Origin of the sequence: Streptomyces sp. NPDC006655 (genome assembly GCF_040703965.1) — a bacterium.
Classification (GTDB): Bacteria; Actinomycetota; Actinomycetes; order Streptomycetales; family Streptomycetaceae; genus Streptomyces.
In genome coordinates this window covers 1-55,292 of sequence record NZ_JBEYJU010000038.1, presented here as the reverse complement: position 1 = coordinate 55,292, position 55,292 = coordinate 1, and the positions used below count along the sequence as shown (strand labels likewise).

Below are 55,292 nucleotides of genomic sequence, written 5' to 3'. Positions count from 1 at the left end.
CGGCAAGGAGCATCTGGCGGCCATCGCGGGGGTGGCGGCCCTGTGGGCGGTGGCGCGGGCGGGGCGGCGGTTGCGGCTGCGGTACCGGCACGGTCACTGGGGCCCGGGCAGCCGTGCCCGTTCGGGGCGGTCGGGTCTGCCGCCGATCCAGTCCTGAAGGGTACGGCTGAGCCGGGACCAGCGGCGGTCGTGGTGGTAGGCGCGCAGGCCGGCCCTGGCCCGGGCGCGCGGCCGGTTGCCGTAGCAGCGGCGGGCCCAGGGGGAACCGGGCCGGGCCAGGCGGACCGCGCCGACGAGGGCGACCAGCGGGACGATCACACCGAAGACGGCGACACGGGTCTTGCCCTTGCTCAGGGCGACGAGCGAGAAGGCGAAGTTCGCCACGACGTTCGCGATGACGGTCCCCCGGTCCTGGAGTTCGCCGGCCGAGGTGTCGTTGACGCCGAACGGGGAGAACCCGGCGAGCAGCAGCCCGACCAGCGCGGCGGTGATGACCACGACCTCGACGCTCTTGCGGCCCTCCTCGGTCCAGTAGACGTCGTCGAGGTGGAGGATCAGGGCGAACTCGTCGAGGACCAGCCCGGCGCCGATGCCGAAGACGATCGCGGCGGCGGCCGAGCCGAAGCCGTAGCGGCCGCCGGCGACCGCCCCGAAGCCGCCGACGACGGTGAGGACCACCCCGGGGACCACGTGGTGGATGTGCAGCCCGCCCGCCTTCACGTTGCCGAACGGCCCTTTCCCGGCGCGGATCAGCCGGGTGATGACCCGGGTGACGACGAAGGTCAGGACGAAGGCGGTCAGGGCCAGCAGCAGCGGGAGCTTGCCGGGCTCGACGATGTTCCGTTCCAGCCAATGTCCCATGTGCGCACTTTATCCCCGCGAGAGCCCGCCGGAACCGGCCGAGCCACCACCGCAACCGAACCGAAAACACCCCACAGGCACGGCCACGGAACGACCGGAGAAACGGCCGGGAACCCGCTCCTAGGGGGATGGCCGGGGCGCCCGGGGCCCGCCGGGGGGATGGTCGGGGGTGGGCGGGCCTGCTGCCGGGGGGTGGGCGGGGCGGTGGGGGTTCTGACTAGCGGGTAACCTGCGCCGGTGGTCAAGACGCCCTGGCCGGACGGCCTTCGGTTCGCCTTCGGCACGCTCACCGTGTTTCCCGTGCGGGTCGGCCGCTGGGACCGGGAGGCGGCCCGCGGCGGCATGCTGCTCGCTCCGCTGGCGGGTCTCGCCGTGGGGGTCTGCGCGGGCGCGGTCGGCGCGCTGCTGGTGACGGCGGGGGCGGGTGCGCTGCTCGCCGCGGTGGCCGCGGTCGCGGTGCCGGCCGTGCTGACCCGGGGGCTGCACCTGGACGGCCTCGCCGACACGGCGGACGGGCTGGGCAGTGGCAAGCCCGCCGAGGAAGCGCTGCGGATCATGAAGCAGTCGGACATCGGACCGTTCGGGGTGATCACCCTCGTCCTCGTGCTGCTCGGTCAGGTGGCCGCGCTGGCGCAGGCGTTCGGCGACGGATGGGCGCGCGGGGCGGTCGCCGCTGTGGTGTCGGCGACGGTGGCCCGGCTGGCGCTGACCCTGGGCGCGGTGGCGGGGGTGCCGGCGGCCCGGCCGGAGGGGCTGGGGGCGGCGGTCGCGGGGGTGGTGCCGAAGGCGGCGGCGTCGGTGGTCACCGTCGTGGTGATGGCGGCGGCCGCGGGGGCCGGGGCGCTGATCGGCGCGGGCGAGAGCCTGCGGGCCCTGCTCGCGGTGGTGGCGGCGGAGGCGGCCACCGACGGGGCGCTGCGCCACTGCCGACGGCGGTTCGGCGGGATCACGGGGGACGTGTTCGGGGCGCTCGCCGAGGTCGCCGCCACCGTCGCGCTGGTGGTGCTCTCCCTGGGCTGACGGACCGGGAAGTGACCCGGGCGCCACCCACAGGTGAACACCCGCAGGAATGAGCGAACGCATACACACGCGTAGTCTCGTCCCGGGTGTTCGCCGACAGGGTGAAGGCCCCGGTCGCAACGCACCCCGGGTCGGCTCCCGGGGTCGCCTCCCGGGCCCGGTCGACCCACACCCCTCGGCCACTGCAACTCAACATCGGAAGCGAGATTTCACCACCGTGACTGCTCTCACTCTCAGCACCTCAGCGGCGCCCGGCCTCCGGGCCGACGCGATCGTGATCGGTGTCGCCAAGGGCGCCAAGGGACCGGTCGTAGCACCGGGCGCGGAGGCCGTGGACAAGGCCTACGACGGCAGGCTCGCCGCCGTCCTGGAGACCCTCGGTGCCTCGGGTGCCGAGGGCGAACTGACGAAGCTGCCCGCCCCGGCGGGCTTCAAGGCCCCGCTGGTCGTCGCGGTGGGGCTGGGAGCCGCCCCCGCCGCGGACGGGGAGTACGAGGCCGAGGCGCTGCGCAGGGCGGCCGGTGTCGCCGGCCGGGCGCTGACCGGGGCGAAGAAGGCGGCCTTCGCGCTGCCGGTACAGGACGCCGCAGCCGTCGGCGCACTCGGGGAGGGCGTACTGCTCGGCGCGTACTCCTTCGACACGTACAAGGACAACGGCAACGGCAAGGACGCGAAGGCGCGGGGCGGCAAGGCGCCGCTCGCCGAGGCCGTGCTGCTGGGCGGCAAGCCCCGCGACGCGGCCCACAAGGCGGCCGCCGCCCGCGCCGTCGCCGTCTGCGAGGAGCTCAACCGCGCCCGCGACCTGATCAACACCCCGCCGAACGACCTCACGCCGGCCATCTTCGCGGGCATCGCGCAGGACGCGGCCAAGGAGCACGGGCTCAAGATCCAGGTGCTCGACGACAAGGCGCTCACCAAGGGCGGCTACGGCGGCATCCTCGGCGTCGGCAGCGGCTCGGCGGCGACCCCGCGGCTGGTGAAGCTGTCGTACAGCCACCCGGACGCGGACAAGCACCTCGCCTTCGTCGGCAAGGGCATCACCTACGACTCGGGCGGCATCTCGCTGAAGCCGGCCGGCCACAACGAGACGATGAAGTGCGACATGAGCGGGGCCGCGGCGGTCCTGGCCGCGGTCGTCGCCGCGGCGCGGCTCGGGCTCGAGGTCAACGTGACCGGGTGGCTGGCGCTGGCCGAGAACATGCCGTCGGGGTCCGCGGTGCGCCCCGGTGACGTGCTGCGCATGTACAGCGGCAAGACCGTCGAGGTGCTCAACACGGACGCGGAGGGACGGCTGGTGCTGGCCGACGCCCTGTGGGCGGCGTCGGCGGAGAAGCCGGACGCGATCGTGGACGTGGCGACGCTGACCGGCGCGATGATGCTGGCGCTGGGCAGCCGGACGTTCGGGATCATGGGCAACGACGACGCGTTCCGCACCGCGCTGCACGAGGCGGCCGAGGAGGTCGGCGAGCCGGCCTGGCCGATGCCGCTGCCCGAGCACCTGCGCAAGGGCATGGACTCCGCCACCGCCGACATCGCGAACATGGGGGAGCGGATGGGCGGCGGGCTGGTCGCCGGGCTGTTCCTGCGGGAGTTCGTGGGCGAGGGCATCACCTGGGCGCACCTGGACATCGCCGGGCCCGCGTTCAACGAGGGAGGTCCCTTCGGGTACACGCCGAAGGGCGGGACGGGGTCCGCGGTGCGGACGCTGGTGCGGCTCGCGGAGCTGACGGCCGCGGGCGACCTCGGCTGACGTCGGACGATGTGGGCGGGGCCTCGTGCGCGGGTAGGGCGGGGCCCCGTCGCCGAACAGCTCGGCAGGTTCGGTCGTGCGGCGGCTGCGGGTGATTCGTGGCTTGTCGCGCAGTCCCTCCCCCAGCCTTCGGCCGGGGGCACCCCCAGCGCCCCTGACGGGGCGCTGTCCCTCGCGGCGACATCAAGTGAGCGTGTGGTGTCTCACACTCCAGCCCGGCGTCTCGTTCACCTCCGACAAGTGCGAAGATGGGGCTCGGCAGGACAGGGCCCCACCCACAGGGCCGAAGAAGAGCGGCCGGACACCAGCCGCCGCGCGGTCACCGCTGACCGGCGTACGGCGCACATGCATGGAGGACGTGACGTGGCGAACGACGCCAGCACCGTTTTCGACCTAGTGATCCTCGGCGGTGGTAGTGGCGGTTACGCCGCGGCCCTGCGCGGGGCGCAGCTGGGCCTGGACGTCGCCCTGATCGAGAAGGACAAGGTCGGCGGTACCTGCCTGCACCGGGGTTGCATCCCCACCAAGGCCCTGCTGCACGCGGGCGAGATCGCCGACCAGGCCCGCGAGAGCGAGCAGTTCGGTGTCAAGGCCACCTTCGAGGGCATCGACATCGCGGGTGTCCACAAGTACAAGGACGGGGTCGTCTCCGGCCTGTACAAGGGTCTGCAGGGTCTGATCGCGTCCCGCAAGGTGACGTACATCGAGGGCGAGGGCCGGCTGTCCTCCCCCACCTCCGTCGACGTGAACGGCCAGCGCGTCCAGGGCCGCCACGTGCTCCTCGCGACCGGCTCCGTGCCGAAGTCGCTGCCGGGCCTGGAGATCGACGGCAACCGCATCATCTCCTCCGACCACGCCCTCGTCCTGGACCGCGTGCCGAAGTCCGCGATCATCCTGGGCGGCGGTGTCATCGGCGTCGAGTTCGCCTCCGCCTGGAAGTCCTTCGGCGCGGACATCACGATCGTCGAGGGCCTCAAGCACCTGGCCCCCCTCGAGGACGAGAACTCCTCCAAGCTTCTTGAGCGCGCCTTCCGCAAGCGCGGCATCAAGTTCAACCTGGGCACCTTCTTCTCGAAGGCCGAGTACACCGCCGACGGCGTCAAGGTCACCCTCGCCGACGGCAAGGAGTTCGAGGCCGAGGTCCTGCTCGTCGCCGTCGGCCGCGGTCCGGTCTCCGCCGGTCTCGGCTACGAGGAGCAGGGTGTCGCCATGGACCGCGGTTACGTCCTGGTCGACGAGTACATGCGGACCAACGTCCCGACCATCTCCGCCGTCGGTGACCTGGTCCCGACCCTCCAACTCGCGCACGTCGGCTTCGCCGAGGGCATCCTGGTGGCGGAGCGGCTGGCCGGTCTCAAGACCGTCCCGATCGACTACGACGGCGTGCCGCGGGTGACGTACTGCCACCCCGAGGTCGCCTCCGTCGGCATCACCGAGGCCAAGGCCAAGGAGATCTACGGCGCGGACAAGGTCGTCGCCCTGAAGTACAACCTGGCGGGCAACGGAAAGAGCAAGATCCTCAACACCTCGGGCGAGATCAAGCTCGTCCAGGTGAAGGACGGTGCCGTGGTCGGCGTCCACATGGTCGGCGACCGCATGGGCGAGCAGGTCGGCGAGGCCCAGCTGATCTACAACTGGGAGGCGCTGCCCGCCGAGGTGGCCCAGCTCATCCACGCCCACCCGACGCAGAGCGAGGCGCTCGGCGAGGCCCACCTGGCCCTGGCCGGCAAGCCGCTGCACTCGCACGACTGACCCTCGGTCGGCACAAGCGACGACTCAGACTTCCGCAATTCGTAAGGAGCAACCGAAACCATGGCGGTTTCCGTAACCCTTCCGGCGCTCGGCGAGAGCGTCACCGAGGGCACTGTCACCCGCTGGCTGAAGGCCGAGGGCGAGCGCGTCGAGGCCGACGAGCCGCTGCTCGAGGTGTCGACCGACAAGGTCGACACCGAGATCCCGGCCCCCGCCGCGGGCATCCTGGCCTCCATCAAGGTCGCCGAGGACGAGACCGTCGAGGTGGGCGCCGAGCTGGCGATCATCGACGACGGCACCGGCGCCCCGGCCCCCGCCGCCGCCCCGGCCGCCGAGCCCGCCGCCGCCCCGGCCCCGGCCCCGGCCGAGCCCGCCCAGGCCGCCCCCTCCACCGAGCAGGCCGCCCCGGCTCCGGCCCCGACCGCCGAGGCCGCCACCGGTGCCTCCGGCGCGCAGGGCACCGACGTGGTCCTGCCGGCGCTCGGCGAGTCCGTCACCGAGGGCACCGTCACCCGCTGGCTGAAGCAGGTCGGCGAGGAGGTCGCGGAGGACGAGCCGCTGCTCGAGGTCTCCACCGACAAGGTCGACACCGAGATCCCGGCGCCGGTCGCCGGTGTCCTGCTGGAGATCGTGGTCGGCGAGGACGAGACCGCCGAGGTCGGCGCCAAGCTCGCCGTCATCGGTGCCCCGGGTGCCGCCCCGGCCCCGGCCGCCCCGGAGCCGGCGCCCGCCGCCGCTGCCCCGGCCCCCGCGCCCGCCGCTCCGGCCCCCGCTCCGGCGCCGGCTCCGGCTCCGGCCCCCGCGCCTGCCCCGGCTCCCGCGCCCGCCCCGGCCGCAGCCGCTCCGGCTCCGGTCACCCCGGCCCCGGTCACCCCGGCTGCCGCGCCCACCGCGCCGACCGCCACCCAGGCGACCGACGAGGGCGCCTACGTCACCCCGCTGGTGCGCAAGCTCGCCGCCGAGAACGGTGTCGACCTGGCCGCCGTCAAGGGCACCGGCGTCGGCGGCCGGATCCGCAAGCAGGACGTCATCGCCGCCGCCGAGGCCGCGAAGGCCGCCGCCGCGGCTCCGGCCCCGTCCGCCGCCGCCCCGGCCGCCGCCGCCAAGAAGGCGCCGACGCTCGAGGCCTCCCCGCTGCGCGGCCAGACCGTCAAGATGCCCCGCATCCGCAAGGTCATCGGCGACAACATGGTCAAGGCGCTGCACGAGCAGGCGCAGCTGTCCTCGGTCGTCGAGGTCGACGTCACCCGCCTGATGCGCCTGCGCGCCCAGGCCAAGGACTCCTTCGCCGCGCGCGAGGGCGTCAAGCTCTCCCCGATGCCGTTCTTCGTGAAGGCGGCGGCCCAGGCGCTGAAGGCCCACCCGGCCATCAACGCCCGGATCAACGTCGAAGAGGGCACGATCACCTACTTCGACACCGAGAACGTCGGTATCGCGGTGGACTCGGAGAAGGGCCTGATGACCCCGGTCATCAAGCACGCGGGCGACCTCAACATCGCCGGTATCGCCAAGGCCACGGCCGACCTGGCCGGCAAGGTCCGCGCGAACAAGATCACCCCGGACGAGCTGTCCGGCGCGACCTTCACCATCTCCAACACCGGCTCGCGCGGCGCGCTGTTCGACACGATCATCGTGCCGCCGAACCAGGTCGCGATCCTCGGCATCGGCGCGACGGTCAAGCGTCCGGCGGTCATCGAGACGGAGGAGGGCACGGTCATCGGCGTCCGCGACATGACGTACCTGACGCTGTCCTACGACCACCGCCTGGTGGACGGTGCCGACGCGGCCCGCTACCTGACCGCCGTCAAGGCGATCCTGGAGGCCGGCGAGTTCGAGGTCGAGCTCGGTCTGTAAGCCTGCACAGGCCCTCCATCGTGCCCCGTCCGGAGTTCCTCCGGGCGGGGCACCGTCGTGTAAGTCTCGTCTCACCTGCGCGAAAGCGCCCCCGCGCGCCTCTCCCGGAAGGCTGTCCGGCCGTATTGTCTAAACGTCAAACGCCCTAAGGAGCTCCCATGACCGCGCCCGTCGTCCACTCGCTGCGCGAACAGATCCGCGAGCACATCGTGGAGGGAATCGTCAGCGGGCGCTGGAAGCCGGGCGAGCGGATCGTGGAGCGGCGGATCGCGACCGAGCTGGAGGTCAGCCAGACGCCGGTGCGGGAGGCGCTGCGCGAGCTGGAGTCGCTGCGCCTCATCGAGTCCGCGCCGAACAAGGGCGTGCGGGTGCGGAACCTGACGGCGGCCGACCTGGAGGAGAGCTACCCGGTGCGGGCCGGTCTGGAGGCGATCGCGGCGGAGCTGGCGGCGGAGCGGCTGGCCGGGGACTGCTCGGCCCTCGAACCGCATGTCGCGGCGCTCTACGAGGCGGACCGGAACACCGACGGCACGGGACAGGTGCGCCACACGGTCGGCTTCCACCGCGAGCTGGTCCGGGCGGCCGGCAACTCCGTCCTGCTGCACACCTGGGAGGGCCTGGGCATCGAGGTCTTCACCGCCCTGTCGATCCGCTGGCTGGGCACGGTCCAGCAGTCGTACGCCGAGGAGCACGAGGAACTGGTCGCCGCGTTCCAGCGCCGGGACCCGCGGATCGCGGAGATCGTGAAGGCCCACGTCCTGGGGTGCGCGCCGAGGCCGTGAGACCGGCTTCCCACCTCTTCCACCCGTCTCCCACACACGAGCGCACCCCCGCTCAGACAGCTTCCCACCTGCGGAAATCCCCTCTCGGGGGCGTCACCGGGTGCCAGCGGGCGAGGCACCGCGTGCCGACTTTCTCGGAATCGAGAAGTTTTGCCCCTCAACCCTTTGATCGATCATCGATCAGGGAGTTAGAGTCGCCGACGGACCCGCACCCGGGTCCATTGCCCTGTCCTGCCAAAGACCAAGGGCACCCGAACCCTTACCGATGAGGGAACCCCCTTCGACTGAGGAAGGCGGCGACATGACCGACCCCCAGGCCATCCAGCCGAGCGCGCTCGACCAGCTCCCCGACCGGGATCCGGAGGAGACCGCCGAATGGCAGGCCTCACTGGACGCCGTGGCCAGGGAGGCCGGGCCGCACCGTGCCGCGTACCTGATGCGCCGCACGCTGGAGCGCGCCGAGGCGGACGGCATCGCGCTGCCGAAGCTGCTGGAGACGGACTACGTCAACACCATCCCCACCGCCGCCGAGACGGCCGTCCCCGGTGACGAGGAGATGGAGCGGAAGATCACCGCGTGGAACCGCTGGAACGCGGCCGCGATGGTCACCCGGGGCAGCAAGCACGGCGTCGGCGGCCACATCGCCACCTTCGCCTCCGCGGCCTGGCTCTACGAGACCGGCTTCAACCACTTCTTCAAGGGCAAGGAGGGGGACGGCAGCGGTGACCAGCTCTACATCCAGGGCCACGCCTCCCCCGGCATCTACGCCCGCGCCTTCCTCGACGGCCGCCTGACCGAGGCGCACCTCGACAACTTCCGCCAGGAGGCCGGCGGAAACGGCCTCCCGTCGTACCCGCACCCCCGCCGCCTGCCCTGGCTCTGGGAGTTCCCGACCGTGAGCATGGGCCTCGGCCCGCTCTCGGCGATCTACCAGGCCCGCTTCAACCGCTACCTGACCGCCCGCGGCATCAAGGACGTCTCGGCGTCGCACGTCTGGGCGTTCCTCGGCGACGGCGAGATGGACGAGCCGGAGTCGACGGCGGCACTCGCACTCGCCTCCCGCGAGGGCCTGGACAACCTCACCTTCGTCATCAACTGCAACCTGCAGCGCCTCGACGGCCCGGTGCGCGCCAACTTCAAGATCGTGCAGGAGCTGGAGGCCCAGTTCCGCGGCGCAGGCTGGAACGTCGTCAAGACGCTCTGGGGCACCGCCTGGGACGAGCTGTTCCAGCTCGACACCACCGGTGCGCTGGTACGACGGCTGCGCGAGGTACCGGACGCGCAGGTGCAGACGTACCAGACCCGCGACGCCGCCTACATCCGCGCCGACTTCTTCGGCAAGGACCCGGCGCTCGCGGAGATGGCGAAGCTGCTGAGCGACGACAAGATCCTGGAGTGCTTCCACCTCTCCCGCGGTGGTCACGAGGCACGCAAGGTGTACGCCGCGTACAAGGCCGCCGTCGAGTTCAAGGGCGCGCCGACCGTGATCCTGGCCCAGACCGTCAAGGGCCACACCCTCGGCGAGGGCTTCGCGTCGAAGAACGCCAACCACCAGATGAAGAAGCTGACGGTGGACGAGTTCAAGACGATGCGGGAGCTGCTGGAGCTGCCGATCCCGGACAGCGCGTTCGTCGACGGGGTCGTGCCCTACGGCCACCCGGGCGCCGACTCCCCCGAGGTCCGCTACCTCCAGGAGCGCCGCGCCGCCCTCGGCGGTCCCGCCCCGGCCCGCCGGACCCACGCCCTGGCGCCGCTGCCGGCCCCCGCGGACAAGGCCTTCGCCTCCTTCGACAAGGGCTCCGGTTCGCAGAACGTGGCGACCACGATGGCCTTCGTCCGGCTCGTCAAGGACCTGGTGCGGGACAAGGAGACCGGGAAGCGCTGGGTGCCGATCGTCCCCGACGAGGCCCGCACCTTCGGCATGGAGAGCCTCTTCCCGTCCCTCGGGATCTACTCCCCCAAGGGCCAGACGTACGAGCCGGTCGACCGTGACCAGCTGATGTACTACAAGGAGGCCAAGAACGGCCAGATCCTCAACGAGGGGATCACCGAGGCCGGTTCGATGGCCGACTTCATCGCCGCGTCCACCGCGTACGCGACGCACGGCGAGGCGATGATCCCGTTCTACATCTTCTACTCGATGTTCGGCTGGCAGCGCACGGCCGACCAGATGTGGCAGCTCGGCGACCAGCTCGGCCGCGGCTTCCTCGTCGGCGCGACCGCCGGCCGTACCACCCTGACGGGCGAGGGCCTCCAGCACGCCGACGGCCACTCGCCGGTGATCGCCGCGACCAACCCGGCCGCGCTGTCGTACGACCCGGCCTTCGCCTACGAGATCGCGACGATCGTCAAGGACGGTCTGCGCCGGATGTACGGCGAGGCGCTGCCCGGCGAGGACCCGAACGTCTTCTACTACCTGACCGTCTACAACGAGCCGCTCCCGCAGCCCGCCAAGCCGGCCGGGCTCGGCATCGACGAGGGCATCGTCAAGGGCCTGTACCGCTTCAACACGGCGGAGTCCGCCGGGCTGTCGCTGCCGGCGAACGCCCCGCGCCTGCAACTGCTCGGTTCCGGTACGGCGATCCACTGGGCGCTGAAGGCGCAGCGGCTGCTGGCCGAGGAGTGGGGTGTGGCGGCCGACGTGTGGTCCGCGACGTCCTGGACGGAGCTGCGGCGCGACGCGCTGGAGGCGGACGCGGCCCTGCTGCGCGGGGAGGAGCGCGTCCCGTACGTCCGCCAGGCCCTCCAGGGCGCCGACGGCCCGGTCCTCGCGGTCTCCGACTACATGCGTCAGGTCCCGGACCAGATCGCGCAGTGGGTCGAGCAGGACTGGTCCTCGCTCGGTGCCGACGGCTTCGGCCTCTCCGACACCCGCGACGCCGCCCGCCGCCACTTCGGCGTCGACGCGGAGTCGGTGGTCGTCGCGGCCCTGGCCCAGCTGGCGAAGCGCGGCGAGGTCAAGGCGACGGCGGTGAAGGAAGCCCGCGAGAAGTACGGGCTGTAGCCGACCCGAGCACCCAAAGGCCGAGCGCCGTCGCGGCGGACCTTTCCTGCCGCGACGGCGCTCGCCCATGCCGTGGCACTCCCACGCAGCCAGCCCGCCGAACCCCGGTCGACTGCCCCCGCCGCGACGGCGCTCAGCCGGGACGAGCCGATCCGGCGGTGCCGAACCCACCGCCACGGCCGGTCCGGCACCGCCGGAAGCCGCCGTTGTGGCCGAGCGCCGTCGCGGCGGAGCAAGACCGGCGGACGTCGGTCGGGTTTCTCGTGGCGGCGCTCGGGCGGGGTGGCGGTTTTCGGTGGTGACGGTGGGGCCCGGCATCATGTGACGCATGCGTGCCGCTCGGCTCATCAGGATGGTGCTTCTGCTGCAGGCTCGGGCCGGTATGACGGCCGGCGAGCTGGCCGCCGAGCTGGAGGTGTCCGAGCGGACCGTGATGCGGGACGCGCAGGCGCTGTCGGAGGCGGGGGTGCCGGTGTACGCGGACCGGGGACGGGCGGGCGGGTACCGGCTGGTCGGCGGGTACCGGACCCGGCTGACGGGGCTGGGCCGCAGCGAGGCCGAGGCGTTGTTCCTGAGCGGCGTGCCCGGCGCGCTGCGGGAGATGGGGCTGGAGGACGCCGCGAGCGCCGCCCGCCTGAAGGTGTCCGCCGCGCTGCTGCCCTCCCTGCGGGACACGTCCCGTACCGTCGCACAGCGGTTCCACCTGGACGCGCCGAACTGGTTCGCCGAGCCGAAGACCCCGGAGCTGCTGCCCGTCGTCGCCGACGCGGTGTGGGACGACCGGCGGGTGGTGGCGCACTACCGGCGCGGGGAGTCGGAGGTGCGGCGGGAGCTGGAGCCGTACGGGCTGGTGCTGAAGGCGGGGGTCTGGTACCTGTGCGCGCGGGTCGCGGGCACCGACTCCTACCGGGTCTACCGGATCGACCGGTTCGCCTCGGTCGAGGCCGGTGAGGAGCGGTTCGAGCGGGACGAGGAGTTCGACCTGCCGGGGTTCTGGGAGGAGCGGGCCGAGCAGTTCGCACGGTCGATCCTGCGCGCCGAGGTGGTGGTGCGGCTGTCGGCCGTCGGCGTGCGGAGACTGCCGTACGCCGTCGATCCGGCCACCGCCCGGCAGGCGGTCGCGGGCGCCGGCACCCCCGACGCGCGGGGGTGGGTGACGGTGACGCTGCCGGTGGAGAGCGAGGAGGTCGCGCACGGCCAGCTGACCGCGCTCGGGCCGGAGGCGGAGGTGCTCGCTCCACAGCGGCTGCGGGCGCGGTTCGCGGCGGACGCGGCGCGGCTGGCGGGACTCTACGCGCGGCCGGGCGACGCCGGATAACAATCCGCACCACTCCGCGTGCGCCCCCGGCGCCCAGGCACGATGCTGGACGCGTGATGGACGAGACGGAGTTCTGGGAGCTGATCGACGCGACCCGCGAGGCCGCCGAGGGCGACCCGGAGGACCAGGCGGACCTGCTCGTGGAACGGCTGCTCCAGCTGGAACCCGACCTGGTGCTGGACTTCGCCCGTCACTTCGAGGCGCGCTACAACCGCGCCTACCGCTGGGACCTGTGGGGGGCGGCCTGGGTGCTGCTCGACGGCGCCAGCGACGACGCGTTCGACTTCTTCCGGTGCTGGCTGATCGCCCAGGGCCGGGAGGTCTTCGAGGGCGCCCTGCACGACCCGGACGCGCTGGCGGAGTTGCTGGACGACTTCGACGAGGAGGTCGACGGCGACGGCGAGGAGCTGGGGTACGCGGCGGACGAGGCGTACGAGCAGCTCACCGGGACGGTGGCGCCGGACCTGGGCATCGCCCCCGCGCCCTCCGAACCGGAGGGCACCCCGGTCGACCTGGAGAACGAACGGGCGCTCGCCGAGCGGTTCCCGCGGCTGTGGGACCGCTTCAAGGAGTGAGCGTCAGGCCGCGGCGCGGCGCCGGGTCGCGTCGGCCGGGAGGTACGCCTGGGTCTGCTCGGCCCTGACCGCGTGGTGCAGGGGTGCCGCGTTGGCCTGGTCGAGGGCGGACGCGGTGACGGCGGCCGGGCCGAGGACGACCGTGGCGACGGCGCAGACCACGGCCCAGGGCCCCCTGGACGACCTGACCCACCCGGCCTTCTCCGGCTGCTCCGCGAGCTCGGTACGGGCTTCGGTACGACTGCTGTTCATGATCCCCGCCTCCGGTCGGCTGCTGATGTCCACGACGGTAGGACGCGCGGATCTGAGCAGCCTGCGTGCCGGCTATGACGTCCCTGTGGACGCCCCCGCGGGGGTCGGCGGAGACGGGCGCGACCGCGTCACCGAGGGCGTCGGCGTCCCGCCGGGCGTCCCCGTCGGCGTCGGCGTCGCGCCGGGCGCCCGCGTCGGCGTCCGCGCGGGCGTGGGCGTGGGTGTGGGTGTGGGGGTGGGGAGTCTGCCCTGGAGCCGGGCCGCGGTCGTCCTGATCTCGGGGAGGCGGGCGGCGAGGGCGGCGCCGGGGCAGGTGGTGCGGTAGCCGTCCTGGTGGCCGGCCACGGCGGGCAGCGTGACGGCCGTGCCCTTCTCGTAGCGGCTGAGTCCGTTGCTGGAGACCAGGCGGGTCACGGCGCGCGGGTCGACGTCGGCCAGGCCCAGTTTCCAGGCGGCGAGCGCGGCGATCGCGTCGGTCATGGCGCGCGGCACGGGCACCCCGGCGGTGAAGGTGCCGAGCGCCGCGATGCCGGCGGTGCGGTGGTTGAAGCCCTGGGTGTGGGCGCCGGTGACGGCCCGGTCGACGCCGCCGGCGCGGCCCTCGTAGATGGTGCCGCAGCGGTCGACGAGGAAGTTGTAGCCGATGTCGTCCCAGTCGCGGTCGCCGGTCTGGCCGGTGTAGAGGCGCCTGATGATCTCGGGTGCCTGGGCGCAGGAGTAGCCGTTGGGCGAGTCGGTGTGGTGCACGAAGACGGCGACGACCCGGTCGTCGTAGCGCGGCGGCGGCTGGGTGCGGCGGACGGTGGCGTCCAGCCAGACCGCGCGCGGCACGATGCGGGGCCTGGGGGCGCGGTGGTGGGTGGCGGGGCCGGCGGGCTCGGGCGCGGCCAGGCGCATCGGGACGGGGTGGTCGGCGCCCTGGGTGCACAGCACCAGCGCGAGGGCGGCGGCGAGGCCCGGCAGGCAGCCGAGCAGCGTCAGGGCGGTGGCTCTGGTGCGCCGCCCTGCTCTGGGGAAGACACGCATGGCCCCCACTCTCGGCGCGGCCGGAGCCGCCCGCGATGTGTGCTGTGCCACCTGGTGGAACCATCGTCCCGGTCCGGGGCGTTTCAGGAGGTACACGCATGCGTGGCCGGTTGTCGGGGTTCCCGCGTGCGTGAACTGATCACTGGACCTGTCCCGAGCGTATTCAAGGGCACCGAGAGAAAGGCGGCTCCGTGGACCTGCTCGACCTGGTGCTCGTACTGGTGGTCCTCGCGTACGCGGCGGCCGGCTACCGGCGCGGGCTGGTGGCCGGCTGTGTGTCGCTGGCCGGGTTCGTGGGCGGCGCGGTGGTCGGCGTGTGGGTGCTGCCGTGGGTGATGGAACTGGTCACCCGCGGGACGGCGACGGCGACGGTGGTCGCGGTGCTCACGGTGCTGGTGCCCGCGGTGGTGGGGCACGAGCTGGCGGGACGGCTGGCGCTGCGGCTGCGCCGGGAGCTGGACCAGGGTCCGCTGCGGGTGGCGGACGGGCTGGGCGGGGCGGTCGCCAACTCGGTGGCGGTGCTGATCGTGGCGTGGGTGGCGGCGAGCGTCCTGGGCGCGTCCTCGTCGCCCGCGGTGACGACGGCGATCCGGGACTCCCGGCTGCTCGGCGCGGTGCAGCACACCATGCCGGACACCACGCCGGCCTGGTTCTCGCGGGCCACCTCGGCGCTCACCGAGGCGGGTTTCCCGCAGGTCTTCAACCCGTTCGAGAACGAGTCGACGGCTCAGGTCGCCAAGCCCTCCGGGGACAACGTGACGGCGGCGGCCACGGACGCGGCGAAGCGCAGCACGGTCAAGATCGAGGGTTCCTCCGGCACCCAGGGCCGCGAGGGCAGCGGCTTCGTGTTCGCGCCGGAACACGTGATGACCAACGCGCACGTGGTGGCCGGCATCGACAACCCGAGCGTGCGGATCGGCGGGGTCGGGGCGTCGTACGACGCGCAGGTCGTGCTCTTCGACCCGGACCGGGACGTGGCGGTGCTGTACGTGCCGCAGCTGCGGGCGCCGGTCCTGAGGTTCGACACCTCGGCGTCGCGCGGGAGGTCGGCGGTGGTCGCAGGCTATCCGCAGGACGGCGACCTGAACCTCCAGGCGGCCACGGTGGCGAACAGGGTGCAGGCCACCGGGCAGAACATCTACAACGACGCCACGGTGACCCGGGAGATCTACTCGATCCGCTCCACGGTCCGCCCCGGCAACTCCGGCGGCCCGCTGCTGACCACCGGCGGGAAGGTGTACGGCGTGGTGTTCGCCCGTTCCACGTCGGACAGCGAGACGGGGTACGTGCTGACGGCCGACGAGGTGGCCGCGGACGCCGCGCGCGGGGCGCGGGCCACCTCGGCGGTGGACACCGGCGAGCTGATCACGCCCTGACCGTCACAGCGACCGGCCCATGATCACGTCGTCGACGTACTCGCCGTCCAGGAGGAACTCCCCCGGCAGCACGCCCTCGACGGCGAAACCCTCGGAGGCGTAGAGCCGGCGCGCGGGGGTGTTGTGTCCGAGGACGCCGAGCCTGATCCGGCGGGCACCGCGGCGGCGGGCCTCGTCCATGGCGGCCCGCAGCAGCGCCCGGGCGACGCCCCGGCCGCGGGCGTCCTCGGCGACCGCGAGGCCCTGGATCTGCCGGACGTGCGCGTTGGCGGCGAGCCGGTACGCGAGGCCGAGGCGGATGTAGCCGACGATCCGCCGGTCGACTTCGGCGACCAGGGTGTCCTCCGGTGCGTGCCGCGGACCGAAGAAGGGCTCGTACGGCGGCTCCGGCCGGGGCAGTACGGCGTGCCGGTACGACCAGGTGGCGCGGTCGAGGGCGGAGAGCTCCTCGTCGTCGTCGGGCAGGGCGGTGCGTATGAACGGCTCTGGCATGCGGTCACCCTAAGTCGGCCGGTACCGGTGCCCCACGCGTTTTCCGGTCCCCGTACAGGCATGCTGGGTGCCATGGAACGCTCTCGAATCGCGGTGGCCGGTGCGTCCGGTCTCATCGGCAGCGCCCTGGTGCGGTCCCTGCGGGCGGACGGGCACGAGGTGGTCCGGCTCGTGCGGCGGGCCGCGCACGGCCCCGACGAGGTCTGCTGGGACCCCGGCGGGCAGTACGTGGACACGGCCGGGCTGGCCGGCTGCGCCGCGGTGGTGAACCTCGCCGGGGCCGGGATCGGCGACCGGCGCTGGACGGCCGCCTACAAGCGGGAGATCCGGGACAGCCGGGTGCTCGGCACGGCGGCGCTCGCGCGGGCGGTGGCCGAGCTGGCGGAGCCGCCGCGGGTGTTCGTCAGCGGCAGCGCGGTGGGCATCTACGGCGACACCGGCGACCGGGCCGTGACCGAGGACGCTCCGCCCGGGGACGGTTTCCTGCCGTCGCTGTGCGTGGAGTGGGAGGCGGCGGCGGACCCGGCGCGGCAGGCGGGGGTGCGGACCGTGTTCACCCGTACCGGCCTGGTGGTGGCCCGGGGCGGCGGGGCGTGGGGGCGGTTGTTCCCGCTGTTCAGGGCGGGCCTGGGTGGCCGGCTGGGCGACGGGCGCCAATACTGGTCGTACATCGCGTTGCACGACGAGGTGGCCGCGATCCGCTTCCTGATGGAGACCGAGGGGCTTTCCGGGCCGTTCAACCTCACCGCGCCCCACCCCCTGACGAACCGTGAGATCACCGCGGCGATGGCCCGGGTGCTGAACCGCCCGGCCCTCTTCCCGGTGCCCGCGGCGGCCCTGCGGGCCGCCCTCGGTGAGCTGGCCGGGGACGTGCTCGGAAGCCAACGGGTGGTGCCGAAGCGGCTGCTGGAGTCGGGGTTCACGTTCGCGTTCCCGGGCATCGAGGACGCGATCCGCGCGGCGTGACGGCCCCTGTGACCGTATGCGACCGCCGTGCGACCGTGCCCTGTTCATGCGCGACTGTCCTTGACCGGTCAGCGCCCTAACCTCGACCCGAACTCGGGTATCCCCGGAGCGGGTTGGGGGCATCACGTCTCCACCGGACGCGCAATCGAGGAGGGGCCTCGTGCATGAGCCCGCGTACCAGGCGGACGTCGTCGTCGTGGGGGCCGGTGTCGCCGGACTCTCCGCGGCTCATCGGCTGAACAGCGCAGGAGTGACGACCGCGGTCCTGGAGGCCGCCCCTTACGTCGGCGGGCGGATGTCGACCGAGAAGGTCGACGGCTTCCGGCTCGACCGGATCGGCCAGCTCCTGTCCACGTCCTACCCGGAACTACGGCTCACCCCGGGACTGGACGCGCTGGTTCTGCGCCGGTTCGCGCCCGGCGTGCTGCTGCATCGTGACGGGCGCAGGCACCGGGCGGGCGCTCCGGCGGGCGGGGGCAGCGCGAGGGGCGCACTGCACGCGGTGCGCGCCCTGGCAAGCGCCCCCAGGGGCGGCTCGGCCGTGTCGCCGGTGCGGGCCCACGCCCCCATGGGCGGTCCGGTCGACCAGGCACGGCTCGGCGCGGCCCTGGGCCGGCTCGCCGGGACACCGGTGGAGCGGATCCTCGCCCGGCCCGAGCTCACCGCCGCGCGCGCCCTCACGGAGCGCGGGGTGTCCGCCCGCACGATCGACGGCTTCCTGCGTCCGCTGCTGGCGGCCCTGCTGTGCGATCCCGAGCTGACGACGTCCAGCCGCTGCGCGGACCTCGCACTGCGCTCCTTCGCGAGCGGGCGGCTGTGCATGCCGGAGGGCGGCGCGGACGTCCTCCCGGACCTGCTCGCCCGGGCCCTTCCGCCGGGCACCGTGCACACCGGGGTCCGGGTCACCTCGGTCTCGACGACCTCCGTGCGGACGGCGGAGCACGGGGAGGTGCGCTGCCGGGCGGTGCTGCTGGCGACCGACGCGCGCGCGGCCGCCGAGCTGCTGCCGGGCCTGCGGGTGCCGGACTTCCACGAGGTGACGGTGGTCCACCACACGACCGACGAACCGGCGAGCCTGACCACCGGGGCGTCGCTCCTCCTCGACGCCGACCGGAGCGGCCCGGTCTCGCACACCTCCGTCGTCAGCAACGTCGATCCGAGCCGGGCACCCCAGGGCCGCGCCCTGATCTCCTCCACGGTCCTCGGCACCCCGCCCGCCGACGTCGACACGGCGGTCCGCATGCACCTGGCGCGGCTGTACGGCACGTCGACGCGCCGCTGGGAGACCCTCGCGGTCCATCACACCCCCGAGGCGCTCCCCGCCATGCGTCCGCCGCACGACCTGCGCCGCCCGGTCCGCCTCATGGCCGGTCTCTACGCCTGCGGCGACCACCGCGACACCAGCACGGTCCAGGGAGCCCTCCACTCGGCCCACCGGGCGACGGCGGCGATCCTGGCGGACCTGGGCGCATCGGGCTCCATGCACAGCGCGGAAACCATGCAACGCCGGGCCGCATAGCGCCCCTTCAGGGGCGCTGGGGGTACCCCCGGCCGAAGGCTGGGGGAGGAACTGCGCGACCAGCCACGACGCGGCGGCACCGAGCCGACAACCACCCCACACAACGGCGAGTGGCGAGGCTCGGCCCGGCACCGCCGAACAACGCCGTCGTGGCTGATCACCGCTGCGGCGGGGAAAGTGAGCGCCGGAGAGACGAGCAGCACGTCAGTCCAACGCCGCCACGTCAACCCAGCACGGCCACGTCAACCACGGCCACGTCACCCCAGCACGGCCGCGTCACCCCAGCACGGCCACGTCAACCCAGCACGGCCACGTCAGTTCAATGCCGCCACCTTCTCCCGGTACCCCTTCACCGGCGCCGCGTCCTTGTAGGGCTCCAGCCGGCGTTCGAAGTCCCTGACGTACTCCGTCGCCCGCACCGACCGCATCTCCGCCGCCGCCCCCGCCGCCTCCGCCCCGAGCGCGCAGGCCTGGTCGAGTTCACCGAGCCCCAGGCGGGCGGTGGCGAGGACGACCCGGCAGAACAGGCGGCTGCGCGCGTAGGAGGGCGCGCGGAGCTGCAGCGAGCGCTCCGCGTGCTGCGCGGCCGCGCGGAACTGCTGGAGGTCCCGGTGGCAGTGCCCGAACTCGTCGGCGAGCTGGGCCTCGTCGAAGAAGCGCGCCCAGTGGGGCACGTCGTCGCCGGGCCGGGCCGCCTCCAGGGCGCGTTCCGCGCGAACCAGTGCGCCGGTGCACGCCCGTACTTCGCCGAGCACCCCGTGCGCCCGGGCCTCCGCCGCGTGCAGCAGGGCCTGGACCACGGGCGGGGCGTTCGTGCCGACCCCCTGCTGGGCGACGCGGGCCAGCTGCACCGCCTCCCTGCCGTGTCCCAGGTAGACCGCCTGGCGGCTCATGGTGACGAGGACGTAGGAGCCGTACGCCCGGTCCCCCGCCGCCTGGGCGAGCCGCAGCGACTGGACGAAGTAGCGCTGGGCGAGACCGTGCGCCGCGATGTCGTACGACGTCCACCCGGCGAGCCGGGTCAGGTCGGCCGCCGCGCCGAACAGCCTGCGGCCGGTCTGTTCGCCGTACGTGCCGCGCAGCATCGGCTCGCACTCGTGCTCCAGATAGCGCACCAGCGCCTGCCGGGCGTGGCCGCCGCCGTACGCGTCGTCGAGCGTGCGGAACAGTTCGCCGACCGAGCGGAGCGCGGCGATGTCGCCGGAGGTGACCTTCTGGCCGGGTCCGCGCTCGGTCCCCCCGCGTGGCCGTACCGGCAGGACCGGCAGCTGCTTGGGCGCCACGGGGCGGGTCTGCGCGGGCACCCGGGCCGCCGCCGGGGCCGGCTCACCGCGGGCCACCCGGTCGTCGGCCCGGCCGATCAGCCAGTCCCGGCTGGGGACCACGAGCCCGGCCGGGGTGAACGCGATCTTGCGGAGTTCGGCGTGGCTGCCGGAGTCCTTGCGCCACAGCCCGCTGACGATGTCGACGGCCTCCTCGGGGGTGGCCGCGAACTCCAGTCCGGCGTACACCGGGGCGCAGGCGTCGAGGCCCAGGTCCTGGGCGGTGAGCCGGCGGCCGAGGCGCCGGGTGAAGACCTCGGCGATCAGGGCCGGGGTGGTGCCGCGGGGCTGCTGGCCGCGCAGCCAGCGGGTGACCGATGTCTTGTCGTATCTGAGATCCAGCCCGTGTTCGAGGCCGAGCTGGTCGACGCGACGGGCCAGACCGGCATTGGAGAACCCCGCTTCTGCGATGAGCGCGGCGAGCTGGCGGTTGGGGGTGCGCTGCGCGGGTCGGTCCGTCATCTGGAGTGCGGTCTCCTGCCTTCTGGCTCAGCTCGGTGGCTTGTGCCCGGATTGCCGGTGAGCAGCCCTTTTGGCGCTCTTGGACGGCGCGAATGTAGCGGAGAGTGAGCACCTGATCGCACACTTCGACATTCATTCATCCGATCGTGTGAGGATTGACCCCAGGGCTGACGCGCGACCGGCGGACGTACAGTGGCTTGGGCGCGTTATGTGCCTGACACACCCGTCGCCAAGGGAGGCGCTTGCCGTGAGTGAGTTGCGGTTCGTCCGAATGGGGTTCGGCGCGGACGCCGTCGAGTACCAGGAGGCGTGGGACGAGCAGCGCCGGGTGCACGCGGCACGGTTCGCCGACGAGACTCCCGACACGGTGCTGCTGCTCGAACACCCCCCGGTGTACACGGCCGGCCGCCGCACCGCGGAGAACGAGCGACCCCTCGACGGCACCCCGGTCGTCGACGTGGACCGCGGCGGCAAGATCACCTGGCACGGCCCCGGCCAGCTGGTGGGCTACCCGATCCAGAAGCTGCCGCGCCCGGTGGACGTGGTCGCCCACGTCCGGCGGCTGGAGGAGGCGCTGATCCGGGTCTGCGCCGAGTTCGGCCTGGAGACCACCCGGGTGGAGGGGCGCAGCGGGGTGTGGGTGCTCGGGGACCCGGTGGAGCGGCGGCCGGCGTTCGGGGGGCTCTCCCTGGACTTCGACCCGCGGCTGCACGACGAGGAGTTCGACCCGCGCCTGAACGGTCCGGAGTACGCGCCTTCGAACGCGGGCCAGCGCCGCGAGGACCGGAAGATCGCGGCGATCGGCATCCGGGTCGCCAAGGGCGTCACGATGCACGGCTTCGCACTGAACGTGAACCCGGACAACAAGTGGTTCGACCGGATCATCCCGTGCGGCATCCGGGACGCCGGCGTCGCCTCCCTTGCGGGCGAACTGGGCCGGGACGTGACGATCGAGGAGGTGCTGCCCGTGGTGGAGCGGCACCTCAAGGACGTCCTGGAGAACGCGGAACTCGCGCCGAGGGTGATCGAGAAGACACCGGCGGCCTGACTCCGGCCGCCAGGCATTCGAATCCACGGGCGTACGCTGGAGCACGCCGAAGAATCAACGCTAGGGAGCCGGTCGTGTCCGCAGTCGCACCCGACGGACGCAAGATGCTGCGCCTGGAGGTCCGCAACAGCCAGACCCCCATCGAGCGCAAGCCCGAGTGGATCAAGACCCGGGCGAAAATGGGCCCCGAGTACACGAAGATGCAGAACCTCGTGAAGAGCGAGGGCCTGCACACGGTCTGCCAGGAAGCCGGCTGCCCGAACATCTACGAGTGCTGGGAGGACCGCGAGGCGACCTTCCTCATCGGCGGCGACCAGTGCACCCGGCGTTGCGACTTCTGCCAGATCGACACCGGCAAGCCCGAGGCGCTGGACCGGGACGAGCCGCGTCGCGTGGGCGAGTCCGTGGTCACCATGGACCTGAACTACGCCACCATCACCGGCGTCGCCCGCGACGACCTGGCGGACGGCGGGGCCTGGCTGTACGCGGAGACGGTCCGGCAGATCCACGCGCAGACGGCGCAGCGCGAGGGCGGCCGTACCAAGGTCGAGCTGCTGGCCCCCGATTTCAACGCGGTGCCGGAGCAGCTGGCCGAGGTCTTCTCCTCCCGCCCCGAGGTCTTCGCGCACAACGTCGAGACGGTGCCCCGGATCTTCAAGCGAATCCGCCCCGGCTTCCGCTACGAGCGGTCGCTGAAGGTCATCACCGAGGCCCGCGACGTCGGCCTGGTCACCAAGTCCAACCTCATCCTCGGCATGGGCGAGACCCGCGAGGAGGTCAGCGACGCGCTGCGCCAGCTGCACGAGGCGGGCTGCGAACTGGTCACCATCACCCAGTACCTGCGCCCGAGCGTCCGGCACCACCCCGTGGAGCGCTGGGTGAAGCCGCAGGAGTTCGTGGAGCTGAAGGAGGAGGCCGAGCAGATCGGCTTCTCCGGCGTGATGTCCGGGCCGCTGGTCCGCTCCTCCTACCGGGCCGGGCGCCTCTACCAGATGGCGATCGAGAAGCGCGGCGCGTTCGTCGCCGCGCAGGCGGTCTGACCCTGTCCGCCATCCGGGTCGTGTGAATTCACGCACAAGGAGCTACTGGTCAGTAATGACCGAATGGACGCGGTCCTGGCCGTCCTCGCTGATGAGGGCGTACGCCGGGGCCGCGTCGGCGTTCCGGGGGCGCGCATCAAGGCTTCATGGGTGTTTGACCGGTCGGTCACGCCCTGGTAACACCGAACAGTGACGCTGGTATCACAGCACGTTCACCCACTTCGAGGGGGACCTCCACCATGCAGGCCGCGCCCGTCCGCGCCAACGCCATCCCGTCCTTCACCGACGCGCTGCGCGCCGTCGAGTCGCTGCTGCTGAGCAGCGGCCAGCGCACCGCCCGCCGCAACGCGTGGACCTCCGTGCTCGAGGACCGCCGTCGCGCCAAGGACCGGGTCGAGGCGCAGCTCTTCCTGGAGCAGGCCGCCGGCCGCTCCTGACCCCCGTCCCGCGGGCCTTCCCGGGACACTGCCGTCGTAGCCGCTCCCAGAGCCACGTAGACTTCGGGACATGGCGAGGAAGGAACCCGCAGCGGATGCTGCGAATGCCGGGCGACTGAAGCAGATCGCCCTTACGTACAAGATGACCCGCAAGGCCGACAAGACGATCGGTCTTGTGCTCGCGGGTGTCGGTCTCGGCACGCTCGCGGTCTTCCTCGTGATCGGCTTCTTGATCGGCCACCCTGTCTACCTGGGCATCCTGGGCCTGTTGCTCGGCTTCCTCGCGACGGCGATCGTGTTCGGCCGCCGGGCCGAGCGGGCGGCCTTCGGCCAGATGGAGGGCCAGCCGGGCGCCGCGGCCGCCGTTCTGGACAACATCGGGCGGGGCTGGACCACCACGCCGGCCGTCGCGATGAACCGCAGCCAGGACGTCGTGCACCGGGCCGTCGGAAAGGCCGGCATCGTCCTGGTCGCCGAGGGCAACCCGAACCGGGTGAAGACCCTGCTGGCCGCCGAGAAGAAGAAGATGGCACGCATCGTCGCCGACGTGCCGGTGCACGACGTGATCGTCGGCACGGGTGAGGGCCAGGTCCCGCTGAAGAAGCTGCGGACGACGATGCTGAAGTTCCCGCGGGTGCTGACCGGCCCCCAGGTGACGACCACCAACGACCGGCTGCGGGCGATGGGCGACCTGATGTCCAACATGCCGCTCCCGAAGGGACCCATGCCCAAGGGCATGCGGATGCCGAAGGGCGGCGGCGGCAGAACCCGCTGACCCGCGACGTACGCACACGGAAGGGGCCGCCCGGATCACTCCGGGCGGCCCCTTCCGCCGTACGGCCTCAGCCCGCCGAGGCGGATCGGACGGGCGCGAACTCGGGCTGGTCGAGCAGCCGCAGCCAACTGCCGTCGCTCTGGCGCCTGACGACCTGCGCCCGAGCGCCGGTCCCGTCCTTCGGCGGGGTCGACGTGAGCGCGATGTCGCCGCTGACCAACGTCGGCAGCGGCTGCTCCGGCTCGAAGCGGGGGCCGCCGGCCAGCACCTTCGCCCACAGGTCCCGGATCGCCTGCCGCCCCACCGTCAGCTCACCGGGCGGGTAGGCCAGCACGGCGTCCTCCTCGTAGAGCGCGGCGACCCCGTCCGCGTCCCCGGCGTTGGACCGCTCGACGAACAGACGCGTGATGTCCTCGGGCCGCATGGCCTTCTCGTACTCCGGCATGCCCTGCCTCCTGATGTCGAATTCCGGCGGTTCCCAGCCTGGCCGCGGGCCCATCAGAAGTCCAACAGATGGTTCTCATACGAACTAGAATCGTGGGTCATGGATCTGAGGCAGCTCGAATACCTCGTCGCCGTGGCCGAGGAGCGCAACTTCACCCGGGCCGCCGAGCGTGTGCACATCAGCCAGTCCGGCGTCAGCGCGCAGATCCGCCGGCTGGAACGCGAACTCGGCGCGGAGCTGTTCGACCGGTCCGCCCGCACCGTCACCCTCACCGTCGCCGGGAAGGCAGCGCTCGAACACGCCCGTGCCACGCTCGCCGCGGCCGGAGCGGTCGGCCGGGCCGTGGACGAGGTGACCGGCCTGGTCCGGGGCGGCGTCACCGTCGGGATGGTCGCCGGCTGCACGCTCACCCCGCTGTTCGACACCCTCGCCGCGTTCCACGAAGCGCATCCCGGCGTCGAGATCCTGCTGCGGGAGGACGGCTCGGACCGGCTCGCCGACGGCGTGCGCAGCGGCGCCCTCGACCTGGCACTCGTCGGGGCCGCGGCCGTCACGCCCGCCGGGCTGGACGCGCTGACCGTCGTCAGCGAACGGCTCGTGGCGGCGGTTCCGGCCGGCCACCCGCTGGCGCGGCGGCGACGGGTCGTGCTGCGCGACCTGATGGACCATCCGCTCGTGTGCATGCCGGCCGGCACCGGCCTGCGCACGGTGTTCGACGAGGCCTGCGCCGCACAGGGCCTGCGGCCCTCGATCACGTTGCAGGCCGGCGCCGCGAACGCCATCGCCGACCTCGCCGCCCGCGGCCTCGGCGTGGCCGTCCTCAGCGACTCGATGGCCGCGGGCCACCGGGACCGGCTCGCCGCCCGCACGATCGACGACGTGGAGACACCGGCGCTGCTGGCCCTGATCTGGAAGAACGCGCACAACCCGGCGGTCCGCGAACTGGTCACGCACGCCCGGCGCGCGTTCGGCATGCGCTAGGCGTTCCCGATGACACGCCGCCGAACGGAGCATCGCGGCGTTTATCGGGTCATCCGCTCTTACCCTTCCGAATGTGACAAAACGCCATATCACATACCTCGCGTGCGGCACCGTCCTCTGCGGTGCCCTCCTCGGCGCCGCTCCGGCGTCCGCCGCCCACCACGTGCACTGGGTGCGTCCCGGTGAGTCGATCCAGAAGGCGGTCGACGCCGCCCAGCCCGGTGACACGGTTCTCGTCATGGCCGGCACCTACCGCGAGAGCGTCAAGGTGACCACGCCCGGTCTGACCCTGCGGGGCATGGGCCCGGCGACCGTGCTGGAGCCCGCCAAGAAGGCCAAGGCGCCCAAGCCCGCCAAGGCCGCCAAGCCCGCCAAGCACGGCAAGCACGGCAAGAAGAAGGCCGCCGCCCAGAAGTCCTGTGCGGAGATGGGCAACGGCATCTGCGTGGTCGGCACCAAGAGCAAGCCCGTCGAGGACGTGACCATCGCCAGGATGACCGTCACCGGGTTCTCCCGGACCGGTGTCATGGCCGTCGGCACGGCCAACCTGAACGTGCACGGCGTGGCCGCCGTGAAGAACGGTCAGTGGGGCATCGCCGAGGAGCGCGCGGTGCACAGCACCTACCGCGACAACGTCGCCCGGAACAACGGCGACGCGGGCCTGTTCCTCGCCAACTCCGTCACGGCGGAGAAGGGCGCCACCGACACCGCGGGCACCGTCGTCGAGCACAACCTGCTGGAGGGCAACCGGATCGGCGTCACCGTGCGCCGGCTGCGCAACCTCACCGTCACGGACAACTCGGTCACCGGGAACTGCGCGGGCGTGTTCGTCGTCGGTGACGAGAACAAGCCGAAGGCCGGCAAGATCACGGTCACCGGGAACCAGGTCGTCAAGAACAACAAGTACTGCCCGAAGACCACGCGGCTGTCCTTCCTCCAGGGCTCCGGCATCGTGCTGACCGGCACCGAGAACACCCTGGTCACCAGGAACCTCGTGACCGGCAACTCCGGCAAGTCCCCGCTGTCGGGCGGCGTCGTGATCTTCAAGAGCTTCGTGGGCGCCACCAGCGACAAGAACAGCGTCACCGACAACAGCCTGTCGGGCAACGCCCCGGCCGACCTGGTCAACCAGGAGGCCGCCAAGCACGGCAACGCCTTCAAGGGCAACTCGTGCAAGAAGTCCAAGCCCGCGGGTCTGTGCTGACCGGTCGGACGTACGACACCCCCACAAGGAAGGAAGGCGGCACATGACCGCACCAGCACGCGACCTCTCGGCGCCCGCGAAGGAGTCCGGGGCGCCGTCGCAGGAGGGCGCTCCGCCGCCGTCGATGCGGCTGCGCGAGCTCGTGTTCGGGGCGGCGTGTGCCGCCGCCGTCCGCGCGGCCGCCCGACTGCGGGTCGCCGACGCGCTCGGGGACGCCCCCATGACCGTGGAGAGCCTGGCGTCCGCGGTGCGCACCGACCCCAAGCCGCTGCGGCGGCTGCTGCGCGCGCTGTCCTGCTACGGCGTCTTCGCCGAGCGTCCGGACGGCACGTTCGCGCACACCGAGACCTCCCGGCTGCTGCGCGAGGACGACCCGCACAGCCTGCGGTACATCGCCCTGTGGTGCACCGAGCCGTGGACCTGGGACGCCTGGCCGAGGCTGGACGAGGCCGTGAAGAGCGGCCGCAACGTCGTCGAGGACCTCTACGGCAAGGAGTTCTTCGTCTACCTGAACGAGGACGCGCCGGAATCGGCGGACGTCTTCAACCGGGCGATGACCACCTCCAGCGAGCAGTCGGCCCGTGAGGTCGCCGCCCTGCTCGACCTGTCCGGCAGCCGGTCGGTCGCCGACCTCGGCGGCGGGCAGGGGCACGTGGTGGCCTGTCTGCTGGACAAGTACCCGGCGATGAGGGGCTACCTGCTGGATCTGCCGAAGGTGGTCGACAAGGCGCTGCCCAGGCTGCGCGAGGGCGGTGACCTCGCGGACCGGGCGAGCATCGTGCCGGGCGACATCCGCGAGGCCGTGCCGGTCGACGCGGACGTCTACGTCATCAAGAACATCCTGGAGTGGGACGACGAGTCCACCGCCCGGCTGCTCGCCAACGTCACCGCGGCCGGCGGTCCGGGGGCGCGGGTCGTGGTCATCGAGAACCTGGTCGACGACACCCCGTCGATGCGGTTCAGCACCGCGATGGACCTGTTGCTGCTCCTGAACGTCGGCGGGGCCAAGCACACCACCGACAGCATGGTGCGGCGGCTGACCGACGCGGGGCTGGCCGTCCAGGACATCAGTCCCGTCAACCCCTACCTGCACGCCTTCGACTGCGTGGTGCCCGCCTCCTGAGCGGCTCCGGACACGCCGGTGCCGGGCCCGCGTCCGACGTGGGCCCGGCACCGTTGGCTGGACGGCGGTTCAGCGGGCGCCGTCGCGCTCCCAGAGGTAGAAGCGCTGCGCCATCGCGTCCTTCGGGGAGCGCCAGGTCTCCGGGTCGTACGCGCTGACGTACGCCGTGAGACGGTCGCTGATGTCCCTGAACTCGGGGTGCGAGGTGACCTTGGCGATGGCCGGTCCCGGCTCGCGCTCGGATTCGACGAGGTGCATGTACACATCGCCGAACTGGAAGAGGCTGCGCCGGACCACCCCGACGAGGTGCGGCAGCTCTCCCCGGTCGGACTCCGCGAACACCTTCGCGATGTCGGGTGCGGAGCCCGGGGCCATGCGGGCGACGATCAGGGCCTGGTGCACGTGTCTCTCCGTTCCTGTCGTCCGGCCGGCTCAGTCGGCGAGAGCCGGGTCGGGGCGCCGGCCACTGGCCGCCTTCTCGATCTTGTCCCGGATCAGGGCCATCTGGACCTTTGAGTTCTTGTTGATGTTGTCGGTCATCCACTCGTCGTCGACGGGGGCCTCCGGCTTCATCGCGAAGTCCTGCGTCCACACCATCCGGGTGCCGGCCGGTACCTCCTCGTACCGCCAGTGGATGTCCATGTGGGCGAAGGGGCCGGTCTCGACGCGGCGGGCCCGGACGGTGAGGTTCGGGCGGTCGGTCTCGCGCTCGGAGACCCAGCTCCAGACCTTGCCGTTGTCGTCGGGGTGCATGGTCAGCCGGAAGGTGACCTTGTTCCCCTCCTCCGCCAGGATCTCGGCGCTGGCGTACTCGCTGAACAGCTGCGGCCAGTTGGCCACGTCGTTGGTCATGTCCCAGACCAGGTCGACGGGGGCGGCGATGGTGATCTCGTTCTGGGTGTGTCCGGTCATGTCAGGCTCCCGCGGGCATGGCGCTGTTGACGAGGTCGAGGAACTGGCGGGGCGTCTTGCACCGCTCGGCGTCCACCGGCATGGGCACGCCGTGCCGGTTCTCCAGTTCGCCGACGATGCCGAGCAGGCCGAGCGAGTCGACTCCGAAGGCGTCGAAGCCGGTGTCGGCGCGGTCCCGCAGGTCGGCCGGGGAGACGGTGACGCCGGCGGCCTTCTTCATGAGTTCGGACAGTTCGTCCACGGTGATGCTCATAGGGAACTCCTCCTTCTGCGCTGCCGGTCAGCAGCTGTTGTGCACGTCACCCGGATGCGCCGTGGCGCAGCACGAGTGCCGAGTTCGACCCCATGAGTCCCCGGCTGAGGACCAGCGCCGTGCGGGGGGCCGCGGCGCGGGCGCTGCCGGTCACGAGGTCGAGGTCGTGGCAGACGTCGACGACGCCCGGGGTCGGCGGGATCAGCCCGTGTTCCATGGCGAGCACCGCGGCGGCGGTGTCGAGGACGGGGGCCGCGCAGTAGCCGCGGCCGATCCCGGTCTTCGGCGCGGTGACCGGCACGCGGGTGCCGTGCGCGCCGAGGGCGTCGGTGATGGCCAGCGCCTCCGCCCGGTCGGCCGCCGGTACGCCGAGGGCGTCGGCGAAGACCACGTCGACCTCCTCGGGTGCGCAGCCGGCCTCGGCGAGGGCGCCGCGGATCGCCTGGGCGAGCCCCTCCCTGGACTCGGCCCAGCGGGAGGCGCCGGTGAAGGTCGACGCGTGTCCGTCGAGGGTGGCCCGCACCGGCAGTCCGCGCCGGCGGGCCGAGCCGGTGTCCTCGATGACGAGCATGGCGCCGCCCTCGGCCGGCACGAACCCGCAGGCCTGTTCGGTGAACGGGCGGTAGGCGCGGGCCGGGTCGGTCTCCCGGCTGAGCTCCTCGTAGCCGAGCTGGCAGACCACCGAGTACGGAGCTATCGGCGCCTCGGTGGAACCGGCCACGATGACGTCCGTACCGCGCCGCACCGCGCGCGCGGCGTGCGCCAGGGCGTCGAGGCCGCCGGCCTCGTCGGCGGCGACCACCGAGCAGGGTCCCTTGAAGCCGCGCCGGATGGAGATCTGGCCGGTGCTGGCGGCGTAGAACCAGGCGATGGACTGGTAGGGGCCGACGAACCGGCTGCCCTTGCCCCACAGCTGCTGGAGCTCGCGCTGGCCGAACTCGCCGCCGCCGGAGCCGGCCGCGGTGACCACGCCGACGTCGAAGGGCGTGCCCTCGGTGTCGGCGCGGCCCAGGCGGGCGTCCTCCAGGGCGAGGTCGGCCGCGGCCATCGCGAAGTGGGTGAAGCGGTCGGTCTGGACGATGAGGCGTTCCTCGACGGCGGCCGCCGGGTCGAAGTCGCGGACCTCTCCGGCGACCTTCATGGGCAGGTGCTCGCAGCCGTCGCGGGTCACCTTGTCGAGGACGGTGCGTCCCTCCTGGACGGATTTCCAGAAGGCGTCGGTGCTGGTTCCGTTGGGCGCGACGACACCGATGCCGGTGACCGCCGCCCGCCGAGGACGTGATCCGCTCATGGTGTCCTTCCTCTCGGCCGGGTCAGGATCACCGCGGACTGGAAGCCGCCGAACCCGCTGCCCACGGACAGGACGCCGCCCAGGCGGCGTTCGCGGGCGACCCGCGGCACGTAGTCGAGGTCGCACTCGGGATCGGGGGTCTCGTAGTTCGCGGTGGGCGGGACGACCTGGTGGGCCAGGGCGAGCACACAGGCGACGACCTCGATCGCGCCGATGGCGCCGAGCGAGTGGCCCACCATGGATTTGATGGAGCTCATGGGCGTGCTGTACGCGTGCTGTCCGAGCGCCTTCTTCACGGCGGCGGTCTCGTGGCGGTCGTTCTGCCGGGTGCCGGAGCCGTGCGCGTTGACGTAGTCGATGGCGGTGGGGTCGAGGCGGGCGTGGTCGAGGGCGGTCTCGATGGCGCGGGCCATCTCCAGGCCCTCGCTGGTGAGACCGGTCATGTGGTAGGCGTTGCCGAAGGTGGCGTAGCCGTCGAGCCGGCAGTAGATGTGCGCGCCGCGGGCCTTGGCGTGCTCCTCCTCCTCCAGGACGAGCACCGCGCCGCCCTCCCCCATGACGAACCCGTCGCGGCGGTTGTCGAAGGGCCGGGAGGCGTGCTCGGGGTCGTCGTTGTTCGGGGAGGTGGCCTTGATCGCGTCGAAGCAGGCCATGGTGATCGGGGAGATCGGGGAGTCCGAGGCACCGGCGATGCAGATGTCGGCGCGGCCTTCCTGGACGGTGTGGAAGGCGTAGCCGACGGCGTCCAGGCCCGAGGTGCAGCCGGTGGAGACGGTCTGCACCGGACCCTGGGCGCCGAAACGTTCCGCCACGGCGGAGGCCAGGGTGCTCGGGGAGAACGCCCGGTGCAGCTGGGGCTGGGCCTGCCGGTGGTCCACGTCCCAGTGCCGGCCCGCCTCGCTCACCAGGACGTAGTCGTGCTCCAGACGGGTGGTGCCGCCGACGGCCGTACCCAGGGAGACCCCGATCCGCCAGGGGTCCTCCCGGCCCAGGTCGAGACCGGAGTCCCGGACCGCCTCGTCACCGGCTACCAGGGCGAACTGTATGTACCGGTCCGCCCGCTCGACGTCCTCGGCGTCCAGGCCGTGCGCCGCTGGGTCGAAGTCGCACTCGGCGGCGATCCGCGATCTGAGGCCGGAGGGGTCGAAGAAGGTGATGCCGCGCGTCGCGGTCCGGCCGGCGGCGAGCAAGTCCCAGAACGCCGGTACGCCCACACCCCCCGGAGCCACGATGCCTATGCCCGTAACCGCCACGCGCCGGGTCACGACCGGACCTGCCCCACGGCGACGGCTTCCGTCTCCTCGGTGTCGACGTGGCCCAGGGCCGGGCGCGGGGCCAGCGGACCGAGGTGGAAGACGATCCTCGCCTCGACGTTGCCGACGTTGCGGAAGCGGTGCTTCATGTTGATCGGGATCATCAGACCCTGCTCGGGACGCAGCGGGTGCGGCTCGCCGTCCAGGTCGACCTCCAGGTCGCCGCAGACGACGTACACGAACTCCTCGGAGTACGGGTGGTAGTGCTCGGCGATGCGCTCGCCCGGCTGCACGATGGCCACACCCATGAAACCGCTGGTGGAACCGCAGGTGGCGGGGGTGAGCATGGCGCGCAGGTCGCCACCGCGCTTGGTGTTGGGCTCGACCTCGCTGAGGTCCACGATCTTCGGAATGGGCTTCATCACGTACTCCTCCGTGACTGTGATGCCGTGGATGTGTCGCCGCGGTCTGATGCGACGGTGATGGGGGTCAGGCGGCCGACGAGCGGCGGTCGGTGATCAGCCGCATCCGTACCGCGTCGCCGTCCAGCAGGGCGGCCAGCGCGGGGGCGGGCGTGGTGTCGGGGGCCGCGCCGGAACGGTGCTCGACCAGTCGTACGACGACGTCGTCGCGCTGGAAGATCGTGCTGTGCAGCACCGGGCTCGCCGGGTCCTCGGACGTGGCCTCGTCCTGCTGCGCGAGCAGCTCCGCGAGACGCATCCCGCAGCCCGGCCGGGCCGGGTAGTACAGCGCGTGCCGCTCGCCCTCGGCCGGCTGGTCGGCGGTGACGTGGTGGACGGCCGGCAGCGCCGCCCGGGTGAAGAAGACCCGTGCGGACTCCTGGTCGTTGAGGTCGCGCTCCTGCTCCAGGTAGGGGTTGATGGCCTCCTCGACGGCCCGCACCTCGGGCTGCCGGGCGACGTGGCGCAGGGCGGCCATCAGGTCGCCGCGCACCTCGATGGCCCGCACCACCCGGTTGCCGTGCATGAACAGGGAGGTGCGGCACAGCCGGGTGGAGTCGTCGACCTTGGCCTCGGGCGAGGCGTAGTCCGCGAGGATCCTCGCGACCTCGGCCTCGCTGCCCGGCCGGACCGTGAAGGTGAGCGCGTGGCGGATCACGCCGTCGCCCATCCGCGGGTCGGCCTGCAGCACCCGCACGGCGTCCGCGGCCGGCCCGCCGGTCTCGCGGACCACGTGGAAGCGCAGCGAACGGGTGTCGCGGACGCAGTTGTGCAGCGGCTTCACCATCTCCACGTGCTCCTCGCTGTTCACCCAGGCGAGGAACGGCGGGGCGCTCTCCCACTCGCTGGTGATCAGCCACTGCGAGGGGTTCTCGATGGACTGGCAGAGCTGGTCGCTGACGTGTCCGGGAACCTGTGCGACCTGGTTGCACAGCTGCTCGTAGGCCTTCAGGAACTGCTGCTGTGCGCCGTCGTTGACGTCCACCAGCAGGACGACCCGGAGCCGGGAGCCGTCGAAGACGGACTGGGAGACCCGTCTCGACGCCGGGCGGGTCAGCTGTTCCGAAACCTGTTCCGAGATCGTCGTCATGCTTCGCACATCTCCTTCGCTGGGGCAGCGGCCTGCGCCTTCGCCGATGACGCGGCGTCAGCGCTTCTCGATCCTGTGCCGGTCCTGAGACGCGCGCGACTCGCGTGAACCAGGTGGGTGATTGAGCGCGCCGAACCCCTCCCGAAGGGGCCCGGACGGGGCATGGAAGTTCCATCGCACCTGACGCGCAACATCCGCCCCTGGAGTGCCCGATGCACCAGAAAACCGATCACCAGGTCCCCGTCCTCGTGGTGGGCGGCTCCCTCGTGGGCCTGTCCATGTCGCTGTTCCTGGGCCGTCTAGGCGTACGCCACCTGCTCGTCGAACGGCACTCCGGCACCTCGATCCATCCACGCGGCCGGGGCAACAACGTGCGGACGATGGAGCTGTTCCGGAAGGCCGGCATCGAGCCCGACATCAGGGCGGCGGCCTCGCTCCTCGCGGACAACCACGGCATCCTCCAGGCCCCGACGCTGGTCGGCGACGCCGGCGACTGGCTGTTCAAGGAGATCGACCCGGGCGGCGGACTCGCCAGGTTCAGCCCGACCGGCTGGTGCCTGTGCAGCCAGAACGACCTGGAGCCGGTACTGCGCCGGGCGGCGGAATCACTCACCGGCGAACTGCGCTACTTCCATGAGTTGGAGTCCTTCGAACAGGACCCCGAAGGAGTGACGGCCTACGTCCACGACCGTGACTCCGACCGGATGTACACCGTCCGCGCCGACTACCTGGTCGCCGCCGACGGCCCGCGCAGCCCGGTCCGCGGCCGCCTCGGCATCGGCCAGACGGGACCCGGCGACCTGTTCGCGAACGTCAGCATCACCTTCCGCTCCAAGCTGCTCGCCGACACCGTCGGGGACCGCCGCTTCATCTGCTGCTACCTCACCGACCCGGAGGCCGACGGCGCCCTGCTGCCCGTCGACAACAAGGAACGCTGGGTCTTCCACGCCCCGTGGCACCCCGAACGCGGCGAGACCCTCGACGAGTTCACCGAGGATCGCCTCACCCGGCACATCCGCCGCGCGGTCGGTGTCCCCGACCTCGACGTCGAGATCACCGGCCGGGCGTCCTGGCGGGCGGCCGAACGGGTCGCGGAACGCTACGCGGACCGGCGGGTCCTGCTCGCCGGCGACTCCGCGCACGAGATGTCCCCGACCGGCGCGTTCGGCTCCAACACCGGCATCCAGGACGCCCACAACCTGGCCTGGAAGCTGACGGCCGTCCTGGACGGCTGGGCCGGCCCCGGGCTCCTGGACTCGTACGACGCCGAGCGCCGCCCGGTGGCCCTGGCCACCAGCGCCCGCGCCTCCGCCCGCTCGGTGGAGCACAGCCACCCCGGTTTCGCACCGGCCCCGGGGATCGGCGCCAACGGGCGCGGTGGCATCCTCAACGTCGTCCTCGGCTACCGGTACCCGAAGGGGGCGGTCGTCGGGGCCGACCCGGAGCAGCCGCTCGTACCCGATGGGATGAACCTGACCGGGCAGCCGGGCAGCCGCGCCCCGCACCTGTGGCTGCGCCAGGCGGGCGAACGCATCTCCACGCTCGACCTGTACGAGCGCTCCATGGTGCTGCTCAGCGGCCCGGACACGCCCTGGCACCGGGCGGCCCGCCGCATCGCGGAGACGGAGCGGGTACGACTGGACGCGTACGGCATCGGCACCGGCGGCGATCTCGTCCCGGACGCGCCGGGCACCGACTGGGCGAGGGCCCACGGCACCACGGCGGACGGGGCGGTGCTGGTCCGGCCGGACGGGTTCGTGGCGTGGCGGTCGGAGGGCCCCGCGCGGGGCGACGCGGAAGCGGAGCTGCGGGAGGTCCTGAGGAGGGTGCTGCGCACCCGGTGACCTGCGGGGGTGCCCGGTGTCGGGATCGGGCGGGGGGTTCACTCACCGGCGCTCGCCGGGTGCCGCCCGCGCCCACCCGTGCCACCCTGCGGCGCGCCTGCCCGCGGCTGCGACGGACGAGCGGCTGTGCGGCGCCCCTTCAGTGGCGCTGGGGGTGCCCCCGGCCGAAGGCTGGGGAAGGAACTGCGCGACCAGCCCCCACGGCGCCGCACCCACGCACCCACATGCGGACCTCGGCCGCACCTACATGCGGACCTCCACGGTCTTCGCCAGCCGGTCGTGCAACCCCCTGCCGTCCCTGTCCCACACCAGCGCCGGGATCGCGAGGCACAGCAGGACCGTGCGGGCCAGGGCGCGCAGCGGCTGCACCCGCCCCGTCTCGACCCCGACCACCCGCAGTCCGAACAGCCGCTTGCCCGGCGTGAAGCCCACCGTGCCGACGGTGAGGACGCCCAGGACGAGGAAGACGAGCAGCGCCCAGTTGCTGGTGGCCGGACTGTAGCCCTTGGTGATCAGGCCGTATGCGATCAGGACGCACAGCCCCCAGTCCACGAGCAGCGCGCCGAGCCGCCTACCGGGGCGGGCGACGGAGCCCGGCCCGTGCTCCGGCAGACCCAGCTGCTCACCCCGGTACCCGAACTCCGCGCCCGCCTCTTCCAGGGCCGCGCGGGGTCCGGAGAGCCACGATCCGACTGCTTGCCTGTTGTCCACCCGTCAACGGTACTGCCCGGACGTCCGCCGGGGTCCCGGCGGGGTGCCCAGGGGCTACGGTGGAACGAGCCCGGTTAACTTCAGCGAAACAAACGGGTCACGCCCGAGAAACCACCCGTCCCTAGGGTCGAGGTCAGCGTGTGCCACCGCACTGGCCGCACGAACGAACTACCACCCCGGCACGGGAACGGCCGGGAGTAGGAGGAGCTGGATGTTCCAGAACGCCGACGAGGCCAAGAAGTTCATCGCGGACGAGGACGTCAAGTTCATCGACGTCCGTTTCTGCGACCTGCCGGGCGTCATGCAGCACTTCACGCTGCCCGTCGAGGCGTTCGACCCGGACGAGGAGCTCGCCTTCGACGGATCGTCGATCCGTGGTTTCCAGGCGATCCACGAGTCCGACATGGCGCTGCGCGCGGACCTGTCGACCGCCCGGGTGGACTCCTTCCGCCGCGACAAGACGCTCAACATCAACTTCTTCATCCACGACCCGATCACCGGCGAGCAGTACTCCCGTGACCCGCGCAACGTGGCGAAGAAGGCCGAGGCCTACCTCGCGTCGACCGGGATCGCGGACACCGCGTACTTCGGCCCCGAGGCCGAGTTCTACGTCTTCGACAGCGTCCGTTTCGCCACGTCGGCGAACGAGAGCTTCTACCACATCGACTCCGAGGCCGGCGCCTGGAACACCGGCGCCCTCGAGGACAACCGTGGGTACAAGGTCCGCTACAAGGGCGGCTACTTCCCGGTCCCGCCGGTCGACCACTTCGCCGACCTGCGCGCCGAGATCTCCCTGGAGCTGGCCAAGTCCGGCCTCCAGGTCGAGCGCCAGCACCACGAGGTGGGCACCGCCGGCCAGGCGGAGATCAACTACAAGTTCAACACGCTGCTCGCCGCCGCGGACGACCTCCAGCTCTTCAAGTACATCGTGAAGAACGTGGCCTGGCGCAACGGCAAGACCGCGACCTTCATGCCGAAGCCGATCTTCGGCGACAACGGCTCGGGCATGCACGTGCACCAGTCGCTGTGGTCGGGCGGCGCCCCGCTCTTCTACGACGAGGCCGGTTACGCGGGCCTGTCGGACACCGCCCGCTACTACATCGGCGGCATCCTCAAGCACGCCCCCTCCCTCCTCGCGTTCACCAACCCGACGGTGAACTCGTACCACCGTCTGGTGCCGGGCTTCGAGGCCCCGATCAACCTGGTGTACTCGCAGCGCAACCGCTCCGCCGCGATGCGCATCCCGATCACCGGCTCGAACCCGAAGGCCAAGCGCGTCGAGTTCCGCGCCCCCGACTCCTCCGGCAACCCGTACCTCGCCTTCTCGGCCCTGCTGCTCGCGGGCCTGGACGGCATCAAGAACAAGATCGAGCCGGCCGAGCCGATCGACAAGGACCTCTACGAGCTGGCTCCCGAGGAGCACGCGAACGTCGCCCAGGTCCCGACCTCCCTCCCGGCCGTCCTCGACTCCCTGGAGCGCGACCACGAGTTCCTGCTCGCCGGTGACGTCTTCACGCCCGACCTGATCGAGACGTGGATCGACTTCAAGCGCACCAACGAGATCGCCCCGCTTCAGCTGCGTCCGCACCCGCACGAGTTCGAGCTGTACTTCGACGTGTGATATCGCCCCAGGTCAGAGCGGGTAACCGCTCCCCTGGGCCGTGTGTGGGCCGTCGGCCGTGCTCTTCCTCCTCTGGAGGGGCACGGCCGACGGCCTGTTTCGGGGCCCGGCACCACGGGCCGTGGCGAGAGCTTCCGACCGCGCCGGCCACTCAGGTCAGTGCAGCGGCTTCGCCGGCGCCGTGTCCGCACCCTGTACGCCGAATGCAGCGTCGATGGCCTTCCGCGCTCGGTCCTGGCTGTTCGGCATGAGGTGCGTGTACGTCCGGAGCGTGAATCCCGGGTCGGAGTGACCGAGGTACTCGGCCAAGGCCTTGATGTTCTCCCCCGAGTCCAGCAAGACCGACGCGTAGTAGTGCCGCAACGCGTGCATACCGTGTTCACGCGACTGCTTGAACCGCTCCCCCGGAGCCCGTTCCGGAATGACACCGGCAGCGATCAGAGCAGGTTTCCACAGGTACATGTTGAAGTAGTTCCTGTTCAGCGCCTTGCGTTCCCGCGAGTAGAACAGCAATTTCGCTGTGACGGGCGGCCCGTCCGGAGTCTTCCATGGCAGGGTGACGTCGATAGGGGGTCGGCTGGTGATGTGGGAGGCAAGCGCATCCGACACCACGTCGGGTAGCGGCACGTCTCGTAGCTTGCCGCCCTTGGGCGGGGCGAACACCATATGCGGGCCGATCAACTTGACCTGTCGCACGACGTGGACCACTCCCCCGACGAAGTCGACTTCATCGACGGCAAGTCCGAAGATCTCGCCCTGCCGTAGGCCGCACCCGGCAGCGACGTCGACGGCCGTCGCGTACTGCCTCGGGAGTCCATCCCGGACGGCGACCACCCGGTCACGCGTCCACGGTTTGATCTTCCGCCGATCCAGCTTGGGAGCTCGCACGGAGCCGGCACGGCAGGGGTTGCGAGCCAGAATGCCGTCATCCACGGCGGCCCCGAACACGGCGGAGACGTTCGCGAAGATCGTCCGCTGATACGACGCTGCCATCCCGGAGTCTGCGAGGGCCCGTGCCCAGGTGCGGATATGGGCCGGTTGGAACGCGCTCAGGGAGCGAGAACCGATGTAGGGGAAGGCATGCAGCCGGAACCTCAGCTCCATGTTCACGATGGTGGAAGGGTCCGTGGTCTGGGATGCCAGCCACTGAGTGGCGAACTCCCTGAACGTCTCCTTACCGGCGGACGGGTCGACGTACTGGCCTCGGGTCATGTCAGCCGCGATCTGCGTCAGCCACGCTTCCGCGAGTCGCTTCTGTTTGTCCGGGAAGGACTTGCTGCGTTCGCTCCCGTCCGGGGCGACGTAGCGGGCCCGGTAGCGCAAGCCTGTCCCGTATCGGTCGGTCTTTGTCCTGAGCGTCTTGCCGTTGGATGCCGTCTCGGTCTTGTACCAACGGTCTTGGATGTGGCCAGCCATACGGCAGCGGTCCTCTCTCGACATGCAGCAGGGAGAGCCGTGCGTGGCTCTCCCTGCTGTCTCTGGCGGGGCTGTTCGGTTAGGCGCTGCTGCGGTCAGCGTCTTTGCGGCTGGTGACGTATGTGCGCACGTCGGCGGGGTCGTACCGGATGTATTTGCCTATGCGGAAGCCGGGCGGGCCGATGCGCTTCCTGCGCCACTGGTAGACGGTCTCTTTGGGCACCTCGAAGATCTCGGCGATGTCGTCGGCGGTGAGGTACCGGTCCGGGAGACCACCCCGGAGGATGGCGCGGGGGTCGTTTCGGCCGGGGGCGGGCGCGCTCACTCAGTCCTCCTTGAGCTGGAACGTCTCTGAATGGAGTTGGTCTCGGTCCTTGTCGAGGGCCCGTGTCTGTCCGAGGCACGGATTTCTGCGTCATCGCGTCACGCACGTCATTTGGGGCTCTGACCTGTGCTTATGAGGTGACGCGAGCAGTGCGGGGCGTGTCACAGGTCGGCGCGAGGCTCTGTCACGCGTGACACGGATGACGTGGGGTGACGCAGGTTTTGGCCGTCTGCGTCATCGCTGTTGATGCTGGTCAGGGATGGGATTCGCGTGGCTGGTGACGTGGGTGACGCAGCGTCTCCTCTCTTAGGAAAGAACCGGGGTGGTGTATGTGGTGGTGCGCGGCTCAGAACGTGAAGAAGGAGCCGCTGCGCGGCACGACCTGTGCAACGGCGGCACGCCGCCGGAACAGCAAGAGGAGCACCCGGTGCTTGGGTGCTCCTCTTGCTTGTTCAGTGCGGCGCGGTGGCGCGGGTCAGAATGCCGCTTGCTGCTGGCTTGGGGGCGTGAGCGGGGGGCGGCTCATTTCGATGTAGCGGGCGGTGCGGGTGCGTCCCCAGTCGATGAGGACGCCGCGGGCGGCGAGGGTGGGTTGTAGCCGCTTGAGGCGGTCGGAGAGGACCTTGCCGGTGGTGGGCCAGCCCTTGGGCAGGGGACGGCATTCCTCGCCGCTGTAGAGGGTGGTGAGGCAGTGCAGCCATTCCGAGGACGTCATTCGGACTTCCGCGTCCGGGTCGAGGCCGGCGGCGTGCTGCAGAACCGTCTGAGCCAGCAAGTCTCCTTCAATGACGTCGTCGTTGAGGTCGTCAAGGCTGGCCCGGTAGGCGGCCAGCGCGCCGAAGCCGGTAGCGGCGTCGAGCTGCGCACACAGGTGAGCGAAGTCGGCCATCCGCAGGTCGGTGGGGGTCTCCGCCGCGGCGGCCCGCACCTTCACGGTCAGGTCGAGAAGGGAGCCGAGGACGACGGGGAGGATCTCCGCGTACTCGGCCCACAGTTCCGCCTCAGTGCGCCGTACTCGGGGCCGTACGAGACGCAGCGGGAGGAGCCGTTCGGCGAGGTCCGGGCGGATGACGCCGACGTCGATTCCGGTCAGGAGCATGGGGCGCCGGTAGCGGGAGCGGACGACGTCGCCGTCGGTGAAGAGCGCGCGTTTGATGCTCTCGGCTCCCGTGACGATGCAGCACATGAGGTCGGACAGGTCCGGGGGCAGGTGGGAGAGGTTGTCCAGGGCGGTGACCCATCCGGCGGCCACAGCCGTAATCATGTTCTCTTCGTCTTTGGGTGCCCGGCGCAAGTCGCCGCTCATCCCTTCGATGATCCGCACCAGCATCCGGCCACCGGTGGACTTGCCCGCGCCCTGGGGGCCGGTGAGGAACGGGGCCGGGACGGGGACGGACGGTTCAAGGCAGCCGATGAGCCAGGCGAGGGCGAGGCACTCGGTTTCGGCACTGGCGAAGTTGCAGAGCCGGAGCAGCAGATCGATGCCCTTGCCGTCGGTGTCCCGGGCGGGCAGCGGGAGTTCCCCGGTGAGCTGGGTGCGGCGCCAGCAGACCTCCTGCGGGTCGGGGGTGCGAATGTCCCAGCCGGTAGAGTGGATGCGCACGGACTTCCCGTCGACGCGGCCGAGGTCGAGCCAGGTCGCCCCGTCGAACCCCGGGGCGACGCGGATGTGGGTGGGCTGTACGTCCTCGGTCAGGGCGAGTGCTTCGATCAAGTCGAGTGCCTCCTTGAGTGCCGTGCCGTTGAACACGCCGACCCCGTCCTTGAAGAGTCCGACCATGAGTTCCTGGCGGTGGCTGCCGGTGGTGCCCTGGGAGCGGATCGGGCGGGCAACGGGGTGGCCGTTCTTCTGCGCGTAAACGGTGCCGTCGATGGTGCGGAAGTACCGAAAGTGCGCTTGTGCGTAGTCGGTGATGATCTGGCGGGCCGGGGTCTTGTCGTCCTCGGACATGGCTACATCCCCAGTGCGGTGCGGGCGTTGGTCCACGCGTCGGTGCAGTGCCGGGCCGTTTCACCCTTGGCCTGCGCGGCGGTGAACAGCCGCGTGACATGGGCGTCGGTGAGGCAGCCGCACCGGCCGTGCGTCGACAGCACCGCGAGGAACGTCCGGTACACGGTCGCGTGAACCGCGCTTCGCGCCTCGGTGATCCGCTGCACGCCCATGGTGATCCCACGATCGAGATAGGCGGGCGTGCGGTGCGGGCACTCGCCCCCGTTGCCCCTCAGAGACACTGCGGCGCCGTGTGGCGCCCTGCGGGCCGCGGGCGGTTCCTTTGCTACCAGAGCGCGCACAGCGTCCGGGAGAGGCACCGTGGCGCCCGCGCCGTTTCCCAGCCAACGGGCGTACTGCATAAGCGACTTGATGTCCACGCCGGGCCGTACGGCATTCGATGACGGCATGGTGCCCTGGTAGATCCAATGTTCGCCGCGGGTGGTGGTCACGGTCCGGGTGGCGGGCAGGGTGGTGCGGGCCCACTGGACGGCGGCGGGGTCGTCCAGGTCGACCACGGTCACGCCGGCGCCGCCGGGGTGGTAGGCGACCGTCGCCGCATGCCGCCACGCCGACGCCCACGCGGGGGAGGTGATGACGTGCGGATCGGTGGTGGCCGCGGCCCACCCGTGGCACGGCTGCGGGCAGGTGCAGGGGCCGGGGGTCTTCATGTTCGGCCGGCCGCCGCATGCGTTGTGGGCGCAGGTCGGGCAGTTCCCGAACGGCAGCTTCCCCCGGCGCAGGGGCAGTACGGGGACACCGTCCGCGGCGAGGTGCAGCGCGGTGTGAAGCGGGGTGAGGGCGGTGGTCACGCGGCCACCTCCAGACCGCTGGTCGTCAAGCGGCTGAGGGCGGCGCCGACGAGGAGGCCGTAGGCGTGGTGGGCCTGCTGCCAGACCACGCCGTTGCCCAGGATCTTGAGCTGTTCGGTACGGGGGATGCCGGGGACGGCGGTGACCCAGCCGGCGGGCAGGCCCATCATCCACTCGACGAACAGTGGAGCCAGGCGACGGTTGCCGCGGGTGCCGGGTTCGGTGGGCAGGGGCGCCGGACGTCCCAGGACCCGTTCCCATCGACGGATCGCCGCCTCGTACTTGCCCCACTCCTGATCGAGCCGTTCGGGCTGCCAGGACCGGGGCGCCTCGCTCCAGGTGCGCAGCTCCCGGGGGAGGATGCCGCCGGAGATCTCGATCGCCTGCTCCAGCGAAGGCGCCGAACGGGAGTGCCAGCCGACGGCGGCGCGCCGGCTGGTCCGGTCGGCGGCGGCGCGCGGGGTCGGCAGCAGGTTCACGACGAACTCGTTGAGCGGGCGCGCGTTCCTGTCGAGCAGGTTCGATGCCCCCGACTTCCAGTCCCGCGCTGCCGGGGTCGGCAGGAGGCTCAGTCGGTGGGTGGGGGCAGTTTCGTGACGGCGGTGCGCAGGTTCATCCCGCCCTTGCGGTTCGGCGATGTTCCGGGGCCGCCAGTGCCGTCCGAGGTGGTCGGGGTCGGCATCAGCGGGATGGGCAACTGCGAACCAGCGATCCCGCGGGTGCGGGGCGCCGACTTCGGGGTCACCAGCTCGTAGACATGTCCACCGCGCGTCATACCCGAGCGCGGCCAGGTCTGCGGCGACGACGTCCAGGCCCCGCCCCCGTGAGCGGATCGCCGCCACATTTTCCAGGAAGACGTAGCGCGGTCGAAGGACGCCCACAGCCTGAGCGACGTTTTTCCAGACCCGGGACCACTGCCCATTGATTCCGTCCTTTCGTCCAGCGTTGGAGATGTTGCGGCAGGGAAAACCGGCGGCGACCACGTTCGGCCGGTACAGCTCCCGGACCGTGTGCCAGTCCACGGCGGTGATGTCCCCGAGGTTGGGCGCCTGGGGGTGGTGCGCGGCGAACACGGCCGCGGCGTAGGGGTCGTTCTCCGCGTACGCGGCGACCTGGCCGCCGATGCCCGCGCGGATCGCGGTTTCGAGTCCGCCGTAGCCGGCGCACAGGGCGACGATCGTCGGCGGCCCGCCAAGGGCTCGCCGAATGTCGGTCGGATCGGTCATGCTGAGTGTCTCCAGTCCTGTTGAGGGTGCTGGTGGACAAGGAGCGGCTCCGGATTCATTGGCGTGAGGTCGGGGCCGCTCTTGGCGTCGTTAGAGGTGGGCGTTCGGCGCGCACCGGGGGTGTTCCGGCAGCCATCAGGAGGTTTTCGTGATCCCGCGCATCGACGTGAAGGTCGACCCGTCGTTCCCGGAGGGCGTGCCTATGTGCATGCCTGAGGAGGACGAGATCAGCGAGGAGGGATACGGCTTCTTCCGGGGCGTGTGGGACATCAGCGGTGTCACCCACGAAGAGGCCCGCGCGATCGTGGAAGAGGAGCGAGGCTTGGCTCACCTGGTGGACCAAGTGAGCGCGGACCCCGAGGAGTTCGAAGACGTCGCCCGCGCGGTGGAGAGAGGCGATCCCGACTGCCTGCCGGACGGCTTCGAGGACCGCCACCCCGGCAGCGAGATCCTGGAAATCGTCGGAGACGGCGACCGCGAGGAAGGCGTCCTGGACGGCCTGGAAATCGGGGTGGCGGGGCTATCCTTCGCCCTCTCCTCCATCGGGTGCTTTCCAGCGGCAAGCTGCCGAAGCCATGCCTCGGGGCGTTCGTGGTCCGATAGGCCGGTCGTCTACTTCGCGGCCGAACGCCTCACCGTCCACTGGCTGACACCCATGGTCCGCGACAGCGGCTGCGGCTTCGGCAACGGCAGCGACCGCGGCGCCCTGCTGTTCGTGGAAGCGCCGTCCATCACCAATCTCATGGATCTGGCCAACCAGATCCTCAACACGGTCGAAAGGCAGTCGTACAACCGCTGATCGAGGTTCGAACTCGGCAACCGAACGTTGTGAAGCCCCCCTTGGCACAGCTAGAACGGGGCCTCGTCGCTGTATCCGGCGGGGCCCCACGAGCGGGCGATGCCGTGGGGCAGCCAGCGGGGGCGGTGCGGCAGGGGCAGCAGCAGCCAACGGCGCTGCTCGTTCCAGCAGGGGCAGGGCTCCCAGTCGGTTCCGGCGTACTCACCGGTCTCGTGGTCGCCGTAGTCGTGTCCGATCCAGCCGTCTCCCTCGCAGTTGGAGCAGTCGGGGTCGGGGGTGTCGGTCAGGACCAGCGCGTAGCGGGGCCAGCGCGTGAACTTGATACGCAGGCGGGGCGGCTTCATGCGGATTCCATCCGGTCGGCCGGGGGTGTGGTCTGCGTCGGGCCGTCGGGGTGGTGGTCGGCGGTGAGGTAGAGGCGGGTGCGCATGCCGTCGCGGGTCGGGTACGTCCGGGGCGTGCCGGTCCGGAAGGCGGAGGTGAGCATCTGACTGATGCGGTCGGCGTCGCCGGGGTCGCAGATGACGCGGATCTCGAACACGGCCTTCCTGCCTACGGGTTGGGGATGGACTGGACGATGGCGGTGGTCATGTTGGTGATGGGCCCGGCGGCGCCGGTGGAGGCGAGGAAGAACCCGAACATGACGGCGATGAACGCGGCGCCGGGGGTGAGGCTGTTGCTGCGGAGCAGGAAAAACAGGACCAGTCCGAGCAGGAGGACGAGGGAGACGGTCACGGCCATTCGGAGAACTCCCGGTCGTTGAGGCGGCGAGGGTGGGTGCGGCGGGTGCCGTCGCGGTGGACGGTGCGGCCGGTGTTGAGCAGCCGCCGGCCGAGGCGCAGCCGGTAGCGGTGGCCGTGGCAGCGGCGGCACAGCTTGACCTTGCGGCGGGCCTGGCGGATGCCGGTCCCGGAGCACTTCCGGCACGGCGCGAACGGCCGGACCGCGCACAACACTGCGTAACCGGCCAGGGCGAGCAGGAGGGCGCAGCTAGCGAGAGCCACCAGGGCTCACATCCCTTCCAAGGGCGGTTTCAGGGTGTTTTCGCAGGTGGGCCGCTAGACGCTAGTTCGCTGATCAGCGGCCCTATGGGGTGCTAGTACGGGTGCTAGACCTAGCGGCCGGGGCTGCTAGGTCTAGCACCCGTGCTGGGGTCAGGCCGCGGCCCGATCGGCGTTACGGCGCGTAATCGCGACGGTGATGTCGGCGCGTTTGATGCCGCGCCGGTTGGCGCCTTCGCCGTCGTCGGTGGTGCCCCAGACCTGCCCCGGCTTGATGCCCCAGGGCTTGAGCGCGGCGGTGACGTTCTCGCCCTGCCATCCCGCGTAGGTCTCGGGGCGGGCGGCGGCGAGGCGGGCGGCGATCCGCTCGCACCACACGGCCTTCTCGTCATCGGCGATGACGTCGAGGGTGTCGGCGAGGATGTCGGAGCCGGTGCCGGTGGTCTCGGGGCCCTTGCCGATGGCGTGCCCGGTGACGTTGCCGTACTGCTCGCGCACGGTGCGGGCGCGGGCGACGATGTGTTCGGCGGCGACCGCGTCCACGAACGCGGATGCGACGATGCGGGGGTCGTCGCCCTCGCCGGCCATCCAGCAGATGCCCCGGTCGGAGCGGGAGAACATCGTGGCCCGGTAGCCGGACTTGTACATCGACGTCCCCAGCACCATGTCGTTGGCGGGCTGGCCCATGACCTTCAGACAGAACCGCAGCACGGCGTTCGCGCTGATCCCGGTCGGCAGCGACTTCGCGTCCGGTCGCTGCGTGCCGAACATGGCCACGATCCCGAGTGCGGGGCCGCGCTTGACCAGGTCGGTGCAGATGGCCTCGATCTCCTTGCCGTACTGCTCGTGCTCGAACGGCACCTGGCACTCGTCGAACCCGACCACGATCGGGTGCAGACCCAGCCGCTTGTCACCGGCCAGTTCGGGGGTGACCTTGGACTCGGGGCAGCGCGAGCGGGGCAGGGACTTGATGACCTTGGCCCGGCGGCGCAGTTCCTCTTTCAGCTCCCGGAGCGCCTGGACGACGTAGAGGATGTCGTCGTCCTCCTCGCCGGCGCGGTAGCGGTGGCAGACCGGTTCCAGCGCGCCGAAGTCACCGGTGCCCTTGAAGTCGAACGCGTGTAGTTCGGCCCGCGGGTCAAGGGCAGCGATGAGCAGCAGCAGCCGCATCAGGAACGTCTTGCCCATACGCGGGATCGAGCCGACCACGACCGAGGCGAACATGAGCGTCACGGACACGTCGCGCATGCGCTGGTCATTGCCGAACACGACCGGGCGGAACAGGTCGACCGTGCCCGACTTGGCCAGCGGCCACGCGGGCTTGGTCGTCTCGTTCATCGGCTTGTCGCCCACCCACAGCACCAACCGCCCTTCGTGCTGGTCGGGGTCCGGGGAGGGCCAGACGCAGCCGGTCTTGCGGCGCAGACCCGAGGCAAGGGGCTTGCGGGCCTCCATGATGTCCTCGGGCGTGACGCCGTAGGGAAGGTCCAGGTCGGCGCGGTAGCCGGGCCCGTCCCGCACGATCTCCGAGACGAACCGCAGCCCGTTCATGTCGCCGCCCTTCTTGATGGCGGCGGTCACCTTCGCGTTCCCGATCGAGTCGAGACCGCGCAGCACGATCGAGCCGGTGAGCTTCTGCACCTCGGTCTTAAGCACGGCCGGGCCGACGACGGGGGCGTCGGGCTGCTGTCCACCGATGCCGAGCAGCAGCACCCCGCCGGCCGCGAACGCGTACAGGAACGCGGGGGCCAGGACGTACAAGTAGAGGGCGAACCCGACACCGAACACGGCTGCGACCAGGGTGACCAGGCCGCGCAGCCGGATACGGCCCGCGCGCAGCCGGGCCAGGCGCATGTACTCCTCGACGTCCTCCGTGCGGACGGCGAACTCACGGAGCGGGGCGGCTTCGCGGTCCCACACCCACCGGTTGGTGGACGCGACGAACCGGCACGCTCCGCGGGGCGACATCAGGGCGAGTCGTCCGGCATACACCGGGATACGAACGCCGTGGTAGAGCGCGGCGTAGCCGACGTTCGCGCCGGTGTGACGGGCGGTGGCAAGGAAGTCACGCCGGTTGGTGAGCCATCCGGCAAGAACCGGCTTGCGCTTCTCGATGCGCACCTTCGGGTCCGGCAACGCCGGGTTGTCCACCGGCACGAGTGCGGGCGGCGCGTCGTCGTCGGGAACGGTGGCGGGCACGGGGCGCAGGTTGGGGCCCGTCGTGCTGTCCGTCATTCTGGGTACTCCCTGCTGCTCACAAGGTGGGTGGTGGGTGGCCCGGGGGCGGTCTGATTCCTTGGCCGGGACGACCGCCCCCGGGGCGTTGCTACTTGCGGTTCTTGCTGGTGTGGGCCTGTTCGGCGCGCTTGCGGGCCTGGTTCTCGATGCGCTCGACCTTGCGCTGAAGGTCGCGCTGGTCGACCCGGCCGCCGAACTGGCGGTCGTCGGCGAGTCCGCGCTTGGCCATCCGGGCGACCAGCAGGGCCAGGCGGGCCTTCTCGCCGGCGGTGAAGCGGAGCGTCTCGTTGCTGCTCACGACGGTGTCTCCCGTTCCGGGCCGGACTGTCCGGCTCCCCACGACCCCCGGCGGGGTGAGCCCCCGGGGATCGCAGGCAGCCGTCAGCTCAGCGCCGACCGCGGGTGCGGCGGACGGTGTCGGCGGCGCGCTTGCCGTCCGCTCCGCCCACCGATCGCACGACGGTGACCACACCCCACGCGCACACCGCGGCGAGCAGGGCGAGCAGGGCGAGGTTCGCGGCGATGGCGGTGAGCACCCCGACCAGCAGCGGGCCGAAGTAGACCCCGGCCGCGACCGCTCCGGCACCGACCCCGGAGCCGAGCGCGATGCGCTGCACCGTGCGGTCCGGCGGGGCCTGGTGCACGTGCTGGTGGATGACCTGCGGACCGCTGTAGGGCTGCTGCTGCGGGGCGGGCAGGTGGTCGGCGTAGGTGTAGGTGCCGTCCGGGAGTTGGACGACCCGGGGGATGTCAGGCAGCGATTCCATCGCGGGACCCTTCGGGGTAGGCGCACAGCACGCACATCCCGAGCGACGTCGGGAGACAGTAGCTGTAGGTGAGCTGGCACTTCGGGCAGGTGCGGCGGGCGAGCATCGCGAGCGCGAGGGCGCCCCACTTGCGGGAGGTCATCGGCCGCACCGGCAGCGCCCGATCAAGGCGGTAGAGGTAGGCGACCCGGGGCGTCCCGGCCCGGCGGTTCATGCGCATGACCTGCGCGGCTACCGGCTGACCGCCGGGACGCAGTCCGCGGGCCCGTAACTGCCGGCGGGTGGCGTACCCGTCCGGGGCCAGCTTCCACGGGTAGGTGGGCACGCCGTGCAGGGCGCCGGTCGGGTCGTAGCACTTGCCCCACGCGGCGGACATCAGGCCACCACGCGCTTCCACGCGGCCCGCAGCCGTACCTCACTGGCGGAGTGGCCGGCCGCGCGAAAGCGGGTGGCCATCTCCCGGTACGACAGTGCGGGATCTTCGCTCAGCCGGATCTCATCGACCAGCGCGTCGAGGGCGGCATCGGTGAGCGCGGGCGCCTGCTCCAGCGCCGCAACCGGCTCCGAGGGGCCCCACACCGGGAGTTCCCACGAGGGTGTGACGTCGGGTGTGACGCGGCTCGTCACGCTGGTCAGGGCCCGCCCGGTGCTCTCGCCCTTGCGGGCCGCTTCCAGCGTCGACCACGCCCCGGCAAGCGTCTCAGCGGTCTTGGCCTGGACGCGTGCGACGCGTGCACCGGCCTCGGTCACGGCCGTGAGCCGCGTCTCCTCGGTGGACGCTTCGGCCCGCAGTCGGGCGCGGGCCACGGCCGCGTCGTCGCGGGCTTCCTGCTGAATGCCCCGGATCTGATCCAGCGCGGCCGGGGTGAGCGCGGTCCGCTCCCACAGTCCGTGGACCAGCCACAGGGCTTTCGCGGCGATCGGCAGCCAGGCCACGGCCAGCCACGCCCCCGTTGCCCGGTCGGCGGTGAGCGCGTGGGTGACCAGGACCCCGGAGGCGAGCAGACCGAACGACCAGCCGACGGCGGTCACCGTGCGATTGTGGTCGCCCTGCGCGGCCAGGCGCCGCTCATAGGCGAGGGTGGCCAGCCAACCGCCGTCGATGCCCAGACCGACGACCAGGGCAACGGGCCACGGCACGGCCGTGCCCAGCCACATCACGACCACGGCCAGCGTGAGCACCATCGAGACGGCCGTCATCGCGACCGCCGGCAGCACGGTCCTGGTGGACTTGGCACTCATGCCGCGCCCCCTACCGCGGTCGTGTCGGCGGCCGGGGCGTCCGCGTAGGCGGTCAGCGCGACCTCTACGCCGCCGAAGGTGCCCTCAGCGCGCAGCACCCGCGTGCGGCCGTTGCCCTGGACACGGAAGATGACCGAGTCGGGGGCGATACCGAGCGCTTCGCGCCACACCTCGAACACCGCGAACGTGTCAGACGTCAGGTCCACGTCGTGCAGCGACAGCTCCAGCCGCGCCGCGTCGACCGGCGACAGGTGCACGAACGGGGCGGGCAGGTGGGAGTACTCGGCGGCGAGCAGCCGCAACGCCCGCAGCGCGGGCGTCATCTCCCCCAGGGTGCGGGCGTCCGTCATGCCACACCGCCCGCCGCGTCGGCCGTGCGGTTGACCAGGGCCACCCGGGCGGCCAGCGCGCGGCGGCGGGCCCGGCGGATCCGGCGCACGTCCACCTCGGTCGGGGTGCGGTCCAAGGTGATGATGTGGTCCGCCAGGATCAGCGGCATCTCGCGTTCGATCGCGTCCAGTTCCAGATCCGTCGGCTCGATCCAGTCGGCGAACGCAGTAACAGCGTCCTGAACAGTCACAATGGGGTCCATGGGTCGTGCGTCCTCCTAGTCAGGGGAACGGCCCTTCAGCGGCTCCCGGGAGGCACCCCGGGAGCCGCACGCCGTTGGGTGGAAGGCCGCACGCGAGCGGTGCGGCGGGCCGCGCGGTGGCGGCGGCGCCCCGGGCGGGATTCGATCCCGCGCCATCACGGCGGTGCCGGGGCTGGTGACCGGTACAGGACCGGCGGATGAGCTGACTGGTCAGCGGCGGCGGGCGTGTTCGGCGTCGAAGTCGGCCTTCGTGCAGCCCTGCGCCTGTGCATCGCGCGTCGCGCTGTCGGCGGCCCGAAGCGCACCGATGGCCTGCGTGCTGTTGAGCCCGTAGTCGTTGACGGCCTGAGCGGCGACCGTACCGGCGTCGACGGCACGGGCGGCGGCATGCTGCTTCTTCATGGCTTCCCCATCAGGTTGGCGGTGTGTGCGGTGCGTGCCCCGGGCCGGATTCGATCCGGCGCCCCTCACGGCTGGTCGCCGGGGCTGTAGAGGTGGTGGGTTACCGGGGCTGCTCGGTCAGATGGGCCGCGTCCTCGTAGGCCGTGCGGATCTCCTGCTGCTGCCAGGCCCGCTCAGCCGCGACCGGCGCAGGGTCCTGCCGACCGAGGTCGGCGGCCCACGCATCCGCGCTCGCCTCCAGGTGCCAGGCGGCCGGGTCCGTCGCCATCAGCACACCCCCTCGTACGCGGTGCCCGCGGCGGTGTGACCGGTCGGGTACGGGTGCGGGCGAGGGGGACGAACGGGAAGCGGCGGCTTGGTCTTCTCGTGCTCAGTACCGGCCATCAACGGCCGCCCCGCACAAGGGCGTTGTCTTCGCTGCGCTTGTTCGCTTCCGCGGCCTTGCGGGACAGTTCCGCCCGCTCCGCGTCTGTCAGACTGGTGATCACAGGTGCCTCCAACCAGGTGCCTGTCACGGCCTCCCGGGTCGCACCCCCGGGGGGCCGCTCTTGTGTGGTGGGGCCGTGAGATTCCGGCTCCCCCCGCCCCGCCCGGACGGACCTGCGCACCAGGTGCGCGCCGCACGGGCGGGAAGAGGCAACCGGCGCGGCGCTAGCCGCCGCGCAACGGTGGAAGGTGACCGGTCGTCCGCAGCACTTCGAGGTGCTCACGGACCGGGGATGGAACGGCGCCGCCGTACCGGTCGATCACGGCCGCGCCCATCGCTTTCGTCGACTCACTGCCACTCCTTCGGACCGCTGAACAGGGGAAACACACTGCAAGGGGGACCTTGTCCCCACACGCCGGCCGTTGCTCGCGGTCACCGGGCCACCTCGCCAGTCGGGCCGAAGCCCTGTCCCCTGGCCTTTAGCGGGATTGCAGCGTCCCCGCCCTGTGCATTCGTGCAGGTCAAGCAGTTGCTAAGCCAGCCCGATGAGGCCCTTCCGGGTCTCTCGTTCCGGCGCGAATCCAGATTGACCTAGGTCAATCTGGCTGTCAAGCGGGTCCGGCGAAGGATCAGGGATTGACCTAGGTCCGGCTACTCTCGATGCCATGGACCAGAGCCCCAAAGCGCCCAAGCAGACGCCCACGGCCAAGGAGATTGCGGCGCAGTTCCGCGAGAAGATCACGGGCCCCGACCGCGATTACGAGCCCGGCGATCGGCTGCCGGCCGCTCGCCAGCTCGCCAAGGCGCTTGGCGTGCAGCTCATGACTGTTCAGAGCGCGTTCGGTCAGCTCCGTGACGAGGGGTTGGTTCTCACGCAGCAGGGCCGCGGGACGTTCGTCCGCGATCCTGCTGTGCCCCTCGGCAGCGAGCCGGGCAGTAGCCCCGCATTCACTGCCTTGGCCACGGAACTCAGCACGATTCATGACGCCCTGCGCCAACTCGGCGAGCGACTTGATCGCCTTGAGCGGCTTGTGGGTAGCGAGACTCCACCATCGCCGTGAGTTCGTCCGCACGCCTCAGCAGTCGTTCGGCCTTGGCGCGGGCCTCGCTCAAACTCGTTCTGATTAAAGCGAGTTCGGCGGGAGTCATGCCTTCCAGCTCGCCGCTTTGCTCATTGATCCCTGACATGCCAATGAGGATGTGGCCCGGAACGACGGAGGACCCGGACAGACTGTCCGGGTCCCCTTTCCTTGCAGGTCAGGCGTATTGACGAATCGTCATCGAGTGGCCGCATCCACCGTGTCGAGCACTGTCGACCAGGGGAGTGGGCGCCCAGCCGGCGCCTCCCGAGGCTCGTACAGCGGCCACACGTCCGGGCCGTAGACGACATGCACGCCACCCGTCCGAAGGGTGTCGATGTGGTGCTGCCATGCCGGATGTCGAGCGTGCGCCGAATTCACCCGGGGGAAGACGACGACCGGCAGGCCTAGAGTGCCGATGGCCTCGCCCACCTGGGTAAGGGCCTGGTTGTCCATCAGGCCGGTCGCGAGCTTGGCGACCATGTTGGCCGACGCGGGAGCGACGACGTAGCAGTCAACCGGCGGGTGTGGTCGGTCCTCGCCGGGCAACCGCGGCTCATCGCGGACAGGCAGGCCGGTCAGCTTCTCCAGCCGCTCAGCCTCGCCATTGAGGCGCAACCACTGAGCCGCGGTCGGTGTGAGCGTGACGGCTACCTGCCAGCCGCGGTCAATGGCGGGCTCTACCAGACCTGTGCGCAGCACTTCTACGCCGCCGGCTGCCGATCCGACGACCCCGAGCACTCCGCGCTTGACTGAACTCACTGCACCGCCCTGCACCGCTGAGCCATGACGAACACTTCGGATGAACGCGATCCGCCGGTGACCGGAGACTGTTTGATCAGGTCCCGCAGCGTTTCGCGCACCCTGGGATTGTTGCGTACGAGCTGCGGAGACGTGCGCTCGGCCGTCCGAAGTTCCGTGAACGCCTCGTCACCCTGGCCGGCTAGGGACAGAGCGCGCGCGTAGTCGATTCGGTGCGAGACGCTGCGTTCCTGCGGCATGTGGTCGACGTTGATCTGTCCGTGCTCCACCACGTACGAAACGTTGTCGAGGTCAAGCTCAACGGAGAGGCGGTGAAGCAGCACGTTCGTAGGCCCAAAGCCGGTCTGCCAGTAGTTCTCATCCGACCCGAGATCGTCCGCGAGTTCTTTGGCCCTGTCGAGCAGGCTTGTCGCGGTGGGCCGGTCCTGGTGACGAGCAGCAGCCACGGCGGCGCGTAGGTGGATCATTCCGAGCAGGCTCAGCGCCGCCGGGTCGTTCTCCGTGACCCGAGACGACAGCCACGCGGCGGCCGTGTTGCCCAGCTCCAGCGCGTCGTCATACCGGCCGTTGGCCAGTAGGGCGTGTGTGCCGGAACGTGCCGCGGATGCCAGTACAAGGGGGTCGTCTGACTCATCAGCGGCCCGCATCGCACGCTCGGCAGCAAGCCACGAGATGTCGGACTCACCGATCTTCGCAAGCGTCGTCGCGGCAAGGTGGTGTGTGCGAGCCGACACAGCCCAGCAGTCACTTTGGTCGTCGCCGCGCCGGGCCGCTCGCTCCTCAAGTTCCTGAGCGGTTTGCAGCAGCGCCGGGAGAGCCGCGATGACGCTACCGAGGCGTCCACCCTGGTAGTCGTTCCACGCCTGCTCGACTCGTACGGCCGCGGGGGCTGGTGTCGGGAGCTGCGTCTCGGCCTCGGGACCGAACAGCAAGCGCGACAGCCGCCGCGGGCTCATGAGGGCGTCGCGTACGGCCGGAACGTCGTCCTGCTGTCTCTCGTCCTCCATGAGCACGGTCTGACCCAGCAGGTCCCCGAGAGGGACGCGCAGGATGCGCGACAACTCGGCAAGCATGTCGATACGCGGCGGCTTCCGGCGCCCCGTTTCGATCTTCGCCAGCCAATCGGTGCTCCGGCCGACCAGGCCGGCCAAGACCTCTTGCGTGTAGCCGCGACGCTTGCGGTAGAACGCGATCCGCTCGCCGATGCTGAGGTGATCTCCAAGACCACGCATTGCCTGCTGCCTCCTGCTGCTAGTGAGGGGCCGGTTTCACGGTACAGATCCCGTGTTGGGGCGGGTAGCGGGCCTTGACCTTGTTCATAACCCGCTTCAGGAGCATGACGTGCCCGAAACGGTAAAGCCCGGACAGTCTGTCCGGGCTTCCGGCCTCTTCCTTGGAGCGGCCAACACGCCGACGGCCTCTCCGTCGCGATGACAGGTACGAGGTGATGCCTTACGTTATTTCGAAGGCATCGCCTTTCCCAATACCTCCAGAATCCGCGACGATGAATCACTGTTAGGAGCAACTAGCGCGAGAACTGCCGCCACAATGAAGGTAATTCGAATACTGTCAGCAATCTTACCTTGATCGGAAACGGGCGGAACTATTGGAAGTATTATCGCGGCCGCAATAAAGAGTAAAACAGGCAGGAAGTGGCGCATGATCACCTTAACGCGCTCCTTTCTAACTGCATCCGGAGCGTTCTCTAGTAGCTTGCTCCTGTCGTTGGCCAGCAGCGCCTGAAGTCCATCGCGTAGCGATACTGCCACTCTCTCGAAATCTCCCGGGCCTGACGCGCACACGATGATGATTTTGTGTTGCCGCACCAGGTGCGCAACACGCAACGCCTCAAGTGCCGTCTGGGAGAAGACTTCCGGATGCGCCACCCCAAAGCGTTTGCGAAGAGTGAGATTATCTTGGCATATTCTGGCGAGGTCTTCCAGCGATGCCGTAACCCTGCGCGACACCGCACCCAAATACCACCCTCCCCTACTCCGGTACGCCAGTGCTGCACTCTGCAACATTGCATATGAAGCTGCCGCATAGATGGTATCTGTGCGGACTGCACGCCTCCTGACGGAGATACCAATCTGCACCACCACCAAGAGCCCCGTGGCAAACATAGACATAGGCACGACGGCAGCTCCGGCGACATATGGCGCCCATGAGGCCTTGGTGGCGGAATATGAAATCCCACTGAGCGGGTAGATCATATATGAAGAATAGTAGTAAGCCTTCTGAAGGAAAGCGCTTTGGTAGCGCGTTTCAAGCCGCCTCAGGCGTACACTCATAAGGAAGAGCGATAGGAATCCGAGCGCAACCCCAAACCCAATTCCACTGGGGTTCACTTCGCGACTTTCTCTCCGCATCCAAGCATAGGTTGCAATACCGAAGCCCGATGTGAAAGCTAGCACGATGGTCCAGTAAACCGGCGACCACAGGGTGGTGCGATAAATCCTTGCCGCCCGCGTCCGGGAGACGGTGCGTAGGACCTGCGTGCGCAAAAATTGCCGCTGCGCTGGGTCCATGTCTGGCAAATCTGCGACGTCATCCAGGGCATCTTCAACGATGATGCGCGATCGCTCAATTGCGCGCAGTCTACTCCCTGACCATCGGTTGGCCACCCTACGATCCATCCTAGTAGGCGATATTCACCGCCATGAAGTATCTACTAAACCTCGTCTCGAAACCGTGCGTTCGTGTAAATCTATGCGCAGCCGCCGTCGGGCCATGGGCCTTGCAGGGTGTGCTCGATGTCGGGACTCAGTCACGCCAGGAGGACACAACGGCTCCGCACCGGTTAAGCCGCAGTCAGCTTGTCGGAGTGGGGCCGTCCGTGGGCCGTACCGGGGAGACCAACAACGACCAGCGACGCCAGGCAACGACGCCGTCCGCACTGGTCAGAGCGACCGAGCCGTCAATCTGCGGAGGTGGCCGAGCCGGTTCATTACTTCTTCGACGTGTGATCGACGCCTCCCCGGCGGCCGGCGCCCCCGTCCCTGTTCCTCAGGGCGGGGGCGCCGTCGTATCGTGCGGGGGTACTGGCGTTCGAGACGGGGGACGGGATGGCGCAACAGGACGACGGGGAGCGCGAATTCGATCTTCGGTGGGCCGAGCAGGCGGAGCACAAGGAGCCGTCGGCGCGGGCCCGGATGCTGGCCGCCCGCTGGAAGGAGAACCCGCCGGACCCGGCGCCGTTCCGGGCCGATCCGGGGCCGGTGGCGCCACGGCGGTCGTCGTGGGTGTCGACGGCGATCGTCCTCGGCTGCGTGGCGGCGGTGATCGTCCTGCTCGGGTACATACAGACGCGTTCGCCGTACTAGAAGGTCGATGAAGATCTTGGTGAGGGGTTGTCCGGCCGTCAGGCCGGACAACCCCTGCGGTCATGCACCGG

Annotated in this window: 58 protein-coding genes and 1 pseudogene (1 of these 59 running past the window's edge); 24 read left to right on the top strand and 35 right to left on the bottom strand. The window is 71.0% G+C overall.

Features of this window, described 5'->3' with window-relative positions:
* Positions 1-157 carry the final stretch of a hypothetical protein gene (locus AB0958_RS22785; RefSeq protein WP_366892287.1) on the top strand. It extends 575 nt beyond the left edge of the window, so the window shows 157 of its 732 coding nt (coding positions 576-732); its start codon lies beyond the left edge, outside the window; its stop codon occupies positions 155-157.
* Here AB0958_RS22785 and AB0958_RS22780 read toward each other — a convergent pair.
* On the bottom strand, positions 94-861 hold the full coding sequence (locus AB0958_RS22780) for a hypothetical protein (RefSeq protein WP_366892286.1): 768 nt from the start codon (positions 859-861) through the stop codon (positions 94-96). The genes AB0958_RS22785 and AB0958_RS22780 overlap by 64 nt on opposite strands.
* 237 nt (positions 862-1,098) lie before the next feature.
* Between AB0958_RS22780 and AB0958_RS22775 the strand changes: the two genes are divergently transcribed.
* The 8 genes from AB0958_RS22775 to AB0958_RS22740 all read left to right on the top strand — a co-directional run bounded on the left by AB0958_RS22775 (position 1,099) and on the right by AB0958_RS22740 (position 12,916).
* Positions 1,099-1,881, top strand: a complete 783-nt coding sequence (locus AB0958_RS22775) for an adenosylcobinamide-GDP ribazoletransferase (RefSeq protein WP_366892285.1) — start codon at positions 1,099-1,101, stop codon at positions 1,879-1,881.
* Between the two features lie 217 nt (positions 1,882-2,098).
* Entirely contained in the window at positions 2,099-3,631 is a 1,533-nt protein-coding gene (locus tag AB0958_RS22770; protein WP_366892284.1) for a leucyl aminopeptidase, read from the top strand.
* A 363-nt stretch (positions 3,632-3,994) separates the two neighbouring features.
* The gene (gene lpdA / locus AB0958_RS22765; RefSeq protein WP_366892283.1) at positions 3,995-5,383 is read left to right on the top strand and encodes a dihydrolipoyl dehydrogenase; all 1,389 of its coding nucleotides are present in this window, start codon (positions 3,995-3,997) and stop codon (positions 5,381-5,383) included.
* A 60-nt stretch (positions 5,384-5,443) separates the two neighbouring features.
* The gene (gene sucB, locus AB0958_RS22760) at positions 5,444-7,237 is read left to right on the top strand and encodes a 2-oxoglutarate dehydrogenase, E2 component, dihydrolipoamide succinyltransferase (protein ID WP_366892282.1); all 1,794 of its coding nucleotides are present in this window, start codon (positions 5,444-5,446) and stop codon (positions 7,235-7,237) included.
* 158 nt (positions 7,238-7,395) lie between these two features.
* On the top strand, positions 7,396-8,019 hold the full coding sequence (locus AB0958_RS22755) for a GntR family transcriptional regulator (protein ID WP_132886355.1): 624 nt from the start codon (positions 7,396-7,398) through the stop codon (positions 8,017-8,019).
* Positions 8,020-8,320: 301 nt separating this feature from the next.
* Entirely contained in the window at positions 8,321-11,023 is a 2,703-nt protein-coding gene (aceE, locus tag AB0958_RS22750) for a pyruvate dehydrogenase (acetyl-transferring), homodimeric type (RefSeq protein WP_366892281.1), read from the top strand.
* A 328-nt stretch (positions 11,024-11,351) separates the two neighbouring features.
* The gene (locus AB0958_RS22745; protein WP_366892280.1) at positions 11,352-12,341 is read left to right on the top strand and encodes a WYL domain-containing protein; all 990 of its coding nucleotides are present in this window, start codon (positions 11,352-11,354) and stop codon (positions 12,339-12,341) included.
* A gap of 56 nt (positions 12,342-12,397) precedes the next feature.
* Positions 12,398-12,916 carry a DUF4240 domain-containing protein gene (locus tag AB0958_RS22740; RefSeq protein ID WP_165939246.1) on the top strand — a complete coding sequence of 173 codons (519 nt, stop codon included), beginning with the start codon at positions 12,398-12,400 and terminating at the stop codon, positions 12,914-12,916.
* A 3-nt stretch (positions 12,917-12,919) separates the two neighbouring features.
* On the opposite strand, the gene AB0958_RS22735 is transcribed toward AB0958_RS22740, so the two are convergent.
* Entirely contained in the window at positions 12,920-13,168 is a 249-nt protein-coding gene (locus tag AB0958_RS22735) for a hypothetical protein (protein WP_366892279.1), read from the bottom strand.
* A gap of 243 nt (positions 13,169-13,411) precedes the next feature.
* A pseudogene (locus tag AB0958_RS22730) lies at positions 13,412-14,194 on the bottom strand (peptidoglycan recognition protein); the annotation flags it as partial.
* A gap of 191 nt (positions 14,195-14,385) precedes the next feature.
* Between AB0958_RS22730 and AB0958_RS22725 the strand changes: the two are divergent.
* The gene (locus tag AB0958_RS22725; RefSeq protein WP_366892278.1) at positions 14,386-15,570 is read left to right on the top strand and encodes a MarP family serine protease; all 1,185 of its coding nucleotides are present in this window, start codon (positions 14,386-14,388) and stop codon (positions 15,568-15,570) included.
* Positions 15,571-15,573: 3 nt separating this feature from the next.
* On the opposite strand, the gene AB0958_RS22720 is transcribed toward AB0958_RS22725, so the two are convergent.
* Positions 15,574-16,062, bottom strand: coding sequence for a GNAT family N-acetyltransferase (locus AB0958_RS22720; protein WP_366892277.1), 489 nt, complete (start codon positions 16,060-16,062; stop codon positions 15,574-15,576).
* A gap of 72 nt (positions 16,063-16,134) precedes the next feature.
* On the opposite strand from AB0958_RS22720, the gene AB0958_RS22715 reads away from it, so the two are divergent.
* Positions 16,135-17,028: a TIGR01777 family oxidoreductase gene (locus AB0958_RS22715; protein WP_366892276.1), complete on the top strand. Its 894-nt coding sequence runs from the start codon at positions 16,135-16,137 to the stop codon at positions 17,026-17,028.
* Between the two features lie 160 nt (positions 17,029-17,188).
* Positions 17,189-18,547 carry an NAD(P)/FAD-dependent oxidoreductase gene (locus AB0958_RS22710; RefSeq protein WP_366892275.1) on the top strand — a complete coding sequence of 453 codons (1,359 nt, stop codon included), beginning with the start codon at positions 17,189-17,191 and terminating at the stop codon, positions 18,545-18,547.
* A gap of 314 nt (positions 18,548-18,861) precedes the next feature.
* On the opposite strand, the gene AB0958_RS22705 is transcribed toward AB0958_RS22710, so the two are convergent.
* The gene (locus tag AB0958_RS22705) at positions 18,862-20,331 is read right to left on the bottom strand and encodes a regulator (RefSeq protein ID WP_366892274.1); all 1,470 of its coding nucleotides are present in this window, start codon (positions 20,329-20,331) and stop codon (positions 18,862-18,864) included.
* Positions 20,332-20,578: 247 nt separating this feature from the next.
* Here AB0958_RS22705 and lipB point away from each other — a divergent pair, with 247 nt between their 5' ends.
* The 4 genes from lipB (at position 20,579) to AB0958_RS22685 (ending at position 23,631) form a co-directional block, all read left to right on the top strand.
* Complete coding sequence (lipB, locus tag AB0958_RS22700; protein WP_366892273.1) at positions 20,579-21,379, top strand: lipoyl(octanoyl) transferase LipB; 801 nt, start codon at positions 20,579-20,581, stop codon at positions 21,377-21,379.
* Between the two features lie 74 nt (positions 21,380-21,453).
* A complete protein-coding gene (gene lipA, locus AB0958_RS22695; protein ID WP_366892272.1) occupies positions 21,454-22,419 on the top strand; it encodes a lipoyl synthase in 966 nt (321 codons plus the stop codon).
* Positions 22,420-22,658: 239 nt separating this feature from the next.
* Entirely contained in the window at positions 22,659-22,856 is a 198-nt protein-coding gene (locus AB0958_RS22690) for a hypothetical protein (protein WP_366892271.1), read from the top strand.
* A gap of 70 nt (positions 22,857-22,926) precedes the next feature.
* Positions 22,927-23,631 (top strand): DUF4191 domain-containing protein, encoded by a 705-nt coding sequence (locus tag AB0958_RS22685; protein WP_132886368.1) that lies wholly within the window; start codon positions 22,927-22,929, stop codon positions 23,629-23,631.
* 67 nt (positions 23,632-23,698) lie between these two features.
* On the opposite strand, the gene AB0958_RS22680 is transcribed toward AB0958_RS22685, so the two are convergent.
* Positions 23,699-24,076 (bottom strand): nuclear transport factor 2 family protein, encoded by a 378-nt coding sequence (locus tag AB0958_RS22680; protein WP_366892270.1) that lies wholly within the window; start codon positions 24,074-24,076, stop codon positions 23,699-23,701.
* Positions 24,077-24,175: 99 nt separating this feature from the next.
* Between AB0958_RS22680 and AB0958_RS22675 the strand changes: the two genes are divergently transcribed.
* The 3 genes from AB0958_RS22675 to AB0958_RS22665 all read left to right on the top strand — a co-directional run bounded on the left by AB0958_RS22675 (position 24,176) and on the right by AB0958_RS22665 (position 27,384).
* Positions 24,176-25,057 carry a LysR substrate-binding domain-containing protein gene (locus AB0958_RS22675; RefSeq protein ID WP_366892269.1) on the top strand — a complete coding sequence of 294 codons (882 nt, stop codon included), beginning with the start codon at positions 24,176-24,178 and terminating at the stop codon, positions 25,055-25,057.
* Positions 25,058-25,130: 73 nt separating this feature from the next.
* Positions 25,131-26,261 (top strand): right-handed parallel beta-helix repeat-containing protein, encoded by a 1,131-nt coding sequence (locus tag AB0958_RS22670; RefSeq protein ID WP_366892268.1) that lies wholly within the window; start codon positions 25,131-25,133, stop codon positions 26,259-26,261.
* A 124-nt stretch (positions 26,262-26,385) separates the two neighbouring features.
* Entirely contained in the window at positions 26,386-27,384 is a 999-nt protein-coding gene (locus AB0958_RS22665; RefSeq protein ID WP_366892302.1) for a methyltransferase, read from the top strand.
* 69 nt (positions 27,385-27,453) lie between these two features.
* Here the strand turns inward: AB0958_RS22665 and AB0958_RS22660 are convergent, their stop codons facing one another.
* From AB0958_RS22660 to AB0958_RS22630, 7 genes are all read right to left on the bottom strand, one after another.
* Positions 27,454-27,786 carry a TcmI family type II polyketide cyclase gene (locus tag AB0958_RS22660; RefSeq protein ID WP_358970248.1) on the bottom strand — a complete coding sequence of 111 codons (333 nt, stop codon included), beginning with the start codon at positions 27,784-27,786 and terminating at the stop codon, positions 27,454-27,456.
* 30 nt (positions 27,787-27,816) lie between these two features.
* Complete coding sequence (locus AB0958_RS22655) at positions 27,817-28,296, bottom strand: SRPBCC family protein (RefSeq protein ID WP_366892267.1); 480 nt, start codon at positions 28,294-28,296, stop codon at positions 27,817-27,819.
* 1 nt (position 28,297) lies between these two features.
* A complete protein-coding gene (locus AB0958_RS22650) occupies positions 28,298-28,549 on the bottom strand; it encodes an acyl carrier protein (protein ID WP_366892266.1) in 252 nt (83 codons plus the stop codon).
* A 46-nt stretch (positions 28,550-28,595) separates the two neighbouring features.
* Entirely contained in the window at positions 28,596-29,840 is a 1,245-nt protein-coding gene (locus AB0958_RS22645; RefSeq protein ID WP_366892265.1) for a ketosynthase chain-length factor, read from the bottom strand.
* Positions 29,837-31,105, bottom strand: a complete 1,269-nt coding sequence (locus AB0958_RS22640; RefSeq protein ID WP_366892264.1) for a beta-ketoacyl-[acyl-carrier-protein] synthase family protein — start codon at positions 31,103-31,105, stop codon at positions 29,837-29,839. The genes AB0958_RS22645 and AB0958_RS22640 overlap by 4 nt, the downstream gene beginning before the upstream one ends.
* Positions 31,102-31,515, bottom strand: a complete 414-nt coding sequence (locus AB0958_RS22635; RefSeq protein WP_366892263.1) for a cupin domain-containing protein — start codon at positions 31,513-31,515, stop codon at positions 31,102-31,104. Before AB0958_RS22635 ends, AB0958_RS22640 begins: the two co-directional genes overlap by 4 nt.
* Positions 31,516-31,582: 67 nt before the next feature.
* A complete protein-coding gene (locus AB0958_RS22630; RefSeq protein WP_366892262.1) occupies positions 31,583-32,644 on the bottom strand; it encodes a SchA/CurD-like domain-containing protein in 1,062 nt (353 codons plus the stop codon).
* 212 nt (positions 32,645-32,856) lie between these two features.
* On the opposite strand from AB0958_RS22630, the gene AB0958_RS22625 reads away from it, so the two are divergent.
* On the top strand, positions 32,857-34,488 hold the full coding sequence (locus tag AB0958_RS22625; protein WP_366892260.1) for an FAD-dependent monooxygenase: 1,632 nt from the start codon (positions 32,857-32,859) through the stop codon (positions 34,486-34,488).
* A gap of 243 nt (positions 34,489-34,731) precedes the next feature.
* On the opposite strand, the gene AB0958_RS22620 is transcribed toward AB0958_RS22625, so the two are convergent.
* Positions 34,732-35,199 (bottom strand): RDD family protein, encoded by a 468-nt coding sequence (locus AB0958_RS22620; protein ID WP_358970265.1) that lies wholly within the window; start codon positions 35,197-35,199, stop codon positions 34,732-34,734.
* Positions 35,200-35,410: 211 nt separating this feature from the next.
* Between AB0958_RS22620 and glnA the strand changes: the two genes are divergently transcribed.
* A complete protein-coding gene (gene glnA / locus AB0958_RS22615) occupies positions 35,411-36,820 on the top strand; it encodes a type I glutamate--ammonia ligase (RefSeq protein WP_132886378.1) in 1,410 nt (469 codons plus the stop codon).
* Positions 36,821-36,976: 156 nt separating this feature from the next.
* Here glnA and AB0958_RS22610 read toward each other — a convergent pair whose 3' ends face one another.
* The 5 genes from AB0958_RS22610 to AB0958_RS22590 all read right to left on the bottom strand — a co-directional run bounded on the left by AB0958_RS22610 (position 36,977) and on the right by AB0958_RS22590 (position 42,589).
* Positions 36,977-38,236, bottom strand: coding sequence for a site-specific integrase (locus AB0958_RS22610; protein ID WP_366892259.1), 1,260 nt, complete (start codon positions 38,234-38,236; stop codon positions 36,977-36,979).
* Between the two features lie 79 nt (positions 38,237-38,315).
* Positions 38,316-38,561 carry a helix-turn-helix domain-containing protein gene (locus tag AB0958_RS22605; RefSeq protein ID WP_366892258.1) on the bottom strand — a complete coding sequence of 82 codons (246 nt, stop codon included), beginning with the start codon at positions 38,559-38,561 and terminating at the stop codon, positions 38,316-38,318.
* 475 nt (positions 38,562-39,036) lie between these two features.
* Positions 39,037-40,512: an ATP-binding protein gene (locus AB0958_RS22600; protein ID WP_366892257.1), complete on the bottom strand. Its 1,476-nt coding sequence runs from the start codon at positions 40,510-40,512 to the stop codon at positions 39,037-39,039.
* A 2-nt stretch (positions 40,513-40,514) separates the two neighbouring features.
* Positions 40,515-41,363 (bottom strand): bifunctional DNA primase/polymerase, encoded by an 849-nt coding sequence (locus AB0958_RS22595; protein WP_366892256.1) that lies wholly within the window; start codon positions 41,361-41,363, stop codon positions 40,515-40,517.
* Positions 41,360-42,589: a DNA cytosine methyltransferase gene (locus tag AB0958_RS22590; protein WP_366892255.1), complete on the bottom strand. Its 1,230-nt coding sequence runs from the start codon at positions 42,587-42,589 to the stop codon at positions 41,360-41,362. Before AB0958_RS22590 ends, AB0958_RS22595 begins: the two co-directional genes overlap by 4 nt.
* 148 nt (positions 42,590-42,737) lie before the next feature.
* On the opposite strand from AB0958_RS22590, the gene AB0958_RS22585 reads away from it, so the two are divergent.
* A complete protein-coding gene (locus AB0958_RS22585) occupies positions 42,738-43,388 on the top strand; it encodes a hypothetical protein (protein WP_366892254.1) in 651 nt (216 codons plus the stop codon).
* A 50-nt stretch (positions 43,389-43,438) separates the two neighbouring features.
* Here the strand turns inward: AB0958_RS22585 and AB0958_RS22580 are convergent, their stop codons facing one another.
* The 13 genes from AB0958_RS22580 to AB0958_RS22520 form a co-directional block, all read right to left on the bottom strand.
* Positions 43,439-43,732, bottom strand: a complete 294-nt coding sequence (locus AB0958_RS22580; RefSeq protein ID WP_366892253.1) for a hypothetical protein — start codon at positions 43,730-43,732, stop codon at positions 43,439-43,441.
* On the bottom strand, positions 43,729-43,929 hold the full coding sequence (locus AB0958_RS22575; protein WP_366892252.1) for a hypothetical protein: 201 nt from the start codon (positions 43,927-43,929) through the stop codon (positions 43,729-43,731). The genes AB0958_RS22580 and AB0958_RS22575 overlap by 4 nt, the downstream gene beginning before the upstream one ends.
* An 11-nt stretch (positions 43,930-43,940) precedes the next feature.
* On the bottom strand, positions 43,941-44,129 hold the full coding sequence (locus tag AB0958_RS22570) for a hypothetical protein (protein ID WP_366892251.1): 189 nt from the start codon (positions 44,127-44,129) through the stop codon (positions 43,941-43,943).
* The gene (locus AB0958_RS22565) at positions 44,120-44,392 is read right to left on the bottom strand and encodes a hypothetical protein (RefSeq protein WP_366892250.1); all 273 of its coding nucleotides are present in this window, start codon (positions 44,390-44,392) and stop codon (positions 44,120-44,122) included. Before AB0958_RS22565 ends, AB0958_RS22570 begins: the two co-directional genes overlap by 10 nt.
* A 150-nt stretch (positions 44,393-44,542) precedes the next feature.
* Positions 44,543-46,624, bottom strand: a complete 2,082-nt coding sequence (locus AB0958_RS22560) for a cell division protein FtsK (protein WP_366892249.1) — start codon at positions 46,622-46,624, stop codon at positions 44,543-44,545.
* 91 nt (positions 46,625-46,715) lie between these two features.
* Entirely contained in the window at positions 46,716-46,925 is a 210-nt protein-coding gene (locus AB0958_RS22555) for a DUF6257 family protein (RefSeq protein WP_366892248.1), read from the bottom strand.
* Between the two features lie 88 nt (positions 46,926-47,013).
* Entirely contained in the window at positions 47,014-47,394 is a 381-nt protein-coding gene (locus AB0958_RS22550; RefSeq protein ID WP_366892247.1) for a DUF6251 family protein, read from the bottom strand.
* Complete coding sequence (locus tag AB0958_RS22545) at positions 47,378-47,770, bottom strand: RRQRL motif-containing zinc-binding protein (protein ID WP_366892246.1); 393 nt, start codon at positions 47,768-47,770, stop codon at positions 47,378-47,380. The genes AB0958_RS22550 and AB0958_RS22545 overlap by 17 nt, the downstream gene beginning before the upstream one ends.
* A complete protein-coding gene (locus AB0958_RS22540) occupies positions 47,770-48,636 on the bottom strand; it encodes a protein spdB (RefSeq protein WP_366892245.1) in 867 nt (288 codons plus the stop codon). The genes AB0958_RS22545 and AB0958_RS22540 overlap by 1 nt, the downstream gene beginning before the upstream one ends.
* Positions 48,633-48,986 carry a hypothetical protein gene (locus tag AB0958_RS22535; protein WP_366892244.1) on the bottom strand — a complete coding sequence of 118 codons (354 nt, stop codon included), beginning with the start codon at positions 48,984-48,986 and terminating at the stop codon, positions 48,633-48,635. Before AB0958_RS22535 ends, AB0958_RS22540 begins: the two co-directional genes overlap by 4 nt.
* Positions 48,983-49,228, bottom strand: coding sequence for a DUF6284 family protein (locus AB0958_RS22530; protein ID WP_366892243.1), 246 nt, complete (start codon positions 49,226-49,228; stop codon positions 48,983-48,985). The genes AB0958_RS22535 and AB0958_RS22530 overlap by 4 nt, the downstream gene beginning before the upstream one ends.
* Before the next feature lie 210 nt (positions 49,229-49,438).
* Positions 49,439-49,630 (bottom strand): hypothetical protein, encoded by a 192-nt coding sequence (locus tag AB0958_RS22525; protein WP_366892242.1) that lies wholly within the window; start codon positions 49,628-49,630, stop codon positions 49,439-49,441.
* A gap of 100 nt (positions 49,631-49,730) precedes the next feature.
* Positions 49,731-49,898, bottom strand: coding sequence for a hypothetical protein (locus tag AB0958_RS22520; protein WP_366892241.1), 168 nt, complete (start codon positions 49,896-49,898; stop codon positions 49,731-49,733).
* An 824-nt stretch (positions 49,899-50,722) separates the two neighbouring features.
* On the opposite strand from AB0958_RS22520, the gene AB0958_RS22515 reads away from it, so the two are divergent.
* A complete protein-coding gene (locus AB0958_RS22515; protein WP_366892240.1) occupies positions 50,723-51,118 on the top strand; it encodes a winged helix-turn-helix domain-containing protein in 396 nt (131 codons plus the stop codon).
* Positions 51,119-51,334: 216 nt separating this feature from the next.
* On the opposite strand, the gene AB0958_RS22510 is transcribed toward AB0958_RS22515, so the two are convergent.
* The 3 genes from AB0958_RS22510 to AB0958_RS22500 form a co-directional block, all read right to left on the bottom strand.
* Positions 51,335-51,898 carry a flavoprotein gene (locus AB0958_RS22510; protein WP_366892239.1) on the bottom strand — a complete coding sequence of 188 codons (564 nt, stop codon included), beginning with the start codon at positions 51,896-51,898 and terminating at the stop codon, positions 51,335-51,337.
* Positions 51,895-53,130, bottom strand: coding sequence for a helix-turn-helix transcriptional regulator (locus tag AB0958_RS22505; RefSeq protein ID WP_366892238.1), 1,236 nt, complete (start codon positions 53,128-53,130; stop codon positions 51,895-51,897). Before AB0958_RS22505 ends, AB0958_RS22510 begins: the two co-directional genes overlap by 4 nt.
* Before the next feature lie 225 nt (positions 53,131-53,355).
* The gene (locus AB0958_RS22500; RefSeq protein ID WP_366892237.1) at positions 53,356-54,522 is read right to left on the bottom strand and encodes a hypothetical protein; all 1,167 of its coding nucleotides are present in this window, start codon (positions 54,520-54,522) and stop codon (positions 53,356-53,358) included.
* A 441-nt stretch (positions 54,523-54,963) separates the two neighbouring features.
* Between AB0958_RS22500 and AB0958_RS22495 the strand changes: the two genes are divergently transcribed.
* Positions 54,964-55,221 carry a hypothetical protein gene (locus tag AB0958_RS22495; RefSeq protein ID WP_366892236.1) on the top strand — a complete coding sequence of 86 codons (258 nt, stop codon included), beginning with the start codon at positions 54,964-54,966 and terminating at the stop codon, positions 55,219-55,221.
* Positions 55,222-55,292 lie beyond the last annotated feature (71 nt).

What these genes read in the sequence shown, in the direction of transcription:
- AB0958_RS22780 (WP_366892286.1), bottom strand. Translation starts at nt 861, where the DNA reads ATGGGACATTGGCTGGAACGGAACATCGTCGAGCCCGGCAAGCTCCCG.
- sucB (WP_366892282.1), top strand. Translation starts at nt 5,444, where the DNA reads ATGGCGGTTTCCGTAACCCTTCCGGCGCTCGGCGAGAGCGTCACCGAG.
- AB0958_RS22755 (WP_132886355.1), top strand. Translation starts at nt 7,396, where the DNA reads ATGACCGCGCCCGTCGTCCACTCGCTGCGCGAACAGATCCGCGAGCAC.
- aceE (WP_366892281.1), top strand. Translation starts at nt 8,321, where the DNA reads ATGACCGACCCCCAGGCCATCCAGCCGAGCGCGCTCGACCAGCTCCCC.
- AB0958_RS22745 (WP_366892280.1), top strand. Translation starts at nt 11,352, where the DNA reads ATGCGTGCCGCTCGGCTCATCAGGATGGTGCTTCTGCTGCAGGCTCGG.
- AB0958_RS22740 (WP_165939246.1), top strand. Translation starts at nt 12,398, where the DNA reads ATGGACGAGACGGAGTTCTGGGAGCTGATCGACGCGACCCGCGAGGCC.
- AB0958_RS22735 (WP_366892279.1), bottom strand. Translation starts at nt 13,168, where the DNA reads ATGAACAGCAGTCGTACCGAAGCCCGTACCGAGCTCGCGGAGCAGCCG.
- AB0958_RS22720 (WP_366892277.1), bottom strand. Translation starts at nt 16,062, where the DNA reads ATGCCAGAGCCGTTCATACGCACCGCCCTGCCCGACGACGACGAGGAG.
- AB0958_RS22715 (WP_366892276.1), top strand. Translation starts at nt 16,135, where the DNA reads ATGGAACGCTCTCGAATCGCGGTGGCCGGTGCGTCCGGTCTCATCGGC.
- AB0958_RS22705 (WP_366892274.1), bottom strand. Translation starts at nt 20,331, where the DNA reads ATGACGGACCGACCCGCGCAGCGCACCCCCAACCGCCAGCTCGCCGCG.
- AB0958_RS22690 (WP_366892271.1), top strand. Translation starts at nt 22,659, where the DNA reads ATGCAGGCCGCGCCCGTCCGCGCCAACGCCATCCCGTCCTTCACCGAC.
- AB0958_RS22685 (WP_132886368.1), top strand. Translation starts at nt 22,927, where the DNA reads ATGGCGAGGAAGGAACCCGCAGCGGATGCTGCGAATGCCGGGCGACTG.
- AB0958_RS22680 (WP_366892270.1), bottom strand. Translation starts at nt 24,076, where the DNA reads ATGCCGGAGTACGAGAAGGCCATGCGGCCCGAGGACATCACGCGTCTG.
- AB0958_RS22675 (WP_366892269.1), top strand. Translation starts at nt 24,176, where the DNA reads ATGGATCTGAGGCAGCTCGAATACCTCGTCGCCGTGGCCGAGGAGCGC.
- AB0958_RS22665 (WP_366892302.1), top strand. Translation starts at nt 26,386, where the DNA reads ATGCGGCTGCGCGAGCTCGTGTTCGGGGCGGCGTGTGCCGCCGCCGTC.
- AB0958_RS22655 (WP_366892267.1), bottom strand. Translation starts at nt 28,296, where the DNA reads ATGACCGGACACACCCAGAACGAGATCACCATCGCCGCCCCCGTCGAC.
- AB0958_RS22650 (WP_366892266.1), bottom strand. Translation starts at nt 28,549, where the DNA reads ATGAGCATCACCGTGGACGAACTGTCCGAACTCATGAAGAAGGCCGCC.
- AB0958_RS22645 (WP_366892265.1), bottom strand. Translation starts at nt 29,840, where the DNA reads ATGAGCGGATCACGTCCTCGGCGGGCGGCGGTCACCGGCATCGGTGTC.
- AB0958_RS22635 (WP_366892263.1), bottom strand. Translation starts at nt 31,515, where the DNA reads ATGAAGCCCATTCCGAAGATCGTGGACCTCAGCGAGGTCGAGCCCAAC.
- AB0958_RS22630 (WP_366892262.1), bottom strand. Translation starts at nt 32,644, where the DNA reads ATGACGACGATCTCGGAACAGGTTTCGGAACAGCTGACCCGCCCGGCG.
- AB0958_RS22625 (WP_366892260.1), top strand. Translation starts at nt 32,857, where the DNA reads ATGCACCAGAAAACCGATCACCAGGTCCCCGTCCTCGTGGTGGGCGGC.
- glnA (WP_132886378.1), top strand. Translation starts at nt 35,411, where the DNA reads ATGTTCCAGAACGCCGACGAGGCCAAGAAGTTCATCGCGGACGAGGAC.
- AB0958_RS22610 (WP_366892259.1), bottom strand. Translation starts at nt 38,236, where the DNA reads ATGGCTGGCCACATCCAAGACCGTTGGTACAAGACCGAGACGGCATCC.
- AB0958_RS22600 (WP_366892257.1), bottom strand. Translation starts at nt 40,512, where the DNA reads ATGTCCGAGGACGACAAGACCCCGGCCCGCCAGATCATCACCGACTAC.
- AB0958_RS22590 (WP_366892255.1), bottom strand. Translation starts at nt 42,589, where the DNA reads ATGACCGATCCGACCGACATTCGGCGAGCCCTTGGCGGGCCGCCGACG.
- AB0958_RS22580 (WP_366892253.1), bottom strand. Translation starts at nt 43,732, where the DNA reads ATGAAGCCGCCCCGCCTGCGTATCAAGTTCACGCGCTGGCCCCGCTAC.
- AB0958_RS22570 (WP_366892251.1), bottom strand. Translation starts at nt 44,129, where the DNA reads ATGGCCGTGACCGTCTCCCTCGTCCTCCTGCTCGGACTGGTCCTGTTT.
- AB0958_RS22560 (WP_366892249.1), bottom strand. Translation starts at nt 46,624, where the DNA reads ATGACGGACAGCACGACGGGCCCCAACCTGCGCCCCGTGCCCGCCACC.
- AB0958_RS22550 (WP_366892247.1), bottom strand. Translation starts at nt 47,394, where the DNA reads ATGGAATCGCTGCCTGACATCCCCCGGGTCGTCCAACTCCCGGACGGC.
- AB0958_RS22545 (WP_366892246.1), bottom strand. Translation starts at nt 47,770, where the DNA reads ATGTCCGCCGCGTGGGGCAAGTGCTACGACCCGACCGGCGCCCTGCAC.
- AB0958_RS22540 (WP_366892245.1), bottom strand. Translation starts at nt 48,636, where the DNA reads ATGAGTGCCAAGTCCACCAGGACCGTGCTGCCGGCGGTCGCGATGACG.
- AB0958_RS22535 (WP_366892244.1), bottom strand. Translation starts at nt 48,986, where the DNA reads ATGACGGACGCCCGCACCCTGGGGGAGATGACGCCCGCGCTGCGGGCG.
- AB0958_RS22530 (WP_366892243.1), bottom strand. Translation starts at nt 49,228, where the DNA reads ATGGACCCCATTGTGACTGTTCAGGACGCTGTTACTGCGTTCGCCGAC.
- AB0958_RS22525 (WP_366892242.1), bottom strand. Translation starts at nt 49,630, where the DNA reads ATGAAGAAGCAGCATGCCGCCGCCCGTGCCGTCGACGCCGGTACGGTC.
- AB0958_RS22520 (WP_366892241.1), bottom strand. Translation starts at nt 49,898, where the DNA reads ATGGCGACGGACCCGGCCGCCTGGCACCTGGAGGCGAGCGCGGATGCG.
- AB0958_RS22515 (WP_366892240.1), top strand. Translation starts at nt 50,723, where the DNA reads ATGGACCAGAGCCCCAAAGCGCCCAAGCAGACGCCCACGGCCAAGGAG.
- AB0958_RS22505 (WP_366892238.1), bottom strand. Translation starts at nt 53,130, where the DNA reads ATGCGTGGTCTTGGAGATCACCTCAGCATCGGCGAGCGGATCGCGTTC.
- AB0958_RS22495 (WP_366892236.1), top strand. Translation starts at nt 54,964, where the DNA reads ATGGCGCAACAGGACGACGGGGAGCGCGAATTCGATCTTCGGTGGGCC.